A 57671-nucleotide genomic window follows, 5' to 3' on the forward strand; every position below is an offset into this window, starting at 1 on the left:
GAGCGTGACGACGCCGTTCGCATCATGAACTCGGGCATCTACGACGAGACCAAGATCCAGCTGATCCGCGCGCTGTATGCCGACGACGAGGCCGTGATCCAGTCGAACGGTTTGTACTAAGCCAGCTACAAACCCCGTTCCTCCACGGCGGTTTGTCTGCGAAAGGCCTGTCCATGATGGACAGGCCTTTTTGCTGTCCGGGCGCGCGCAAGCAGGGATCAGCAGGTACGACAGTGTAAAAGTAGTTCCGTGCATAAATGCACAAAACAATAGTCAGTACTGATGGGTATCAAAAATTTGCACGGTACCCTATCTCTATTCCACAAGGACGACGCTGATGTCGCCACTGAATAGAACTTTGGAGAAGACCATGAAAAACGTAATCAAATCCGCCCTTATCGTCGCAACCGTTGCACTGTCCGCAACCGCCGCATCCGCCGCATCCACGCAGTTGCTGCCGGTCGAGCGTTTCGTTGTGTCCAACGAGAACCGCGCAAACTTTGACGCGAACCTGGCTACGCTGGGTATCGAACTGCGCCCCGGCCAGGTGCTGACTGGCGAAGAGCGTGACGACGCCGTTCGCATCATGAACTCGGGCATCTACGACGAGACCAAGACCCAGCTGATCCGCGCACTCTATGCCGACGACGAGGCCGTGATCCAGTCGAACGGCCTGTACTAAGCCGCAACCGGCTTGTCCGGATTGTGAACACAAGGCTCGCCCTTCGGGGCGGGCCTTTTTATTTGCCCGATGCCATGCCATCGTTTTCCCGACTGGAGGATCACATGGCTGACCATATTCTTGTTTTCGACGTGAATGAGACCTTGCTGGATCTGACGACGCTGGAACCGCTGTTCGCGCGGCTGTTCGGTGATCCGGCGATGATGCGGCAATGGTTCGCCCATCTCATCCTGTATTCAGAGGCAATGACCCTGTCGGGTGAATATGCGCCCTTCGGCACATTGGCCCAAGGCACCTTGCGCATGATGGGCGAAACGCAGGGCGTGTCTGTCGGCGATGCCGATGCCGCGGAACTGGTGCATCTGCTGACCAACATGCCGGCCTGCGATGACGTGATTCCGGCGCTGACCCGGTTGCAAGAGGCAGGCGTGCGCATGGTGACGCTGACGAATTCGCCCCCCACCGACAGTCCGACCCCCATGGAAAAGGCCGGGATTGCCCATTTTTTCGAGGCGCACTACAGCGTGCAGAGCGTCGGAAAATTCAAACCGCATCCCGATTGTTACCGGCTTGTGTCCGAATCCCTGGATGTGCACATCGCCTCCTTGTGTCTGGTTGCCGCACATCTGTGGGACACCATGGGCGCGCAGGGGGCCGGTGCCAGCGGTGCATTCATCACGCGGACGGGCAACGCGATGCTGCCGTCGGACGGCATCGCGCAACCGACCTATGTGGCCCCTGACCTTGGTGCATTCGCGGACCAGTGGCTGGCCCTGCAGGATATCGTCTAGCGGGACAGATAGGCGTCGATCGTCGCAGCCGCCCCGTCGGCCCAAAGCTGATTGAGCCAGTTTCCAAAGGCATCCGCGAACAGTGGATTGTCGCCCAGTTCGCCATAAAAACCGTCCTGTGCCAGCCAGACCTGCGGATCGTGGCGGGCGGCCTGCGCTGCATCGACCAAGCTGTTCCATAGCGGATCATTGGGCGCGATCTGACTGCCGTCCTCGCGGGTGCCGGCGCACATACGTGCCCACAATGCCTCGGTCAGGGCCAGACCCTGGATGTCTCCACCCGCTGCCAGCGCGTCGCGCAGGGTCGGCAGGACGAAACCGGGGTGACGCGATGAGCCGTCAAAGGCGACGCGCCGCGTCGTGTCACGTATCCTGGGGTTCGCGAACCGCGTTTCAATAAGCGCGAGGTATTGCGCAGCAGGCATGCCGTCGACCGCATCGACATAGGGGATGATCCCCGTGGTCTGCACCTTGCGAAAGAAGGCGGCGATCCGCGGATCGTCCATGCAGTCCGCGATGGTCTGGTGACCGATGATTTCGCCCACGTTCGCCAGCACCTGATGGCCCGCGTTCAGAATGCGGATTTTCATGCTTTCATATGGATGCACGTTGTCGGTCATCGTGGCACCGGCGGCGGCCCAGTCCGGGCGGCCCGCACAAAAATGATCCTCGATCACCCATTGGCGGAAATTTTCGTGGGTGACGGGGGCCGCGTCGTCGATGCCGAGATCCTGCACGATGCTGCGTTCGGCGTCGCCCGTCGCGGGAACGATGCAGTCGACCATCGCATCCGGAAACGCGCCCTGCGTGTCGATCCAATCGGCTAGATCCGGGTCCGACAACCGGGCAAGACCGACCACGGTCTGCCGCAGGATTGCGCCATTGCCTTGCAGGTTGTCGCAGCACATCGCGGTAAAGGGTGGGTGCCCCGCCGTGCGGCGCGCCCGTAGTGCTGCCACCATCGCGCCAAAGGCGGTGCGGGGCGTTGCAGGATGGGCAGCATCGTGTTTCAGGTCGGCATGCCCGGTGTCCAGTCCGCCGTCTGCGCGGCGGTAATATCCGCCCTCGGTCACGGTCAGGGACACGATCCGGATCGCGGGATCGGACATGGTGGCAATCAATTGCGCGTTGTCCTCCTCGATCGGCAAAAAATCGATCATCGCGCCAGTCACCTCGGCCGAAATACCGGCGGGGTCCAGCTCGATCAGCGTATTCAGGCAGTCCTGCGCCAGCAGGCGGTCGCGCATCGCCGCATCACCCGGACGCACACCTGCGCCAATGATCGCCCAGTCATGGGCCTGACCCTGTTGCATCAGACGGTGCAGATACCAAGCCTGATGCGCACGGTGGAAATTGCCCAGACCGATATGCACGATGCCCGGCGTCAGCGCGGACCGGTCGTAGGTCGGCCTTACGATTGCTTGCGGCAGGTCGGCCAGCGTCGCATTGCTCAGTTTCATGGCGCGGTGTCCTTGTGCGTCTTTCATCAGCTCATCCAGTTGCCGCCGTCGACGTTATACGTCTGGGCGACGATGTATTCCGCCTCGGCACTGGCGAGAAAGATCGCCATGCCGGTCAGGTCGTCGGCGGTGCCCATGCGGCCAAAGGGGACGGCATCGCCGACCTCTTTTTTCTTTTGTCCTGGGGCCTTGTTTTCGTATTTGGCAAAGAACGCATCGACGCCGTCCCAATGTTCGCCATCGACGACTCCGGGGGCGATGGCGTTCACGTTGATGCCGTGCTGGATCAGGTTCAGGCCCGCCGATTGCGTCAGGCTGATCACGGCGGCCTTGGTCGCGCAATAGACAGCGACAAGGGATTCGCCACGCCGTCCGGCCTGTGACGCCATGTTGATGATCCTGCCGCGAATGCCACGGTCGATCATGTGACGTGCGACAGCCTGCATGGTGAACAGGCAGCCGCTGACATTGATCGCAAACGCGCGGTCATAATCGGCGCGGGTGATTTCAGCGATGGGTGCGGCGGTGAAAATGGCGGCGTTGTTGATCAGGATGTCGATCTGGCCCAGCCTTTGCACTGCTTCTGCCACGCCTGCATCAATGCTGGCCTGATCGGATACGTCCAGTTTCACGGCAATGGCGGCGTCACCGATCTGGTCCGCTGCGGCCTGCGCACGATCAAGGTCGATGTCGGCGATGACCACGCGCGCGCCCTCTGCCACGTAGGCCTGCGCAAAGGCCAGACCGATGCCGCGCGCGGCACCGGTGATCAATGCGGTTTTTCCGTCCAGCCGGTTCATGTGATCCGCAGCCCCGCTTTGTCAAAGCGGTGGAATTCGTCCATGCGAGGCGACAGGTGGATGGTGTCGCCGTGCCGCAGGCTGATGTCGCCGATGGCGCGCACGGTCAGGGTTTCGGCCAGCCCCGTGTTGTGGATGTGGAAAAACGTATCCGACCCAAGGTGTTCTGCCACGCCGACGGTGCCCTGCCAGACGCCGTCCGATTGCACGACGTCGATGTGTTCGGGACGGATACCGATGGTATGGGCGTTGTGCTTGTCCGCTTCTGGTCCTGTCAGCAGGTTCATTTTCGGCGACCCGATGAACCCTGCGACAAAGGTGTTGCGCGGCGCGCGATACAGTTCCAGCGGCGATCCGACCTGTTCGATCACACCGGCCTGAAGCACGACGATCTTGTCCGCCATGGTCATCGCCTCGACCTGATCGTGGGTCACATAGATCATCGTGGTGTCGAGCTTCTTGTGCAGTTCGGAAATTTCCATCCGCATGCCCACACGTAGGGCGGCGTCAAGGTTGGACAGTGGTTCGTCGAACAGGAATGCCGAGGGTTCGCGGACGATGGCGCGACCAATGGCGACACGTTGGCGCTGGCCACCTGACAACTGCCCCGGACGGCGGTCCAGATAGGCGGTCAGGTTCAGCACGGATGCCGCCCCTTCGACGCGGCGATCGATTTCCGCCGGATCCATCTTGGCCATTTTCAGCGGAAACGCGATGTTCTTGCGCACCGACATATGCGGGTAAAGGGCGTAGGACTGGAACACCATCGCAAGGCCGCGTTTGGCCGGAACCAGTGTCGTCGCATCCTTGCCGTCGATTTCGATGTGACCAGAGGTGATGTCCTCCAACCCGGCAATCAGGCGCAGCAGGGTGGATTTGCCGCAACCTGACGGTCCGACGAAGACCGTGAATTCCCCGTCGTGGATCGTCAGGTCGAGTGGCGGAATGACCTCGGCGTCGCCAAAGCGTTTCGTCACTTGCTTGAGTTCGATTTTTCCCATGAGTCCGGGTCCTTATTTCACTGCGCCGAATGTCAGGCCGCGTACAAGTTGTTTCTGGCTGAACCAGCCGAGGATGAGGATCGGCGCGATGGCCATTGTCGAGGCCGCGCTGAGTTTCGCGTAGAACAGACCCTCGGGGCTGGAATAGCTGGCGATAAAGGCCGTCAGCGGTGCCGCCTTGGCCGCCGTCAGGTTGAGGGTCCAGAACGCCTCGTTCCAGGCAAGGATGAAGTTCAGCAACAGGGTCGATGCAATGCCGGGGATCGCCATTGGTGTCAGCACATACAGGATTTCTTCCTTGAGGCTGGCGCCGTCCATACGGGCCGCCTCGAGGATCTCGCCCGGGATTTCCTTGAAGTAGGTATAAAGCATCCAGACGATGATTGGCAGGTTGATCAACATGAGGATGACCACCAGCGCGATGCGGCTGTCCAGCAACCCAAGTTCGATGCAGATCAGATAGATCGGATACAGAACCCCCACGGCCGGCAACATCTTGGTCGAGAGCATCCAGAGCAGGATGTCCTTGGTCCGGCGACTGGGCACAAATGCCATCGACCAGGCGGCCGGCACCGCGATCAGCACGCCCAGAACGGTGGACCCGCCTGCGATGATGACCGAATTCCAAAGGAAACGCATGTAGTTGGACCGTTCCTGCACGACGGCATAGTTTTCCAGCGTCCAGTCAAAGAACAGGAACACCGGTGGATCGCTGATCGCCTGCGCCTCTGTCTTGAAGCTGGTCAGGATGGTCCAGAGGATCGGAAAGAAGATCGTGAAACCGATGGCCCAGGCCGCGGCTGTGGTGATGATCTTGCGGCGGGTTGTGGTCGAGCGTGCCATGTTCTGATCCTCCCTTATGTATCGAGGTTCTTGCCGACGATGCGCATCAGAAAGATCGCAACGATATTGGCAAGGATGATGGCATAGACACCGCCTGCCGACCCCAGGCCCACGTTCTGGCTTTCCAGCACGCGCTGAAAGATGAGGTAGGTCAGTGTCCGGGACCCAAAGGCACCGCCGGTTGTGACAAAGATTTCCGCAAAGACGGACAGCAGGAAAATCGTCTGGATCAGGATCACGATGGTCACGGCACGGCTGAGGTGCGGCAGCACGATATGGCCAAAGCGAGCCAGCGGTGATGCGCCGTCCATTTCGGCCGCTTCCAGCTGTTCACTGTCCAGCGATTGAATGGCGGTCAACAGAATGAGGGTGGCAAAGGGCAGCCACTGCCAGCTGACGATCAGGATGATCGAGGGCAGGGAGGCCTCGCTGAGCCATGACACGGGTTCAGCGCCAAACAGTCGCCACAGGTGCGAAAACAACCCGTTGTTGGCGTCCATGAACATGTTTTTCCAGACCAGCGCGGACACGGTCGGCATGACGAAAAAGGGCGCGATGACAAGGATGCGGACAATGCCCTGGCCCCACATCGGCTGGTCCAGCAGCATCGCAAGCAGGATGCCGAGGCAGACGGTGATGACCAGAACGCCGCCCACGATGATCAGCGTGGTGATGACCGACGGCCAGAAGGCGCTGGATGAGACGAACCGCACGTAGTTTTCGAAACCGACCCATTCGAGGCCGTTTTCCCAGCGGTCGCCGCGCAGCGGCAGGAATTTCTTGAACGAAAAGAACAGGGTCAGGACGAGAGGAATCAGCATCCAGCCCAGTAGCAGGATCACTGCGGGTGCCATCATCATCCGCGCGGCAGAGCGGGAAGCCTTGGTCGCCATGAACACGTCTCCTTTGGCGGTGGTCATAAACCATCACCGGTGAGGCCAGAAAAATAAATGGGAAAGGGTGGTCAGGGGGCGGCGGATGCTGCCCCCTGACGGGGAGGGGTGCCTTAGTAGCCTGCGGCTTCCATGGCTTCGGTGGTGATGTCCTGCGCCTTGGCGAGGGCCTCTTCGACGGTCTGCTGACCTGCATAGGCGGCCGAGAATTCCTGGCTCACCTCGGATGCGATGCCCGCAAATTCCGGGATCGCCGCGAACTGCACGCCGACATAGGGAACCGGGTCAACCGTGGGGTTCTGCGGATCTGCCGACAGGATCGAATCCAGCGTCATCTGTGCGAACGGCACGTCCTGGTAGTTGGGGTTTTCGTACAGCGAGGTCCGTGCACCCGGCGGGACGTTGGCCCAGCCTTCGTTGGCCGCAACCAGCTCGATATAGTCTTTGGACGTGGCCCACTCGATGAATTGCAGGGCCTCTGCCTGCTGCTGCGTGCCGGCGGGGATCGCCAGTGCCCAGGCCCAGAGCCAGTTGGACCGCTTGCCCAGACCGGTATCGGGTGCCAATGCAAAACCAACGCTGTCAGCCACGGTGCTGTCGTTGGGGTTGGTGACAAAGGACGCCGCCACGGTGGCATCGATCCACATGCCGCAGTTGCCCTGCTGGAACAGGCTCAGGTTTTCGTTGAACCCGTTGGTGGCATAACCGGCGGGGCCGGATGCATCCATCATGTCCTTGAAGAAGTTGACGGTGTTGGCCCATGCTTCGGTGTCGAACTGGGCGTTCCACTCTTCGTCGAACCAGCGCGCGCCAAAAGAGTTGGACATGGCGGTGATGAACGCGCCACCCTCGCCCCAGCCGGCCTTGCCGCGCAGACAGATGCCGTTGATGTCGTTGTCGCGGTCCGTCATTGCAGCGGCTGCATCACGGATGAATTCCCAGGTGGGGGCCTCTGGCATTTCCAGACCGGCGGCTTCCATCAGGTCGGTGCGATACATGATCATCGACGATTCGCCGTAGAACGGTGCCGCATAGAGCGTGCCGTCATGGCTCAGGCCACCGGCCATCGCGGGCAGGATGTCGCCAGCGTCATAATCGTCGGACAGGTTGTCCAGCGGGACCAGCCAGCCGTTGCTGCCCCAGATCGGGGTCTCGTACATGCCGATGGTCATGATGTCGAACTGACCGCCGCTGGTGGTGATGTCGGTGGTGACGCGCTGACGCAGGACGTTCTCCTCCAGCGTGACCCATTCGACGTTGATGCCGGTCTGTTCGGTGAACTGATCGGTATAGCCCTGCATCCGGATCATGTCGCCGTTGTTGACGGTCGCGATCGTGATGGTGGGCGAGTGTGCTTCGGCGTAGGCGCCACCGGCTGTGACCAGCGCGAGCGCCGTCGCAGCACTCAGAGTGCTCTTCAATGACATCAGGTATCCTCCCTAGATCGATGTTCTGTGGGTGAGCATAGGGATGAGGGCTACGCGGCGTCAATAAAAAATTTACGCGCGTAAATTAGCGGTATCAGGCCGAGTCGCGCAGGATCAGACGGCCCTCGATTCGCGTGCTTTGCCAACGCTCTACGCTGCCATCGATCGCGGCGAACAGTGTGTCGGCAGCGTGTTTGGACACGGCGTCATAGTCGTGGGAAATCGTCGTCAGTGGCGGGCAGGTGTAGCGCGAATGGGGGTGTCCGTCCTGACCAGCGATTCGTACCGTGCTGCCATCGCCACGACCAACGGTGATTCCCCGCTCGTAGCACGCGGTCAGCAGACCGATGGCCAGGCGGTCGTTGCTGCACAGGATCGTATTGGTCGGAAACAGGTTCCTGGCAAAGGCGTCGTGACCACCGACCCGCCCGATTTCTTCGAAACCCCAACCTTCGCCCGCGACGGATATGACGTGCGGGCTGTGGCCAAACGTTTCCATTGCGGCCAGATAGGCGTGCCTGCGCCGATGCGCATTCGGGTTTGCTGGGTTTTTCATCTCGAAAAAGCAGGGTGGTTCACCGGTGCGGCACAGGTAATCGGTGATATGCGCGGTGAACTGCTGGTTGTCAGACCCGACAAAGGCAATGCCCAGTTCGGCAACGCTGCTGTCAAAGATCAGCGTCGGCACGTCATCGCAGAACTTGGCCAGGACTTCGGTGTCGCTGGCACGGCCCAGCGGTGCCAGCAAGACACCCGCAGGTTTGAGCGCCCGCAAGTTGTTAAGGACAGCAACCTCTTGTTCGGGGTCGCCATGCGCACTGAACAATGTCGGGGAATATCCGGCGACAATGCAGCGCTGCTCGAGGTTCCGTGCGATTTCCGCGAAATAAGGGTCGGCCAGCAGGGGCACCACGATGCCGACATTCTTGGTCAGCTTGCGATTCTGGTTCATGGCAAAGATGTTCGGCCGGTAATCGTATTGTTCGATCGCAGCTTCGATCCGGGCACGGGTGGTCTGGCGCACGCTGTCGGGGTTGTGGAAATATTTGGATACGGTCGGGCGGGATATGCCGCTGACGGCAGCAAATTGATCCATGTTGCGAATTTCGCGTGGCGACACCTGCAGTCCTCGTCGGTTCTGGCTATCCGTCGAGTTTAACATTGGGAAAGTGATTTTGTCGCGCGTAAAATTTACGCTGTGATCCTGTCATCAAGATTTGGAAAGTTCGGCAAGGCAGCAAACTTTGCGTGCCCCAAAAGTGTAAAGGGCGACCCGCAGGCCGCCCTTCGTCTTTTTCGGTTGGTCCCGCTTATTGCGGAATTTCGCCTTCGATGCCTTCGACGTAGAAATTCATCCCCGCCAGCGTGCCGTCATCCGCAATCTCGCCTTCGGCCAGCCAGACCGAACCGTCCTGCCGGTTGATCGGCCCGGTAAAGGGGTGGTAGCTGCCATCTGCAATCGCGTCGCGCATGGCTTCGGCAGATGCCTTCACCTCTGCGGGAACCGCGTCGGTGATTTCACCGATACCGACCATGCCCGGCCCGATGCCGTCCCAAGTGCTGGTCGATTCCCATGTGCCATCCATTACGGCCTGCGTGCGCGCGATGTAATAGGGGGCCCAATCGTCGATGATCGACGACACGCGCGGCATCGGGGCGTATTCCGCCATGTCTGATGCCTGACCGAATGTATACACATTGCCAGCCGCCTGAGCGGCCGCCTGCGGTGCCGTGGAATCGGTGTGCTGCAACACCACATCGGCACCCTGTTCGATCAGGACGGTTGCGGCTTCGGCCTCTTTGGCGGGGTCGAACCATGTGTAGGCCCAGACGATCTTGAACTCGACGTCGGGGTTAACTTCCTTGGCGTGCAGGTAGGCGCTGTTGATACCGCGAATGACCTCGGGGATCGGGAAGGACGCGATATAGCCGATGATGTTGGATTCTGTGATCTGGCCTGCAATGTGGCCCTGAATGGCTCGACCTTCGTAGAAACGCGCGCTGTAGACGCTGACGTTGTCCGCCTGCTTGTAGCCGGTCGCATGTTCGAATTTCACGTCCGGAAATTTGGCAGCGACGTTCACGGTCGGGTCCATGAAACCGAACGAGGTGGTGAAAATCAGGTCAGCGCCGTCCAGTGCCATCTGGGTGATCACACGCTCTGCATCGGGGCCTTCGGGGACGCTCTCGACGAAGACGGTCTCGACCGCGTCACCGAACTCTGCCTCGACGGCCAGACGCCCCTGATCGTGCTCGTAGGTCCAACCGCCGTCGCCGACGGGACCCACGTAGACGAAACCGACCTTGGTTTTTTCTGCATGGGCGGCGGCAAATGCGCCTGTGCCCATGGCGATGACGGCAGCCGTGCTGGCAAGTAGTGTTCTGCGTTTCATTTCACTCTCTCCTGTTGGTGCGGCCCTAGCGGGCGGCGTGGAATATCCGTCCCAGTGATCCTGGGCTCCGTCCGGCGGACATGATCACCAGAACGGCGATGGTGGCAAGATAGGGCGACATCGACAGGTACTCGACCGGGATCGCAACACCTGCCGCCTGCAAATTCAGCTGCAGGACAGTGACGCCGCCGAAAAGATAGGCACCCAGCACCAGCCGTCCTGGCCGCCAGCTGGCGAATACGACGATGGCCAGAGCGATCCATCCAGCACCCGCGGTCATGCCCTCGGTCCACTGCGGGACGCGCACCAGCGACAGATAGGCACCGCCCAGACCCGCGCAGGCCCCGCCGAATGCAATCGCCAGCATCCGCGTGCGACGCACGTTGTAACCCAGCGCATGGGCGGCATCGTGGTTTTCCCCCACGGCGCGCAGCACCAGTCCTGCGCGGCTGCGGAACAGGAAAAACCAGACGGCCAGTGCGATCAGCAGCCCGATATAGACCATCGGATCATGCTGGAACACGATGGGACCGATAACCGGGATATCGCCCAGTATGGGGACATGGATATCCGGAAAGGACGGTGCCTTGATCCCGATATAGCCCTGTCCCATCAGTGCTGACAGGCCCAGCCCAAACAGCGTCAGCGCAAGCCCCGTCGCCACCTGATTGGATAGCAGATATTGCGTCAGGAACCCGAACACCTGGCTTAGCAAGGCGCCACCCAGGGCCGCCCCTGCGAACCCTAGCCAGGGGCTGCCGGTGGCCACGGCGACGATAAATCCTGTCACTGCGCCGGTGATCATCATGCCCTCGACGCCCAGGTTTAGAACGCCCGCACGTTCGACGACCAGTTCGCCGATTGCGGCCAGCAGGATCGGTGTGGCCGCCACCATCAGCGACGCAAAGAACAGGATCGGATTGATCGACGACAGGTCCATCAGATGATGCCTCCGTGCAGGGTCAGGCGAACCACGCAGGTCTTGGTGCCGAACATCACGACACCTCCTTGCGCAGCATCCGGATGCGATAGGTGGTGAACACGTCCACGGCCAGCAGGTTGAACAGCAGCATCCCCTGCAACAGGTTGATCGCTGCGGCAGGCAGCCCGAGGCTGGATTGCGCGATGCCGCCCCCGATGTAGGTCAATGCCATCAGCGCGCCTGCGGCCATGATGCCGATGGGGTGCAGGCGACCAAGGAATGCCACGATGATCGCGGTGAACCCGTAGCCTACGTTGAAATCGATGCTGATCTGGCCGGCCGGGCCTGCGACCTCGAACAGGCCAGCGGCCCCGGCCAGTGCACCGGACAGCCCCATGCAGATCAGCACCATGCGTGCCGGATTCACGCCCGCGAATTTCGCCGCGCGCGGGGCCTGTCCGGTCAGCCGCACGTGAAATCCGAAGACATGACGCGACAGCGTCACATAGGCAAAGATGACAGTGATCAGCGCCGCGACCACGCCCCAGTGCATCCCGCTGCCCGATATCAGTTCAAGGTTCGCGGCAGATGGATATTGCGACAGGTTGCGGCTTCCGGGGAACCCCATGCCTTCGGGGTTGCGCATGGCACCCAGCGCCATGGCGGCCAGTAGCTGTTCCGCCACATAGACCAGCATCAGGCTGACCAGAATTTCATTGGTGCCGAACCGCACGCGCAGCAGGCCGGGGATAATCGCCCAGGCCCAGCCGCCCAACGCACCCGCCAGCACCATCGTCGGAAAGATCAGCCAGCGTGCATCCATCGGATAGAGTGCGAGCGCCACGCCCGCCCCGCAGATGGCACCGACGATGTACTGCCCCTCGGCACCAATGTTCCACACCCCCGCACGAAAGCCAAAGCTCAACCCGATGGCGATCAGCACAAGCGGCGCGCCCTTGATCAGGATTTGCGGGCGGTAGAACCACGCAAATTCCGAAAACAGCGGATCAAGAAAAATCGTACGGATCACGGTGATCGGATTCTGGCCAAGGGCCGCGAAAAGCAGGCCGCCCAGCACCATGGTCAGCAAAACCGCCATGACCGGACTGCCCCAGGCCCACAGCCGCGACGGCGCCTCGCGTTTTTCCAGAACGATCACAGCGCAGCCTTTTGTATCATCTTGCCAAAAATACTCGCCCGCCGCAGGCGTCCCTCACTCTGCCACATGCGCGACCTCCATGTCATGGGCACCGCCCAGCATCATCCCGATCTGGTCGACCGTCAGCCCGCGGGCCGCGCGTGGCGCGCTCAGCCGGCCTTCGGTCAGGGCACAGAACCGGTCCGAGATCTCCATCAGCTCGTCCAGATCCTGAGAGATCACGACAACGGCAGCCCCTTCATCCGCCAGCGTCAGCAGCGCCTGCCGGATTGCTGCCGCAGCCGCGGCATCAACGCCCCAGGTCGGCTGGTTGACGACCAGAACGCGGGGGGCCTGCATGATCTCGCGGCCGATCACGAATTTCTGCAGGTTGCCACCCGACAGCGAGGCCGCCGTGTGCTGCGGTCCGGGCGTGCGGACATCGAATTGCGCAATGACCGCGCTGGCAAAGGCCCGTGCCTGCGGCCAATCCACAAATCCGCGCCGTGTCAGTGACTTGCGGGTGATCGCCGTGACGGCCGCGTTTTCTGTCAGGCTCATGTCCGGTGCCGCCGCATGGCCCAACCGTTCCTCGGGCGCGCAGAGCAATCCCAGTGCGCGGCGTGCATTCACCGGGCTACGCCCCACCGGTTTGCCATCCAGCAATACGGCGTCGTAGTCGCTCAGCGTCTCGCCGGACAGCACGGCCACCAGTTCATCCTGGCCGTTCCCGGCCACGCCACCGATGCCCAGCACCTCGCCCGCGCGTACGGCGATGCGGATGTCGCGCAGCGCCGTGCCGAACCGATGCGATGCAGGGGCTGACAATCCTGTCAGTTCCAGCGCCATGGCTCCTTCGGGTCGGGCGGCGCGCACGGGTGATTGCAGGACCTGACCCACCATCAGTTCTGCCATCTCGCGCGGCGCGGTGGTGCGGGGGTCGCAGGTCGCCACGACCTGTCCCATCCGCAGGATCGTCGCGGCCTCGCACAGGGCCGCGATTTCCGACAGCTTGTGGCTGATATACAGGATCGATGTCCCCTCCGCCGCCAGTTTGCGCAGGGTCTTGAACAGGATCTCCACCTCCTGCGGTGTCAGCACCGAGGTCGGTTCATCCATGATCAGCAGCTTGGGGTTCTGAAGAAGGCAGCGGATGATCTCGACCCGCTGGCGTTCGCCAGCCGACAGATCGCCCACGATCTGATCGGGATCCAGCGGGAGACCGTATTGATCCGACACGCGCCGCACCTCGGCGGCGATGGCGCGGGGGCTGGGTGGATTGTCCATGCCCAGAACGATGTTTTCCGCGACACTCAGCGCGTCGAACAGCGAAAAGTGCTGGAACACCATGCCAACACCGGCCTTGCGTGCGGCGGCCGGGTCCGTCGGCGCAAAGGGTGCCCCCCGCATGTCCATCGTCCCGCTGTCGGGTTTGACCAACCCGTATATGGTCTTCACGAGCGTTGACTTGCCTGCGCCATTCTCGCCCAGCAAGGCATGGATTTCACCCACGCCCACGGAAAACGATACCTCCCTATTTGCGATCACGCTGCCATAGGCCTTGGTCAGGCCCGTGATGTTCAGCAGCGTGTCCCTCATGCGCGGCGGTCCTGTTTTGCGGCGGTCTGTCGCATCATCGCGTATGCGACACCAATGGCAATGGCCTGCGGGTGTTTTCCCAGGCCCGGATCGCCGATTGGACAGGCGATGCGTGCAATTTGTGCAGGCGCATGACCCAGAGATTGCAGCCGCCCCCGAAACCGTGCCCATTTCGTCGCCGATCCGATCAGCCCCACCGTCGCAAAGCGCCGCGACAGGATGGCGTGGCACAAATCCAGATCGATCCTGTGCGAATAGGTCACGATCAGATGATGGGTGTCATCGGGTGCGTGGGCCACGGCCCGCACCATGTCGGCGGCCACCAGCGGGGTCACATCCGGCGGCAGCAATGACGGCATCCGGTCGGCCGCGTCGTCGATCAGTGTCACCGACCACTCTGGCAGCGGGGCCATCGTGGCTGCGATGGCGCGACCGACATGACCTGCACCCCAGATCCACAAGGGTGCGCCTTGTGGGGGCTCCAGCCGGTCCGCCAGATCATAGTCAAGCGTCACAGACCCGCCGCAGCATTGCCCCAGCGCAGGCCCCAGCGGCACGGTCTGGCGGCTCTGCGCCCGGCCGTCACGCAGCATCGCACGGGCGCGGGCGATGGCCTCCCATTCCAGTGCACCACCACCGATGGTGCCTTCGATGCGGTCCGGCCAGACCAGCATGGCCGTACCTGTCTCACGGGGGACCGACCCCGCGGTCTGGCTCACGGTGATGCGGATCGCCGTCATCGCTGACCTTTGGCGCGCCCGATAGCGGCCAGAACCTGTTCGGCGGTCGCGGGTGCTTGCAGGTCCGGCCAATGCGGCCCGCAGGATGCCACCGCATCCGCGAGTGCGGCAAAGTTCGACACCCCCAGCATGAACGGCGGCTCGCCCACGGCCTTGGACCGGTAGATTGTCGCGGCCGGGTTCGGCTGATCCCACAGGTCCACGTTGAACACCGGCGGACGATCAGAACAGGCCGGGATCTTGTAGGTGCTGGGCGCATGGGTCTTGAGGGTGCCCGCCTTGTCCCAGACCAGTTCCTCCATGGTCAGCCAGCCTGCACCCTGCACATAGCCACCCTCGACCTGCCCGATATCCAGCGCAGGGTTCAGCGAGGCACCGGCGTCGTGCAGTACATCCGTGCGCAAGATGCGGTTTTCGCCGGTCAGGGTATCGACCACCACTTCGGTGACGGCACAGCCCTGGGCAAAGTAGAAAAACGGACGTCCCTGTCCGGCGATCCGGTCCCAGGCCAGGTCCGGTGTCTTGTAAAATCCGGTCGCCGACAGGCTGACCCGGTTCTGATAGGCGGTGAGGGCAGCCTGCGCGAACGTCATGGTTTCGCCTGCGACCGTCACGGTGTTGTCCCCGAACACCACCGTCTGTGGTGCGACCTGATGCAGCGCAGCCAGACAATCCGCAATCCGGTCCCGGATCGTGTCACAGGCAATCGCCACCGCCATGCCGTTCAGATCAGCCCCGGACGAGGCTGCGGTCGCACTTGTGTTGGGCACCTTGTCGGTATCGGTCGCGGTGATCTTGATCGCACCCACATCCACACCAAAACGAGACGCCGCAACCTGTGCGACCTTCTGGAACAACCCCTGTCCCATCTCGGTGCCGCCATGGTTCAGATGGATCGATCCGTCCTGATACACATGCACCAGCGCGCCAGCCTGATTGAGGTGCGTCAGCGTGAACGAAATCCCGAACTTGACCGGGGCAAATCCGATGCCGCGTTTCAACACGGGCGATCCTGCGTTCCAATCCGCAATCGCCGCACGCCGGGCGGCATAATCCGCCGTATCCAGCAGCCGGTCGGTCATCTCATGCAGAATAAAGTCTTCGACCGCCATGCCGTAGGGCGTGGTATTCACATCGCCAGCCACGACCGCGTGCCGATCGTCAGCCACAGTCTGCGATCCGCGCGATGCTAGGTCCGCATGCATCATCTTGCCGGAAATACTCTCGGGGGAGGCCGCAGGCCGGGGGGCAGACAGCCCCCCTGTGACATCGCCCATCGCGCGGTAGTAGTTGACCCGGCGCACTGCGACAGGGTCCAGCCCAAGCGTCTGTGCGACATGGTCCATCACCCGCTCGATGCCCACGACGCCCTGCGGCCCGCCGAACCCGCGAAAGGCGGTGGCACTTTGGGTGTTGGTTTTCAGCCGGTGTGACGTGATCCGGCAGGCGTCCAGCAGATAGGCGTTGTCGGCATGCAGCATCGCGCGATCTGCCACGGGTAGCGACAGGTCCATTGCCCAGCCACAGCGCGCATAATGCGTGAAATCCACAGCCTGCAGTCGCCCATCCGCGTCAAATCCCACGTCGTAGTCGATGGTGAAATCATGCCGTTTCCCTGTGATGACCATGTCATCGTCGCGGTCATAACGCATCTTGCACGGACGCCTCGTGGCAGCGGCGGCCACAGCGCAAGCCACGGCCAGCGCATTGCCCTGGCTTTCCTTGCCGCCGAAACCGCCGCCCATCCGGCGCACGGCCACGCGGACCGCGTGCATGGGCACGCCCAGTGCCTCTGCAACCTTGTGCTGGATTTCGGTGGGATGCTGGGTGCTGGAATGCACCAGCATGTCGCCCGCCTCTTGCGGGATGGCGAGGGCGGATTGTCCTTCGAGGTAGAAATGTTCCTGCCCGCCCATGGTGATCCGGCCCTGCAGGCGGTGGGGTGCTTTGGACAGGGCGGCATCGGGGTCGCCCTTGGTCCAGACGCGGGGTCCGTCCTCGAACCGGCTGTCGGCGGCGAGGGCATGTTCCACCGTCAGGATCGGGTCCTGTGCGTCGTAGGTGATCTGCGCCAGCGCCGCTGCACGGCGGGCCTGACCATGGCTTTCTGCGATCACCAAGAACACCGGCTGGCCCGCATAATGCACGGTGCCGTCAGACAAAAGCGGCTCGTCATGGTTTGACGGACTGACGTCGCAGTCGCGTGGCAGATCGTCCGCAGTCATCACCATGACCACGCCCGGTGCCGCGCGCACGGCGTCAAGGTCCATCGCCGTGATCGTGCCGCGCGCGCAGGTCGACAGGCCAAAGGCCAGCGACAGCGTGTTCGCGGGTGTCGGGATATCATCCACATAGCGGGCAGCACCCGTCACATGCAGGGCCGCGGCGTCATGGGGCAGGGGTTTCGTGACACTCATGCTGTCACCGCATGCAGGTTGATGGCCTGTCCCGTGAGGTCGGCGTGATAGCGGCGCAGCAGGTTCTGGGCCGTTTGCAAACGGTAGGCCGCACTGGCGCGCATATCCGACAACGGCTGGAAATCATCGGCAAAGGCGGGCAGGGCGGCATCCACGGTTGCGACGGTCCAGGGCTGGCCGATCAAACCCGCCTCGACCGCCCCGGCGCGCATCGGTGTGCCCGCCATACCGCCGAACGCGATCCGCGCGGTCGTCACGACGCCATCCGCGATTTCCAGATCGAACGCCCCGCACACCGCCGAAATATCCTGATCGAACCGCTTCGATATCTTGTAGACGCGGTGGTTCGCGCGGCCCTTGGGGATCGTAACGCCGGTGACGAATTCGCCCGGCGCGCGGTCCTGCTTGCCGTAGCTGAGAAAGAAGTCCTGCAGCGGCATGTCGCGCGTCGCGTCCCCGCAGCGCAGGTGCAACGTCGCACCCAAGGCGATCAGCGCAGGCGGATTGTCCCCGATGGGAGAGCCATTGGCGATATTGCCGCCGATGGTCGCGGCATTGCGCACCTGGACCGAGCCATAGCGCCGGATCATCGCGGCATAAGACGGGTAATGCGGTGCGATCGCGTCCAGCACGCGGGTCATCGTGACGCCTGAACCAAAGTGGATCGCATCATCGGTCTGGGTGATCTGTTGCAGGTCAGTGCAGCGGTTCAGAAACGCCACCTCGCCGAGGTCGCGGAACTGTTTGGTGACCCACAGGCCCACATCCGTGGCCCCCGCAATCAGCGTGCCGTCAGGGTGCGCCTGATACCAGGCGGCCAGCGCATCGGCACTGTCCGGTGCAAATGGCGCGTCAACGTCAACGGGCGCGTCGTGCATCCATACGGGGACCTCTGCGGCTGCTGTCGCCTCGGCTGCGCGAATGATTGGCGCGTAGCCGGTGCAGCGGCACAGGTTGCCGGACAGTTGGTCGTCGTGATCGGTGCGACCGTTCAGATGTGCGGTCGCCATGCTGACGACGAATCCCGGCGTGCAGAACCCGCACTGGCTGCCGTGGTGGTCGATCATGGCCTGCTGCGCGGGATGCAATGTGCCGTCGGGGGCTGCGATCCCCTCGACCGTGCGGATCGATTTGCCCGCCAGTTGCGGCATGAACAGGATGCAGGCGTTCAGCGCGCGGGCCCCTTGATCGTCGGTGACCATGACGGTGCAGGCCCCGCAGTCGCCTTCGTTGCAGCCTTCCTTTGTGCCGGTCAGGCCGCGGTTTTCGCGGAGCCAATCCAGCAGGGTGCGCGTGGCTGTGGTGTCGGCGGTGACGACCTCGCCGTTGAGGCGAAAGGTGATGTCCATGAATTATGTCCGCCGCGATACCGGATGTGCAGGAACGGGCGCGTCGATGCGGCGTAGACGCGGCCCGGTGAATAGAAAACCGGATCGGGCTGCATTTGGCAAGTGCGGAGGGGGCGCGGCCCCCGGCTGCGCCTCCCCCGGAGTATTTTTGGCAAGATGATACAGCACCATGGCGAAGGAAGCAGCACCATGCGAATATGCGCGGCAGACGGGTTCGCGATGACGGGTTTCAGGATTTCGGCGCTGCATCACGTCCAACTGGCCATGCCAGAAGGGGCAGAAGACATGGCGCGTGCCTTTTACGCCGGGCGGCTGGGGCTGACCGAGGTGGCAAAGCCTGCGGCCCTGGCCGTGCGGGGAGGCGTCTGGTTCGCGGGTGGCACGCTGTCGCTGCATCTGGGGGTCGAGGACCCGTTCATCCCCGCGCGCAAGGCGCATCCCGCGTTGATTGTCGATGATCTCGAGGCGGCGCAGGCTGCCTTGGGTGGGTCGCAGATCACGGCACTGCCGGGGTTGCGGCGGTTTTATGTCGACGATCCCTTTGGCAACCGGATCGAAATCGTGCAGCCTGTGGCGTGACCTTTCAGCGTTCCTGCAGGTAAGCTGCCGAGACGTGGCCCTTGATCCCGCCCAGTGACACGGCGCACCAGCGGGTGTTGCCCATCGGTTGGCAGGAATCCACGTTCAGAATCGTCCCGTTGGGCAGGCCCAGCACCGTGACGAAACCTGTGCCGGGGCCGGCGCGCATTTTCAGCATGTCGTCTTCCTCGACGCCGATGACCTCGAACTGGCCGAGGCCGGGCAGCAGGTTGACGTCGCCGTCGCGCCCGCAACCGGTCAAGGCCATTGCCGCCGCAGCGGCGCAAAGTGTGATGCGCATCGCGTTCTCCTGTTTTCGGAATGAGGGCAGGGTTAGAGTGTCCCGGCCAATGTGTCGAGTTGTGTCGTGGCAGCCCCCCAGCCGTCATGAAATCCCATGTCCGCGTGCGCCTGTGCGGCCGCGGCGGTGGCGTGGGTGCAGGTGGCGGTGTAGGTGCAGCCGCCCGGGGCGGGGGCTATCAGGATCTCGGCGGTGAATGCGAAATCGGTCGCATCATGGCCCAGCATGTTGGGCCGGAAATCCGGCCCCAGCGCATTGGTCCAGACCAGGCGCTTGCCGGGCTCTGCGATCAGGATGCAGCCGGGTGCGGTTGCCATTTCGCCGTGATCCGGGATGGCCATGACAGTGCGAAACCCGCCGCCTGGACGGGGATCGATGTCGGCTATTGTGACCTGAACCGGATGCGGGGCGAACCACTGCCTGAGCAGGTCCGGTTCGGTCCAGCAGCGCCAGACCTGTGCGGGCGTCGCAGACAGGCTGCGGGTGAATGACAGGGCATGCGGTGCAGCCATGGTCGTAATCCCTTATGAATTTTCCAGATCGTCGGTGTCGTCCAGCATCAGGGCCATCTGGCCCTGTTCGCCCAGCCGCCGTTCCCAGATTGTCCGTTGCCATGCCAGCCAGCCCTGCGCCTCCATCAGGGGGTCGGTGTTCAGATGGCAGGTGCGCACACGGCCTTTCTTGACCGAACGGACAAGGCCTGCGGCCTCGAGCTTGCCCAGATGTTTCATGAAGGTGGGCAGGGCGATGGGGTGAGGTGCGGCCAGTGCCGTGACCGTTTTCGGCCCGCCTGCCAGCTGTTCGAGGACCGCGCGGCGGGTGGGATCGGCAAGGGCCGAGAAAAAGGCGTTCAATGGCAGGGTCATACATCATCAGATTGCATCGGCGGGATGCCACGTCAACGTCGCTTGTGGGCTTTCGCGCGGTGGCCCGCCGCCGTAACCTGCGGTCATGAGCAAAGTACCCCGATTCATTCATCTGCGCGTCCATACCGAATATTCGTTGCTGGAAGGTGCCGTGCCGGTCAAGAAACTGGCAGGCATGGTCGAGGCGGCGGGTATGCCCGCGGTCGCCATGACCGACACCAACAACATGTTTGCCGCCCTCGAGTTTAGCGAATACGCGGCCAAGGCGGGGGTGCAGCCTATCGTCGGTTGTCAGATCAGCCTGGGCTATACCACGCCGGAGCCCGGCAAGCGGCCGGATGCGCCTGCGCCCATCGTGCTGCTGGCGCAGTCCGAGGCGGGTTACATGAACCTGATGAAGCTGAATTCGGCGCTGTATCTGTCGGGCGACGGGCTGGCACCGCAGATCACCGTCGATGATCTGAGCCATCATCACGCGGGCCTGATCTGCCTGACCGGCGGGCCTGACGGACCCATCGGTCGGTTGTTGCGCCAGGGCCAGCGCGCCAAGGCCGAAGCACTGACCGATACGCTGCATGCGCTGTTCGGCGACCGGCTTTATGTCGAATTGCAGCGCCACCCTGACGGCGGTGGCCTGCCCGAGGCGGAACGCCTGTCCGAGCGTGGCCATATCGAGATCGCCTATGCAAAGGGCTTGCCGCTGGTCGCGACCAACGATGTTTATTTCCCGAAATCCGACCTGTACGAGGCGCATGATGCGCTGCTGTGCATCGCGGACGGGGCCTATGTCGATCAGCAAGAGGACCGCAGGCGGCTGACGCCGCAGCATTATTTCAAATCGGAACGGGAAATGGCGACGCTGTTTGCCGATCTGCCAGAGGCGCTGGACAACACCATCGAGATCGCAAAGCGGTGTGCGTTCAAGGTCTACAAACGCGATCCGATCCTGCCGAAATTCGCTGATGACGAGGTGGCGGAATTGCGGCGTCAGGCGCAGGAAGGCCTGCGCGCCCGTCTGGCCATCATTCCGCATGCGGCCCCCGTCGAGGACTATGAAAAGCGGCTGGAATTCGAACTGGGCATCATCGAGGGCATGGGGTTCCCCGGCTATTTCCTGATCGTGGCGGATTTTATCAAATGGGCCAAGGGTCAGGACATCCCCGTGGGCCCGGGCCGTGGGTCCGGTGCGGGGTCGCTGGTGGCCTATGCGCTGCTGATTACCGACCTTGATCCGCTGCGCTATAGCCTGCTGTTCGAACGGTTCCTGAATCCCGAACGGGTTTCGATGCCCGATTTCGACATCGATTTCTGCATGGACCGCCGCGAAGAGGTGATCCGCTACGTGCAGGACAAATACGGGCGCGACAAGGTGGGGCAGATCATCACCTTTGGCGCGCTGCTGTCCAAGGCGGCCGTGCGTGACGTTGGCCGCGTGTTGCAGATGCCGTATGGTCAGGTGGACCGCCTGTCCAAGATGATCCCGGTCGAAGGTGTGAAGCCCGTCAGCATCGAAAAGGCGCTGGCGGACGAGCCGCGCTTGCGTGAAGAGGCCAAGAACGAAGAGGTCGTGGGCCGGCTGCTGACCTATGCCCAACAGGTCGAAGGGCTATTGCGCAACGCATCCACCCACGCGGCCGGCGTCGTGATCGGGGATCGCCCGCTGGACGAGCTGGTGCCGCTGTATCAGGACCCCCGGTCCGACATGCCTGCCACGCAGTTCAACATGAAATGGGTCGAACAGGCCGGGCTGGTGAAATTCGACTTTCTGGGTCTGAAAACCCTGACGGTCATTCAAAATGCCGTCGATCTGATCCTGAAATCGGGTCGTCCGCTGCACGTCGATGCAGAAGGCAACACGCTGTATCAGCCGCCTGCGGGTGCGGAAAACGACATCGGCACTATCCCGCTGGACGATCCGAAATCCTACGCGCTCTATGCGGCCGCCAAAACTGTTGCCGTGTTCCAGGTGGAATCCAGCGGCATGATGGATGCGCTCAAACGAATGAAACCGACCTGCATCGAGGATATCGTGGCCCTCGTGGCACTGTATCGTCCGGGTCCGATGGAAAACATCCCGACCTATTGCGAGGTGAAGAACGGGCAGAAAGAGCTGGAGTCGATCCATCCCAGCATCGACTACATCCTCGAGGAAACCCAAGGCATCATCGTCTATCAGGAACAGGTGATGCAGATCGCGCAGGTCATGGCGGGCTACAGCCTTGGCGGGGCCGACCTGTTGCGCCGTGCGATGGGCAAGAAGATCGCCGAAGAGATGGCCAAGGAGCGCCCGAAGTTCGAGGCGGGTGCCGTCGCCAACGGGGTCGACAAGAAAAAGGCCCGCGAGGTTTTTGACCTTCTGGAAAAATTTGCCAACTACGGATTCAACAAGTCCCACGCCGCCGCCTATGCCGTCGTCAGCTACCAGACGGCGTGGCTCAAGGCGAACCACCCGGTCGAATTCATGGCCGGTGTGATGAACTGCGATATCCATCTGACGGATAAGCTCGGCGTCTATTTCCAAGAGGTGAAAAAGGGGCTGGGTATCGGTTACACCCCGCCTTGTGTGAACCGGTCGCAGGCAATGTTCGATGTCCACGAGGGCAAGCTGGTCTACGCGCTGGGCGCGTTGAAAAACGTAGGCGTCGAGGCGATGAAGCTGATCGTTGCCGCCCGTGCGGATGGGGAATTCGTCACGCTGTTCGATTTTGCCCGCCGTGTTGACCTCAAACGTGTTGGCAAACGCCCGATGGAAATGCTGGCGCGGGCCGGGGCATTCGATGTGCTGGACCCGAACCGCAGGCGCGTGATGGCGTCACTGGATGCCTTGGTGGGCTATTCGGCGGCGATCCACGATCAGAAAAATTCCAATCAGGTCAGCCTGTTCGGTGACGCGGGCGAGGATCTGCCCGAACCGCGTCTGGCGGGGGGCGACGACTGGTTGCCTGCCGAACGGCTGGCAGAGGAATTCAAGGCCATCGGGTTCTATCTGTCCGGTCACCCGCTGGACGATTACATGGGTGCGCTGAAACGCAAACAGGTGCTGACGCTGGACGAGGTGACGGCCAAGGCCGAACGCGGCGCCTGCATCGTGAAAATGGCGGGCACCGTGTCGGGGCGTCAGGAACGCAAATCGGCGCGCGGGAACCGGTTCGCCTTTGTCCAGCTGTCGGACCCCACCGGCCAGTATGAGGTCACGATGTTCAGCGATACGCTGGAGGTCGCGCGCGAACATCTGGAAACCGGCAATCAGGTCGTGATCCAATGCGAGGCGACGATGGAATCCGACCAGTTGAAACTGCTGGGCCGCTCGGTCAGCCCGATCGACACGGCGGTGGTCGATGCGGTCAGTGGCGGTTTGCGCGTGTTCCTCGATGGTCCAGAGGCCATCCCGTCCGTTGCCTCGATCCTGGCAAATGCCGCAAGGGACCGGGTCAAGGGCGCACGTGGCCCTGTGTTCTTCTGCCTGATGGGGGACGGCCTGCCGGGCGAGGTTGAAGTCGATCTGGGACAGGATTTCCCGGTCAATCCGCAGATCAGAGGAGCCTTGCGGTCGCTGAGCGGCGTGGTCGAGGTCGAAGATGCGTAGCTGTGTGCCAGAGGCGTGCGGCGGTGTTGAGGTGAGGATGGTGGGCATGATGAATAGATTTCTGGCAGCACTGGGGTGCTGTGCATTGGTTGGCTGTGCGGGCGCGGGTCTGGGTACTGGCACACCCTTGGTCACGTCAGACGTGGATGCCTTGGCGGTCGGGCCGGGGGCCGCGCTGCCCTTTGGCGAAATCGCTACCACCTGCGGCATCGCCACTGCGGATATGGGGATGCCGGTTGCCGCCGCCTCTGGCTATACCGTCTATGACACCGCGCCGACCAGCACTGCAGTACGCACGCATTACATCGACGGGTTCAGTGACGGTTGCGCCAGACAGTTCACGGCCGCCCTTGTGCTGACGGGGGATGTCAGCACCCACGAAGGTGTGCGCTATGCCCGGACGCCTGCGCAGCAGCGCTATTCCGAAACCGACACGGCCTACGAGGCGATCAAACGTGCGTTCTGCGGGGTCGGCACGGGCGAGCCTTGCGGCAGCAGGATCGACGCGCTGTCACGTCGGACCGTATTCGTCACCGCCTATCCGCAGTTTTCGGGCAGCAATTCATGGAAGGAATTTCTGCTGCACGAGGGCACGGTCGCGGCCAGCGGCACCGAAACGCCCTGATTGCCGTCCTACCAGTGCGGCGGACGTTCGTCGCCCAGCGGCACGGTGCCGCTGCTTTCGGCCTCGCGGGTCGCCTCGCGCTGCATCAGCATTTCGATGCGGCGCAGGGCGATGGTCAGATCCTTGTCCTGCCGTGCGACGACATCTGACAGGTCCTCGACCAAGCGGGTCAGGTGGGCGATCTGTATTTCAAGGTCAGTCTTATCCATGCGCCAGAGTTAGGTCATCGCGCCTGCCATGCCAAGCCATTGCCCCGCAGGCCCGTGCGGGGTATGTCGCGCGCGACTGACAGACCCACAGGTGATCCGATGGCAAAGCCGAAAAAGACCCCGCGCCCCAAGGCCGTGACGCCCAAGGGCTTTCGCGATTATTTCGGGGCAGAGGTCACGCATCGCAACGAGATGCTCGCCAAAATCGCAGAGGTCTATCACCGCTATGGCTTTGACCCGCTGGAAACATCCGGGGTCGAGACGGTCGAGGCGCTGGGCAAGTTTCTGCCCGACGTGGACCGCCCGAACGAGGGTGTGTTCGCCTGGGAAGAGGACAGCGACTGGCTGGCGCTGCGCTATGACCTGACGGCGCCGCTGGCGCGGGTTGCCGCGCAATACCGCGATACGCTGCCGTCGCCCTATCGCCGCTACGCAATGGGTCCGGTCTGGCGCAACGAAAAGCCGGGACCGGGGCGGTTTCGCCAGTTTTATCAATGCGATGCGGATACCGTGGGCGCGCCGTCTGTTGCCGCCGACGCCGAAATCTGCGCGATGCTGTCGGATACGCTGGAAGCCGTCGGCATCCCGCGCGGCGACTATGTGATCCGGGTGAATAACCGAAAGGTGTTAGATGGTGTGCTCGAAACCCTTGGTCTGACTGATGATGAGGACGCCAAGAAAGAAGCCGTACTGCGGACGATCGACAAATTTGACAAGGTTAGCATTGAAGAATTTTGGGCGCTTTTGACCACAGGGCGACTTGATGCGTCGGGCGCGTTTATCAAAGGCGTAGGGCTGACGCAGGATCAGGCACAGAACATCGGCCAATATATGCAGTCACGATGTGAGACAGCCCAAGAGACGCTAGGACTTTTGTCACAAATGATAGGCAACTCTGATTCCGGTGCCTCGGGTCTGAAAGAACTGCGCGAAATGGCAGAACTCCTTGCCGCCCAAGGCTACGGCCCTGACCGCATCGTCATTGACCCCTCCGTTGTCCGTGGCCTCGGCTACTACACCGGGCCGGTGTTCGAGGCGGAACTAACCTTTGAGGTCACTGACGAAAAGGGGCGTCCGCGCAACTTTGGCTCTGTCGCGGGGGGCGGGCGGTATGACGATCTGGTCAAACGCTTTACCGGCCAAGAGGTGCCTGCGACGGGTGTGTCCATCGGTGTGGACCGCCTGCTGGCCGCACTGCACGCCAAGGGGCGACTGGATACCAAGGCACGCGGTCCGGTCATTGTCACGGTGATGGATAAGGCGCGGATGGCGGATTATCAGACCATGGTGGCGGAACTACGTCAGGCGGACATCCGGGCAGAGGTGTACCTGGGCAACCCCAAGAATTTCGGCAACCAGCTGAAATACGCGGACAAACGCGAAAGCCCGATTGCGGTGATCGCGGGCGGCGATGAATTCGACCGCGACGTCGTGCAGATCAAGGACCTGATCCTGGGCGCAGAAATCGCCAAGGACGCCACCGCCGAGGAATGGAAGGACCGCCCCCAGCAGGTCGAGGTGCCGCGCGCCGAGATGCTGGCGCGGATCCGTCAGATGCTGGACGACCAGTCGTGAACGCCCCCGCGATACAGGCTGAAACCGACCGCCTGTCTGCCTGCTTTGCCAAGGCCGGCGCGCAGACGGTCTATACGGACGTGCTGCAACCGGCGGATACGCTGCTGGATCTCTATGGCGAGGACATTCGCGGGCGGTCCTATCTGACCTCTGACCCGGCGCTGGGCGAAATGGTGCTGCGGCCCGATTTCACGGTGCCTGTGGTGCAGATGCACATGCAGTCCCACGCCAATCCAGCACGCTATACCTACGCGGGCCGCGTGTTTCGCAAGCAGGACGTGAACCCCGGCCGTGCGACCGAATTCGTGCAGGTCGGGTTCGAGATCATGGGCGGCGACGATCCTGCCGACGCCGAGGCCGAGGTTTTTGCCACGATCCGCGCGGCCCTTGGCGATTTGCCGCTGCGGGCGGCGACCGGCGATATCGGCGTGCTGATGGCTGCCGTGCGCGGGTTGCGGACCACGCAGGCGCGCAAGGATGCGTTGATGCGTCACATCTGGCGGCCCCGGCGGTTTCGCGCGTTGCTGGACCGGTTCGGCGGGCGCACGCCACCGCCAGCGTCACGCACTGCGCTGCTGGCCCTGACCGATCCGCTGGACGGCGCACCCGCGCTGGCAGGTGTCCGCACCCGTGACGAAATCGCGGCAAGGATCGCATCCCTGCGCGAAGACGCGGCTGCGGCCCCCATCTCGGCCAGTGAAATCGCACTGCTGGATGTGATCCTCGATCTGCGTGCATCCGCGCCGCAGGCGCTGGGCCGTCTGCGCGATATCGCCATCGACATGCCCGCGATCGAACCGGCGGTGACCCGGATGCATGCGCGGCTGAACGCGCTGCATCTGCGCGGTATCGACGTGGACGCGCTGGAATTCGAGGGCAGCTATGGCCGCACCTCGTTGGAATATTACGATGGTTTCGTGTTCGGGTTTTACGCGGCAGAGGGGCACCAGCCCCCGGTCGCCACGGGCGGGCGCTATGACGCGCTGACTGCCCGGCTGGGTGATACCGATGTGCCTGCGGTCGGCGGCGTGATCCGCCCCGATCTGGTGCTGGCCGTCAGGGGACATGTGTGATGCTGAAACTGGGTGTGCCGTCCAAGGGACGGCTGATGGAAAAGACGTTTCAATGGTTTGGCAAACGGGGCGTGACGCTGCGCAAATCCGGGTCTGACCGGGAATACGCCGGGGCCGTTGACGGGATCGACGGTGTCGATCTGGTACTGCTGTCCGCGGGTGAAATCCCGCGCGAGCTGGCCGCCGGCCGCATCCAGCTGGGCGTCACCGGGTCCGATCTGGTCCGGGAAAAACTTGCCAATTGGGAAAGCACCGTGCGTCAGGTGACCCCGATGGGGTTCGGTGGTGCCGATCTGATCATCGCCGTGCCGACAGGCTGGGTCGATGTCGATACGGTGGACGACCTTGATGCGGTTGCCGCTGCGTTTCGTGCGACCCACGGGCATCGCCTGCGTATCGCGACCAAGTATCATCGCCTTGTGCGGGAATTCCTCGCCCGCGAAGGCGTCGCGGATTATGCGCTGGTCGACAGCCAGGGTGCGACCGAAGGCACGATCAAGAACGAAACCGCCGAGGCGATTGCCGATATCACCTCGACCGGGGAAACCCTGCGGGCCAACGGCCTGAAAGTACTCAGCGACGGGATGATCCACGCTAGTCAGGCGACGTTGTTCCGGTCGTCACGGTCCGGGTGGACCATGGCGCAGCGCGACACGTTCCGCGCACTCGAACATAAGCTGGGGCTCTAGGCGTCGGGTCAACACGGTTGTTTGACCGGCAGGTCATGGCGTCAGACCACCAGACAGGTCACAGTCGCCTGATACCTGTTGGGGCGGTGTCATGGCAGCTTTGCGCGTTTTGTCTCTCTCGTTGATATGTTCCGTCTTGATCGCTTGCGGCGGCACCGGTGGCGCAGTCCTGGACGATGCGCCCGGCAATCCGCGATTTGCCGATGCCGATCCGCACCCCGCCATCGGCACGCAGCCTGCGTTTTATCCGGTGCACGGGCTGGATGTCTCGCGCTACCAGACGGCCATCGACTGGCGGACCGCGCGGGCGGCGGGCATTCGTTTCGTCTATATCAAGGCGACCGAAGGCGGCGATCTGAGCGATCCGATGTTCGCGGCCCACCGCAACGGGGCCAAGGCGGCAGGCGTGCGATACGGGGCCTATCATTTCTACTATTTTTGCCGGTCACCGCAGGAACAGGCCGCATGGTTTATCGCCAACGTGCCGCGTGACCGGGACGCGCTGCCGCATGTGCTGGATCTGGAATGGAACCACGGGTCGCAGACCTGTCGCCGCAGGCCTGACGGTGCCACCGTCCGGGCCGAGGCGCAGGTCTTTATGGATATCATCGAACGGCACTACGGTCGGCGTCCACTGGTTTACACCACACCTGACATGTACCGCGACGCGGGGCTCGGGGCCTTGCCCCGCACCCAGTTCTGGTTGCGGTCGGTGGCGGCCCATCCTGCCACCACCTATCCGGGCGAGGGCTGGTCGTTCTGGCAGTATACATCCACCGGGATTGTGCCGGGGGTGGCACGCCGAGTGGACATCAACGCCTTTGCGGGATCACTGGCGGAATGGGAACGTTGGATCGAGTGAGCGTCAGTCCTCTGCCTGCACCCGGTCACGCAGGAAACGGCGCAGGATCTTGCCGGACGCGCTCTTGGGGATTTCATCGACGCGATCGATGCGGTGCACCTGCTTGTAGGACGACAGGTTGGCGGCCAGATGCGCGCGGATCGTGTCATCGTCAGGGGCATTGTCGTCGCCGACCACAAAGGCCATCGGCAATTCACCTGCCTCTGGATCAGGGATGCCGATGACGGCGACATCGGTGATCCCGTCCAGCGCGATGATCGTCGCCTCCAACTCTGCCGGGGCGACCTGAAACCCCTTGTATTTGATCAACTCCTTGAGGCGATCCACGACGAACATATGACCGTCCGCGTCGATCCGGCTGATGTCGCCGGTGCGCAGCCAGCCATCCGCGACGATAGTGTCCGCCGTGGCCTTTGCGTTGTTCAGATAGCCCTGCATCACGTTGGGGCCCTTGATCCACAATTCGCCCTCGGCCCCCGGTTCGGCGTCCTGTCCGGTTTCGGAATCCACGATGCGGCACTGGACGTTGGGGGCCGCGATGCCCGATGATCCGGGTTTTGCATCATCCAGCGGACACAGGTGGCTGACGGGCGACAGTTCGGTCATGCCATACCCTTGTAAACTGACGCAGTTCAGGCGTTTGCCGACGGTATTTGACAGATCAGCGCCCAGGGGGGCCGCCCCGCAAAATGTCTGTTCGACACTGGACAGGTCGAAATCCGCCACCATCGGGTGCTTTGCCAGCGCGAGTGCGACCGGCGGAACGACCCACATGCGCCGCGCTTTGTGGTCCTGGCTGATCCGCAGAAACATTTCCAGATCAAAGCGGGGCATGGTCACAAGCGCGCCACCACCAGAAAGATGAACGTTCATCAATACGGTCATGCCGTAGATGTGGAAAAACGGCAGAAAACCGGCGGCGACCTCTCCCGGTTGGAATCCCGCGCCGTGGATGATTTGATCCACGTTCACGATCAGATTGCGATGGGACAGCATCACGCCTTTGGGCAGGCCGGTGGTGCCGGACGAATAGGGCAGGACGACCGTATGGTCGTCCAGGTCGACTGCGACCTGTTCGGAAAGAGGTTCGCCCATCATTTCCGTGATCGGCGTCAGGCACACGGCGTCACCGATACTGTAGATTTCGGTGACGCTTGTATCGACCGCGGCCTCCTTGGCTGTTTCCGCGAACATCGCGACCGTGACCAGCAGATCGGCCTGACTGTCATTCAACTGGTGGCGCACTTCTGACGCGGTGTAGGTGGGATTGATCGTCGTGACGGTGCCACCGGCAAAGGCCGCGGCATGAAACACCACGCAGTATTCGGGCATGTTCGGGGCCATCAGCGCCAGCGTCTTGCCGGGGCCGAAACCATGCGCACGCAGGCCACCCGCCAGCGCGCGAATCTGGTCGATCACATCGCCCGCCGTCAGGCTGCGCCCTGTCGGTCCATCGGTCAAAACGACCTCTGACCTCCGGTTTTCCAGCCCGGCAAAGATCGCCTGCGTGATAGACACGTCCCGCAGCGGCACGTCATCGAATTTGTTCGGATAGATATGCATGATGAACCTCCCAATTCGCGCAAATCGTCGCACGGGTCGGGCCGCCTGTCACCTGTGCTGACGCAAGGTTATCTGACGCCGATATCGGCCAGCGCCTTGGAAAGTTCAGGGGGCAGCGGTTCTTCGGCCTGGCGGCCTTCTGCCAGATCGGGCGGCGCGTCTGCCGGGGACAGGTATCGCCACCCTTGAAACGCCTTCTTGGGGGTGGCGGCGACGCGGATCACATCGGGGGCCAGCACCAGTCCACAGCGGCGCACGCCGTCCTGACCGATGATTTCGCGCAAGGCCATGATCGGTTGCCGGCACAGGATCACACCCTTGATGACCCAGTAGATCGACCCGCCGTTCAGCAGTTCGTCCTCGCGCTTGGGCCACATGCGGGTCACGTGGTAATACTGCCCGTCGCGGACCTGTTGGGACCGCACGCGTTGCCAATCGAGCATGTTCTCGATTGATTCAGTGCCAACCGATAGCTTTACCAGATTTACGTGGTTGCCCAATGTGTCACCCCAGATGTAGTATGCAGATCCGGTTTAACCGATTCTTTACCTGACGAACAGGTAGAGTTGGTCACCGCTGTTTCAATTGACCATGCCCGCCGCTGGACCTATTCCTGCACACCTTCACCACACCCCAAAGGATTCGTCATGACCCGTTTCACCGCCCCGATTGCAGAGCAGATCTGGGACATGAAGTATCGTTTCAAAGAAGCAGACGGCACCCCCATCGATGAAACCGTCGAGGATACCTGGCGGCGTATCGCGGGCGCGCTGGCCGTCGTGGAAAAGGAACCAAAGGTCTGGGAAGATCGGTTCTATGATGCGCTGGCGGATTTCAAATATCTGCCCGCAGGACGTATCACCGCCGGTGCGGGCACCGCGCGCGCGGTGACGCTGTTCAACTGTTTCGTCATGGGTACCGTGCCCGACAGCATGGGCGGCATTTTCGACATGCTGAAAGAGGCCGCGCTGACCATGCAGCAGGGTGGCGGGATCGGCTATGATTTCTCGACCATCCGGCCCAAAGGTGCGACCGTGCATGGCGTGGCCGCAGACGCATCCGGGCCGTTGTCGTTCATGGATGTCTGGGACGCCATGTGCCGCACGATCATGTCAGCAGGGTCACGCCGTGGCGCGATGATGGCCACCATGCGTTGCGACCATCCCGACGTCGAGGATTTCATCACCGCAAAACACGACGCCGCCCGCTTGCGGATGTTCAACATGTCCGTGCTGATCACCGACCCGTTCATGGATGCGGTCAAGGCGGACACCGACTGGGATCTGGTTTTCAAAGGCGAGGTCTACCGCACGGTCAAGGCGCGCGACCTGTGGAACGCGATCATGAAATCCACCTACGAGGTGGCGGAACCGGGTGTCATCTTCATCGACCGCATCAATGCGGCCAATAACCTGAATTATTGCGAAACCATCGCCGCCACGAACCCCTGCGGCGAACAGCCTCTGCCGCCCTACGGCGCGTGCTTGCTGGGGTCGATCAACATGGCGCGCATGGTCTCTGATCCCTTTGGCGATGCGGCAGCACTGGACGAGGCGGCACTGACCGACCTGGTCGCCACCGCCGTGCGGATGATGGACAACGTCGTGGATGCCAGCCAATTCCCGCTGGAGGCACAGCGCCAGGAGGCGCAGGCGAAACGCCGCATCGGTCTGGGTGTCACGGGTCTGGCCGATGCGCTGCTGATGGTCGGCCTGCGCTATGGATCCGAAGAGGCGGCGCGTCAGACCGACCGCTGGATGCACGCGATTGCCCGCGCCGCCTATCTGGCGTCGGTGGACTTGGCCAAGGAAAAAGGCGCTTTCCCGCTGTTCGACGCAGAAGCGTTCCTTGCATCTGGTGCGATGCAGGACATGGATGACGACGTGCGCGACGCGATCCGCACCCACGGTATCCGCAACGCACTGCTGACATCCATCGCGCCCACGGGCACGATCAGCCTGTACGCTGGCAACGTCAGCTCTGGGATCGAGCCGGTGTTTGCCTATGCCTACACCCGCAAGGTTCTGCAAAAGGACGGCACCAAGACCGAAGAAGAGGTCGTGGATTACGCCGTGCAAATGTGGCGCGAATTGAAGGGTGACGCTGACCTGCCGGATTATTTCGTCAACGCACAGACGCTGGCCCCGCTGGACCACGTCCGCATGCAGGCCGCCGCACAAAAGTGGATCGACAGTTCGATTTCCAAGACGATCAACTGTCCCGAGGACATCAGCTTTGATGACTTCAAGGACGTCTATATGGCGGCCTGGGATCAGGGGTGCAAAGGTTGCACCACCTACCGCCCCAACGCGGTCACCGGTTCGGTGCTGAGCGTGTCAGAGGACAAGCCGGTGCAGGTCCAGACCGACGGCGAAACTGCAGAGGTCGTCTATATGACCGAACCGCTGGACCGCCCGACAGAGCTGGAGGGTGCCACCTACAAGCTGAAATGGCCCGATAGTGAGCACGCAATCTATATCACCGTGAACGATCTGGTCATTGCAGGTCACCGCCGCCCGTTCGAGGTGTTCATCAATTCCAAGAACATGGAACATTTTGCCTGGACGGTTGCGCTGACGCGTATGATCTCTGCCGTGTTCCGCCGTGGCGGCGACGTGACTTTCGTGGTCGAAGAGCTGAAGGCCGTGTTCGATCCGCGTGGCGGCGCCTGGGTCAAAGGCAAATATGTCCCCAGCATCCTCGCCGCCATCGGCGGCGTGATCGAGCGTCACATGATCGCGACCGGATTCCTGACCGGCGAGGGGGAAGGCCTGAAAAGCGACCCGCAAGCAGATGTGGTCAACCTGTCCGACGCCCCCCGCGGTAAGGCCTGTTCCAGCTGCGGCAGCTATGAGCTGCGTATGGTAGAGGGTTGCATGACATGCGCCAGCTGTGGGTTTTCCAAGTGCGGCTAAGTTTTTAACCCCACGGTGTGAATCACCTCATCCGAGTTCCGGATCGGGAGCCCCAGGATCGCCGAATGATTGCAGGACCGAGGCCGCGCGACAGCGCGGCCTTTGTCTTTTACGCATTGCATCAAGCAGTTACGCGAAAGCGCGATCAACGTCGTGGCGCAAGTACAGCGTGCCATAATCTTCGCCGTCGGGCGAGAAGGCCTCGACCCCGGCCGCTCTCAAGGTTGCCGTCATGGACTGCCAACTCTTGCCGTGGGCCTGCGCCATCGTCCGTGGCGTGTAAAAGCGCCGGTGGAAGGCGTCTGCATCGTCCCGGGTGATGAAGAGCTGCTTCGTCTTCAACTTGGGATGGGCCATCTCGGTCGCGGGCGTATGGCCGTTCAAAACAAGGCGCCTCATACGGATCGGCTGGCCGATGCCGACCGATTTCGAAAACAGCTCGATGCTCTGGTTCGAAGATGTCTCAGGCGAAAGGACCGAGCAGACCTCAAGCGGCCATGTCTCTGACATATGTGCCTGCAGGATCCCCCGAAATTCATCGTAGTCGGTGTCGTCGATGGTATCGTGGGTTATGCTGACGCAGGATCGTCTGATAATCGGGCGAACAATATTGGCTGCTGCGGTCGCTGTTGAAGATACAGCCTCTGGGCGGCGACCTGAGGGCGATCGCCATCGTCAGCGCCCGGATCGCCAGGTCGCGCTTCAATCGGTTGCCGACAGCCCAGCCGATCACGTGACGAGAGTGCAGGTCCAAGATGACCGCCAGATACAGCCAGCCCTCGCGGGTCCAGATAAACGCGGCAGCCGGACTATTGATGCGTGCCGTCGAAAAGGTTTGCGCAGATGGTATCATGACGCCAGATGTTGGTGGTACAGCCACGACGCAGGACGTGACCGACGGCGTTTGCGAAGTGATCCGCGGCGAAAATATCTGAGGGTTTGCAAATGACCGATGACGATGCAGTGGCGCTGCTCCGCCGGATGATGGATGCAGCGATCGCCGCAGCAGATCCGGCGACTGTTCTTGCCTCGCACCTCCCCGCGAAGCCAGCGGGCCGCTGCATCGTCATCGGGGCCGGCAAATCCGCCGCTGCGATGGCGTTGGCACTTGAACGGGCCTGGCCGGATGTGGATCTGTCAGGCGTCGTCGTCACACGCTATGGTCACGCGGTTCCCACCACCCGGATACAGGTGCGCGAGGCATCGCATCCCGTCCCGGACGCGGCAGGGCTGGCCGCATCGCGCGAGATCATGCAAACGGCTGCTGCTGCCGGTGCGGATGATCTTGTGATCGCGCTGATGTCCGGCGGCGGCTCTTCGCTGTTGCCGATGCCGGTCGATCCGCTGACATTGCAGGACAAGATCACCGTCAACAAACTGCTGTTGGCGTCGGGCCTGACGATCGACGACATGAACAAGGTCAGGCGCAGGCTGTCCGCGATCAAGGGGGGCGGTCTTGCGCGTGCCGTGCATCCGGCCCGACTGGTGACCTTGGCCATATCCGATGTCCCGGGCGATGATCCGGCGGCCATCGCATCCGGTCCGACGGTGCCTGACCCGACGGCGGGTGAAAATCTGGGCTATCTCGTCGATCGGCTCGGCCCGGACCTGCCCACTGCCGCGCGCGATATTCTTTTGCAGCCTGTCCGGGACGTGCCTGCATTTGCATGCGATTACCGCCTGATTGCCACCCCCGCCTTGTCGCTGGAGGCCGCGGCACAGGTCGCCCGCGACGCAGGTGTCACGCCGACGATCTTGGGCGATGCCCTCGAAGGGGAAGCGCGGGAATTGGGAATTGCCATGTCGGGCATGGCCAAATGGGTGGCACGGCAGGCCACGCCTGCATCTGGGCCCACCGTGTTGTTGTCAGGTGGTGAAACGACTGTTTCGACCAGTGGCACCATCCCCGGTCGCGGAGGGCGCAATACCGAATTTCTCCTGAGCCTTGCCATCGCACTGAACGGCCACCGTGGGATACATGCGTTGGCGGCAGATACGGATGGCATTGATGGGACCGAAGACGCAGCCGGTGCCCTGATCGGGCCAGATGTGCTGATGCGTGCCCGTCGCGTCGGCGCTGATGCCAAGGCCTGTCTTGCAAGCCATGACAGCTTCGCGTTTTTCGATGCGACGGGCGATCTGATCCGGACAGGACCGACCCTGACGAACGTAAATGATTTCCGTGCGGTCCTCGTGCGCTGATATCGGCACAGGCTCGATTATTTGCGCCAAGGGTGTTGTGCGATGTGTCCGCGCGGGCTCGCGTACAACGTCGTAAAACGCGGACGCACCAGTCTCTCAGCCATGACTCAAATTGTCCTGTCGCAGGCCTGCGACGGACGGTCTCTGATAAGGCGTGAAAAAAGGGGTCCAGTTCCGTTCAGAAATCTGTATCGTTCCCACGAACCCGGGAGGAGCCGGGTCAAACCTTGGGTGACACACCCGATTTGGGAGGACGATATGTTCAAAGAAGTCTTGCGTGGGCCGTTGGGCCTGATCGGAACCGCGGCGATTGTGACGATGGGTTTTGCTGCGCCGGCCGTGGCACAGCAGCAGCTGTCCATCGCCACTGGTGGCACGGGCGGGGTCTATTATCCGATGGGCGGTGGCCTTGCCGAAGTCATCAACAACCACATCGAAGGCTATTCCGCGACCGCAGAGGTCACGGGTGCATCGGTCGAGAACATGGGTCTGATTGCCACCGGTGACGCCGATCTGGCCATCGGTCTGGCTGACACCGTAGCACAGGCCTATTCCGGCACCGGCCGGTTCGAGGGCCAGCAGTTGCCAATGATCCGTGGTCTGGCGTCGCTTTATGCAAACATGGTGCACATCGTCGCACTCGAGGGGTCCGGCATCACATCCCTGGCTGATCTCAGCGGCAAGCGCGTGTCGATTGGTGCGCCCGGTTCCGGCACCGAGGTCAACACCAATGCCATCCTCGAGGCTAATGGCATCAGCTATGACGATATCGACGAACAGCGCCTGAACTTCAACGAAACAGCCGATGCGCTGGCCAACGGCGACATCGACGCGGGTTTCTGGTCCGTGGGTGCGCCGACCTCGTCGATCCTGAACCTTGCGACCACGCAGGACATCACGATCATCGCCCTGTCAGAGGCTGAATTGCAGGCGGCGATGGATGCGGATTCCACCTTTGCGACGACGACCCTTGCCGGTGGCAGCTACAACGGTGTTGACGAAGACATCACCGTTCTGGGCATTCCGAACGTCCTGGCGGTGTCGTCGGAAATGACCGACGATGTGGCCTATGCGATCACCAAGGCCATGTTCGAGAATATCGCGGACATGCAGGCGATCCACCCGGCGGCGAACGAAACAACGGTCGAGTTCACGATGTCCGCCACACCAGTCCCGCTGCATCCCGGTGCGATCCGGTACTACGAAGAAATCGGCGTGACGATTCCTGACGATCTGCGTCCATGATTGCAGACCACCGAGGGGGGAGGGGCATTGTCCTCTCCCTTTTCATTTGGCTGCTGCCATGCGTGGCATTGGCGGACGCGCTTGTCGCGACCCGCGCGGATGGCACCGAAATCGCGCGCTTTGACGTGGCCGACGGCACAGAGTGGTGCGTGCTCTGGAACCACTCCGTCAAGGGGTTCCCGGTGTCGGACTGCTATGAAAACAGGGCGGGGCGCATGGTTCTGGTGCATGCCCATCTGCCCGATTTCGCCGCCGGACTGGACCACATCCCGGGTCGCGGACGGCAGGTCACGGACGGACAAGGCGGCTATTTTATCCTTGATATCAACGAGCCTGTGCCGGGGAACGCTTATATTTTGCGGCCCGGACTCGGCCCTGTCGATCATCGTTTGCAGGTCGGTGACACGGTCGTGTCGCTGTCGGCGGTTGCCCCGCGTGAACGGGTGCGGATTGCCCTTTTAGGAAATACGGATAATGACGACGATACCTGACATTCCCGCACCCGAGGTGCCGCAACCGCGGTTCGTCATCCGCGCAATCACCGTGATCGGGATCGCGCTGTCGCTGTTCCAGCTCTATGCCGCCGGTGTGCAGCCGCTTGGTCTGTTTTTCCAGCGTCCCATCCATCTGGGTTTCGTTCTGGTCCTGTGTTTTCTGCTGTATCCCGCCTTTGGCCGTGGCAAGGCGCGGGGTCCGTTTGGCTGGGCCATCGACGGTGTGCTGATCCTCGCAGGGATTGCCGCTGGGGCCTGGGTGCCGTTGAACATCGACATCATTGCGAACCAGATTTTCCCGCGCCCCATCGACGTCTGGATGGGCATTGTCACGATCATCGTCGTGCTCGAGGCCGCGCGCCGGGCCGTAGGCCTTGGCATGACGCTGATCGGCGCGTTCTTTATCGTCTATGCCTTTGCCGGCAACCGCGGCGAGCTGCCGTTTCTGGCGGACTGGATGCCCGGCATCCTCAATCACCGGGGCTATTCGCTGGACCGGCTGGCCAGCCAGATGACGCTGGGTGCCGAGGGGATTTTCGGGATTCCGCTGGGCGTGGCTGCGACGTTTGTTTTCATCTTTGTGCTGTTCGGTGCCTTTCTCGAAGTTACCGGCGCGGGCAAATTCTTTATCGACCTCGCCTATGCCGCTGCGGGCAAGCAGCGCGGCGGACCGGCCAAGGCCGCGGTGATCGCCAGCGCCGGCATGGGATCGATTTCAGGATCGGCGATTGCCAACGTGGTGACGACCGGCGCCTTTACGATTCCCCTGATGAAGCGGCTGGGCTACCGCCCGGCGCAGGCTGGCGGGATCGAAGCTGCCGCCTCGACCGGTGGGCAGATCATGCCGCCGTTGATGGGCGCGGGCGCATTCCTGATGAGCGAATTCACTCGGATGCCATATGTCGACATCGTTTTGGTCTCGATTTTCCCGGCGATCCTGTATTTCGGGACCGTCTATCTGCTGGTCCATATCGCCGCCGTGAAACAGGGAATGCAGGGCCTGTCCGCAGAGGAATTGCCCAGCGTGCGCAAGGTGCTGGCCGAAGGGTGGCATTTCCTGCTGCCACTCGTCGCCTTGGTCATTCTGCTGGTTGCGGGCTATTCGCCCATGCGTGTCGGTTTTTACGCGATCCTTGCGATCATGGCGGCGGCATCGGCACGCGCGCTGTGGGATTTCCAACGTAACGGGCCAACGGCAGACCGGTTCGTCGCGATGTGCCGTCGCGGTGTGGCGCTGACACTTGAGGCCTTGGATCTGGGCGCGCGCAACGCCGTCGCGGTGTCGGTGGCCTGTGCCGTGGCCGGTATTATCGTGGGCGTCGTGGGCCTGACGGGTCTGGGCCTGAAATTCTCGGCGATGATGATCGCATTTTCGGGTGGCAACATCGTTCTGGCGCTGATCCTCGTGCTGCTTGCCAGTTTGGTTCTGGGCATGGGGCTGCCAGTGACGGCAGCCTATATCGTCCTGATCATCCTCGTGGGTCCGGCTCTGACCGAACAGTTCGGCATGCCAATCCTGATCGCACATCTGGTCGTGTTCTGGTATTCGCAGGACAGTAACGTGACGCCGCCAGTCGCCCTCGCAGGCTTTGCCGGTGCTGCGATCGCGGGATCAAAACCGATGGAAACCAGCGTGCAGGCGTGGAAATACGCCAAGGGCCTGTACCTGATCCCGCTGTTCATGGTGTTCAATCCGGAAATCATCCTGGGCGGGCCATTGCCGCTGGTGCTGTGGTCAGGGGCCATTGCCATATTGGGTCTGGTCGCTTTTGCCGCCGCGCTCGAAGGTTATCTGTGGGGGCCGATGCCGGTCTGGATGCGTATATTGCTGGTGCCCGGTGTCGTCGCATTGTTCTGGCCCGACCTGACCGTCGAAATCGTCGGATCGCTGTTGATCGCGGTCTTGCTGGGGCTGAATTGGTCAGTGGCGCGCCGCACGGCTGGCGATGCGGGGCCGCGGCCTGCTGCATCCGGGTCATGACCCGGCGGGCGCGTCCACGTGATACCGTGGCCGCGCCCCCGTAGGCATCAGGCGGGGGCCGGCACGGCCCCGTCGGCGGCCTTCTTGTCGGCGATCCGCTCCTTGCGCAGGTAGGTGTGATACAGGACCGGGACACCCACCAGCGTCAGGACCGAGGCAAAGCCGAGACCGCCCATGATCGTCACGGACATCGCCGCAAAGAAGCTGTCGGACAGCAGCGGCACCATACCCAGGATCGTGGTTGCCGCGGCCAGAACCACGGGCCGTAGGCGGCTGACACTGGCCGTGACGATGGCCTCATGTTGTGGCAGGCCTTCGGCCTTTTGCGCATCGATCTCCTCGACCAGAACGATGGCGTTCTTGATCAACATGCCAGACAGCGACAGCAGGCCCAGCAACGCGGTAAAGCTGAAGGGAATGTTCGACAACAGCAGGCCGATGGCCACACCGTTGATCGCCATGGGCACGATGGTCCAGATGACCGCCGTCTGGCGCAACTTGCCGAACAACAGGATGGTGATCAGCAACATCGTCCCGAAGGAAAGCGGCATCTGCCGACCCAGCGATTCCTGTGCCTGGCCTGCGCTCTCGAATTCGCCGCCCCATTCCATTTCATAGCCAGCCGGAACCTCGATTGCCTCGATCAGCGGACGCACCTCGGCGAACACGGTGGGCGGCGTCAGACCTTCGATGACGTTGCCTTGCACCGAAATGGTCTGGACGCGGTTTCGCCGTTCGATCACGGGGTTTTCCGGCACGACGGTGAAACCGTCCACCACCTGGCTTAGTGGCAGATAGCCTCCGATGGCCTGACTGTAGACAATCTGGTCCAGCAGCTGGCTGTCGCGTTCGGCCTCGTCGCGGGGTTTGCGCACGATAATGTCGATCAGCCGGTCGCGTTCGCGGTAGGTGCCGGCAGGAATGCCGTTGGTCGCAAGGGCAATTGCAGTCGCCACGTCGCTGCGGGTGATGCCTGCCGCCTGTGCACGATCCTCTGCATAGATCGGGCGGGTTGTGATTTCGACCTCGCGCCAGTCGTTGTGTTCGGTGTGCAGCAAGTCGGTGCTGTTGCGCAGGATTGCCTCTGCCTCTGCCGCCAGTTCACGCAGTACGGCAGGGTCGGGACCAGAAAAGCGTGCCTCGATATCCGAACCGGTCGCGGGACCAAAGATGATGCGTTTCGACTGAAGCTCTGCCCAGGGCAGCGCCTCGATCACGAATTGATCCAGCTCTGTGCGCAGGGCGGGGATCGCCTCGGGGGACGTGGCACGGATCACCAGCTGGGCATAGGAACTGTCGGCGCGGGCAGGGCTGTAGGTCAGCACGTAGCGCGACAGGCCTTGCCCGACTGTTGCGGTCACAGCTTCAACGTCGTCTCGGGCCAGCAGCCAGTCCTCGACCACGGCGATATCGGCGGACGATTCCTCGATGGCGGTGCCCTGTGCGGCCTTGTATTCAAGGTAAAAGATGGGTGTCGTCGCCGCAGGAAAGAACTGCTGTTTGACTTGGCCAAAGGCCATGATGCAGGCGACAGTCGTGCCCAGCAGACCTGCGATCACCAGCCAGCGCAATTTCAGTGCCCAGCGGACCAGTTTGCCATAGGTGCGGAACACCGGGCCGTTGTAACCGGAATCGTCTGCATCCAGCCCGCCGACCTTGAACAGGTAATGGCCCAGCAGCGGGGTGATCGTCACGCCGACGATCCACGACAGCAGCAGCGAAATGCCGATCACCGCAAACAACGAGAACATGAATTCGCCGGACGCATCGGGCGACAGGCCGATCCCGGCAAAGGCCATGATCCCGATGATCGTGGCCCCCAGCAGCGGGATCTGGGTTTTCTGCGTGGCAATATCCGCAGCATCGCGGGAATTCTTGCCCTTGCGCATTTCCTGCTGCATTCCTTCGGCCACCACGATGGCGTTGTCGACCAGCATCCCCATCGCGATGATCAGGGCACCCAGGCTGATGCGTTCGACCTTGACGTCGAACAGATACATGAAAAAGAACGTCGACAGCACGGTCAGCAGCAGCGAGGCACCGACGACGACCGCCGCGCGGGGGCCCATGAAAACCGCCAGCACCACGATCACGACCGCGACCGACATGGCAAGCGACACCAGAAAGTTGCTGTTGGCCTCGTCCACAACCCGGTGTTGTTCGTAGATCGGGCTGACTGCGACGCCGACAGGCAGCAGCGTTTCCAGCACGGCCAGCTCTGCCTCGACCCGGCGACCGACATCGACGATATTTTCAGATACCAGGCCTGACACACCCAATGTGAACACCTCCTGACCATTGTGACGCAGGATGTGGTCGGGATTCTCGATGCGCGCGCGTTTGACGTCCGCGATGTCCAGCAGGTTCAGGACCTCGCCGCCGAAACCAAAGGTCAGGCCGCTGATTTCGCGCACGCTGTCCTCTGCCGATGGTCCCTGGATTTGCAGATTCGCACTGCCATTGTTGACGAAACCGGTCGGGTTGATGGCGGTGGAATCGCTGATCGCGCCGATGATGACCGCCGGATCGACCCCCAGCTGCGACAGAGTCTGCGATGACGGTTCGACGAAAATCGCCTCTTGTGGCAGGCCCTGTAGCTGGACATTGGCCACGCCGTCCACGGTCAGCAGTTCGCGGCGCATGAAACTGGCGATGTCCCAGATTTCAGAATCGCTATAGCCGGGGGCCGCCACGGCATACAGGATGCCATAAACATCACCGAAATCGTCGTTCACGGTTGATGGCAGCGCATCCGCAGGCAGGGATGCACGTGCATCTGACACACGGTCACGCAGGTCGTCCCAGACCTGCGGCAGTGTATCGCCATCGTATTGATCCTCGACCTCGACCTCGATGACCGACATGCCCTGGGTGTTGCGCGATGTGACGTTCTTGACCTCGTCCATCTGCTGGATCGCGGCCTCCAGCACCTCTGATACTCCGGTGGCCACCTCGGCCGAGGTCGCACCTGGGTAGGGCGTGATGACAAGCGCGTTCTTGAGCGTAAAGGTCGGGTCTTCCAGCTTGCCGACGGACATATAGCCGAACAATCCGCCAAAAATGGCGAACAGGATGAACATCCATGTGTAGAGGGGAGATTCGATCGAAAAGCGGGCGATTTTCATGGGTCTATTCCACCGTCAGGCCAATGAACGGACGCACGGTTTCGCCCTCGGTCAGCATTTGCAGGCCGGCGGCCACGATCTGCGTGTCGCCTGCGATGCCGCTGACCAGCAGGTCCGTCCCATTCGGAGAACCGACCTCGACCGGTTGCCATGCCACGGTTCCGTCGGTGCCACCGGGGTTGGGCGTATAGACCAGAACGCGGGGTGATCCGTTGTCATAGGACACCGCGGATGGCGGCAGCATCACCAGACTTTCGTCACCCAATGGCAGGGTCGCTGTCACGGTGATGGATGCGCCGGGAATGATCGCCGGAGGCACGTCGTCCTGCGTCAGGGCCAGTGTGACCCGGTAGCTTTGCCCGATGTTCTGGGTTTCGGCGTTGAATTCGCGCAACTCCAGCGGGACGGGGGCGGCAAACAGCGGGGACGACCCGGTAAATTTCAGATCGCTGCCCTCGTCGACATTCTGAAACAGGCGTTCCGGCACGTCGATTTCGACGCGGACTTCTGACATGTCATGCAGGCGGACTATGGGCTGACCGGGGCTGACGATGGCGAAATTCGGCGTCAGACGCGACGCGACCAATGCCTCGAACGGGGCGTGAAGGCTGGCGTCCGCCAGCGCATCCTCGGCCTCGCGCAGGGCGACGGCAGCCAGATCACGGGCCGTTTGTGCGTCCTCGGCCTGTGTGGCTGACACGGCGTTCGTCGCGGCCAGGGTTTCAGCGCGGGACAGGGCGCGTTCGGCCTGCGTCAGGTTGATCTGTGCCCGTTCCACCGCCCGTTCAAATGGCCCCACGTCCAATGCTGCAATCTGCACGTCCTTTTGCAGGAACTGGCCCTCTTGGGCGTCGAACATCGTCATCTGGCCGCCGACCTCGAATGACAGATCGACCGTTTCCAACGCAACGACCTGACCAAAGAACGTCCTGTCGGTCAGCACGCTTTCGCCAGCGGCACGGATCAGTTTCACCGCCCTCATCGGGGCGGGATCACCCGACGGTGTCAGCGCCTCGGCCTCTTGGGCGGACAGTGGTGCAGCGGCAGCGAGAGCAAAAAGGACCGTGGCAATGCGAAGCATAGATAATTTCCATCGTAGAGTACGGCCCAGTACTTAACCCATCATCCGGCAGTGGCAAGGGGGGAAGTTCCGTCTGTTTTGCCGTGAGGTTCCCACTTTCAATTCGGGCAGGCGCGCCCTACCGTTCGTTAATGACCCAAAATCCGTCACAAACCCGTATCATGGCCGCCGCGCGAAGTCTGTTTTTCAAACATGGCTTCGAGAAAGTATCCACCGACATGCTGGCCCGCGAGGCCGCCGTGTCCAAAGCGACGATCTATCGCTACTTTCAGAACATGACCGATCTGTTGGGCTGCGTCGCAACGGCAGAGGTCTGCCGGTTTCGCGACGCCAACCCGCCGGCGGTCACGTCGCGGGCGGAATTGCAAGACGGACTGACGGCATTCGGAACGCGTCTGCTGACCTTTCTCAACGACCCCGAGACCGTGGCATTCGCCTGCCTGATCCACGAAGAGGCGCGTCATGCCCCAGACATGGGCCTGACATTTTACGATGCTGCGTTCCAGCAGACGCTCGATGATCTGGCGCGGATGTTCGGTCAGGCCAAGGATTGTGGTGCACTTAAGACTGAATTCGCACCACAAGAGATTGCTGAGGATTTCATAGCCTTGCTCGAAGGGCACGGGTTCAAGCGGGCGCAATTGGGCCTGTCGGGCCTGCCATATCCGGATGTGCCCAGCAAGGTGAACCGCGCGGTCACCACCCTGTTGCGGGCGCACGGTTAGGGCCGCTGCCGCAATCGCCGTGCAGCGGCCCCAAGGATCACATGCGGCGCCAGGCCAGATAGGCCGCCAGCGCGATGATACCGCCCATCAGCGACAGTGGAATTTCCATCCCATGCGGATGGATATGTGCGCCGCCATGGGCCAGCGCGGGCGAGGCCGCCAAAATCGCTGCGATCGTCAGTGACAGGTGTTTCATGCGTCTATTTCCTTTTTGCGTTGGGATAGAAAATCGCGGATGTCCAAGACGGATTTTTCATCCATCGAGACATAGATCAAGGACATGTTGGTGCGTTCGGTCACCATCTGGCCGGGAAAGGGCAGATAGCTCAGCTCGCGTGATCCGAATGACGGTGATGCTGTCCCGACCTGCCATTCGGTTTTCAATTCCACGTCGATCAGTTTCAGCGCCTTGGGTCCTGCGGCGGCGGGGCGTTCAAACGGCACGCCGGCCAGCTTGAGGTAGGCCGACTTGTCACGCGCCTGCACGTAGCCGTCGATGAACTGCGCGGTCAGGACCTGCAGATCTGCCGCGGCGTCATGTTCATGCATGTGGCTATGCAGGTGATCGCCGTCCGCGTGGTTGTGACCATGGCCATGAGGCGCGTGATCATGGTGATGATGATGCCCGTCCGGGCCGTGGTCATGTGGCATTGGACCACCTCTTGCCGCTGAATTCGCCGTGCGGGATGGAAACGGGCTTGTCGATATGCTGTTTGTGCGCGCCCATCTTGCCGCTGGCGACCATGGACCCCAGCACATCCACGATCACGCGTGTGCCCAGCAGGGCCGTGATGTCCGAGGTGTCATAGGGGGGCGACACCTCGACCAGTTCCATTCCGCAGATGCCCTCTGCGGCGATGCCGGATACCAGCGCCAGCGCCTCGCGCGGCAGGAACCCGCCCGGTTCGGGCCAGCCGGTGCCGGGCACGAAACCGCAGTCGATGCTGTCGATGTCGAACGACAGATAGACCATGTCGACGCCGTCCCAGGCCATGTCCAGCGCCATCTCAAGGGTCTTGTCGATCCCCATCTTTTCGACGTCGCCCATGGTGATGATGTTGGTCTCGCGTTCACGCGCGACCTTGACCGCCTCGCGCGGGACCTGCCAACCACCGATGCCGATCTGCACAAGGTTCTTGGCCGACACATTGGGCATGTTGGTCGCGTGGAACCACGGCGTGGTATGCATCCGTTCGTCCAGGTCCTTTTCCTGAATGTCGGCGTGGCGGTCGAAATGCACGATGCCGATCTTCTTGGACGTGCATTCCGCGATGCCGCGCAGACAAGGGTAGCCGATGGAATGGTCACCGCCGATCATGATGGGCAGCGAGCCGGAGCTGAACACATGGCTGACGCCACGGCTGATCTGGTCAAAGGACTTTTCGATATTAGCGGGGATCGTGAATACGTCGCCGGCATCGCACAGCGTCATCTGTTCGCGCAGATCAACGCCCATCTCGTAATTATACGGCGTATACAGCGCCGAGATCTTGCGCAGCGCCTGCGGGCCGAACCGCGTGCCGGGACGGTAGGTTGTGCCGCCGTCGAACGGGATGCCCAGGATCGTGGCGTCGTAATTGGCCACCTCCAGCACATCCTCTGCATAGGGGGCCTTGAGAAAGGTGTTGATCCCGGCGAAATGCGGCAGTTCTCCGCGGGCAAATGTCGGGATGGATTTGTCCTCGATCGCGTCGGCCCCGGTCAGACCCATGCGCAGCGCCCAGCGGCGTTCCTCGTCGGCGCGGCCGGTGGGAATGTCGCCCTCTTTCTGCATGGCCTTCCAGCCTTGTAGCTGGGTCAGGTCCGGATGGTGCTGGCGTTTGCCCTGCGCGTTGATCCGCTGGGCCAGATCGCGGGGGTGGTGCGACCTGCTGCGCCTGTTCTGGGGGCCTGTATCAGGAAACATGGGTATCCTCCGTTTGGATTTGGTGGGGAATGCCGCCGTTGCGGGCGTCAAAGTCGTAGGTGATCGTGGCCCCGAACAGCCCCGGATCATGCGGGTCCCAGCGGGGCTTGTCGAAAACCAGCACACGGTCGCCCAGCTTGAACCCCTCTTCGAGGTCGTGGGTCACCATGAACACGGTCATGTTGGTCAGCGCGCGCAGTTCCATCAGAAACGCATGCATTTGCAGGCGCGTGCCGGGGTCCAGTGCGCCGAATGGTTCGTCCAGCAGCAACACGCGCGGTTTCGCCGTCATTGCCTGACCGATGGCCAGTCGCTGCTGCATCCCGCCCGACAGTGATGCGGGATATTGGTCGGCCACATGGTTCAAGCCGATCCGCGCCAGCATTTCATCCGCGTCCTGCATCGCCTGCCGTCGTGCCGCACCGCGCAGGAAACCAAACCGCGTCTTGAACGCCGTACCGGCTATCAGGTTGTCGCGCACGGTCAGGTGCGGGAACACGGAATAGCGCTGGAACACCACGCCGCGCTCCACGTTCGGCTCGACGGCAGGCGGCCCGCCATCAATGCTGATTTCGCCGCGTGTGGGGCGTTCCTGCGCCAACAAGAGCCGCAGGAAGGTGGATTTGCCACAGCCAGAGGCACCCACGATCGAAATGAATTCGCCCTGATCGACTTCGACGTTGACCCGTTCGATGATCGACCGGTCGCCGTAGGCCTGCCAGATGTTGCGGACGCTGACGAAACTCATAGCCCGGCCTCCAGCCACGGGAACGCCCGGCGGGACAGCGTTTTCAGCGCCCAGTCGATGAGAAACGCCAGCAGCGTGATCCAGATGACGTAGGTCAGGATGATGTCCATCGCGAGATAGCGGCGCACCAAGAAAATCCGGTAGCCAAGTCCCACATCCGACGCCACAGCCTCGGCCGCGATCAGGAACAGCCAGGCTGACCCCAGCGACAGGCGCACGTTCGCGATCAGGCGCGGCAGGATTTGTGGCAATGTCACACGCAGCGCAATGACCAGTGACGATCCACCGATGGTCTGCGCCTTGATCAGTTGTTCGGTGGGGATGTCCAGCACGCGCTGTGACAGGTCGCGGATCATGAACGGGGTGATGCCGACGATGATCAGCACGACCTTTGACAGCTCGCCTAGTCCGAACACGATGAACAGAATCGGCAGCAGCGCCAGCGGCGGCACCATCGACACCACGGCGACAAAGCTGGAAAAGCCGGACCGGACCAGCGGCAGCAGTCCGATGGCCATGCCCGCAAGCAGGGAAATAGCCGCCGAAATGCCAACACCCAGCAGCAGGCGCTGCAATGAGGCCCATGTATCCTGCCACAACAGGATGTCACCACTGCGGCGGTCGGCCTCTGTGAATAGCCGGATCGCGGTGTCCAGGATCGTGGCCGGTGCGGGCAACAGTTTGTCATTCGGGTTGGCCGTCAGTCGGATGTCCGAACTGATCGCATAGGCAATCATCACCGCGATGAACGGCAGCGCGGCGAGCATGATACCGCTGCGGCGTGATGGAATACGGTTGATCAGTCGCATGACAAGCCTCCGGTCAGGGGTCGCATGAATGACGGGAATTGGGGGCGCGCGACGCGGTCGCCGCGCGCCAGAGGCTTACAGCGCGCCGTCGGCGGCCATCTGCATGTAGGTTGTGTCGAACCGGAACATGACGTTGTCCGCGTCGCCCGTCACAACGTCACCCGGATAGGCGATGCCCACAAAATCGGCGCTGGGGGCGTTCACACCCAGAATGCCCTTGTCGAACAGGAATTCCGCGACCGTCGTCATAGTGGTCGGCAGATCGGGCGATGACGCCTGTGCGACGGCATCGGCGGGATCGTAGAACATCTCTGTCACGGCCAGCTGCGCCTGATATCCGGCCAGATCCGTGCCCGCTGCCTCTGCCATGGCGGTCAACGCCTCTTCGTCACCAGCAGCCATCAGGCCCATGACCTCATACCAGGCACCGACCACGGCCTTGCCGAAATCAGGGTTGTCGGCCAGCGTCTGCGTGTTCACCACCATCAGGTCGAGGATTTCACCGGGGATTTGCGAACTGTCGAACAGCACATTTGCATCCGGGTTCGACGCCGTGATTTCGGACACCAGCGGGTTCCATGTGACCACGGCGCTGACGTCGTCGGTCGCATAGGCCGCGATCATATCCGCGTCAGATGTGTTGATGACACCGTCCAGATCGGATTCCGACAGGCCGACCGTATCCAGCCCCCGCGCCAGCAGGTAATGCGACACCGACAGTTCCACCAGATTGACCGGCTTGCCTGCCAGATCTTGCAGCGTGCCTTCGCCCTTGAGGATGACCGCGTCGTTGCCGTTGGAATAGTCACCGATGATCAGGGCCGTTGTATCGACGCCACCGCCTGCTGGGATCGACAGCGTGTCCATGTTGGTGGCGCTGACCCCGTCAAAGGCACCTGCCGTATATTGGTTGATGGATTCGACGTAATCGTTGATCTGCACGATCTCGACCGTGATGCCGTATTTTTCGGCCCATTTGTCCATGATCCCGCTGTCGGACAGATAGCCCCAGGGCATCCAGCCCGCGTAGATCGACCATGCCAGTTTGAAATCTGTCTTTTCCTGCGCCAGTGCAGGCTGCGCCATCGCAGTCGCCAGTCCGGCCGAGAGCGCCGCAGCGGATAGAATGTTCTTGAATTTCATGACTTTCCCCGTTGTGCGTCCCGCCTGTTGTCCAGATGGATTTCGCCGCGCTGGCGGAACAAGAGACAATGAGCGCGGCCAAAACCTGCGCAGTAGCCTCCCGGGATTTTGCCCCGCCGTGTGCCGCCCCGGAATTTGCCGGCGCGGTAGCTCTTCTTGGACCAGTCTTGTCGCGGGCGACAACGGAACCCTAAGTGCTCTGCCATCCCAGTAGCGGGCAGGGGATGGCGCTGTGCAACGCAGGCCGGGTCAGAAATGCGCGGCGCGACCGCGTTGCCCGAAAATTGGGCGCTGTTCGCGGGCTGGCGCATCGAAATTCAGCGCCCAAGCGATACCGGACAGGTGGAATCGCCGCGCGCGGCAGGGCGCCGATGGCGCTTGTTTGATTAGACCCGGCGCAGAATCTGCCGTATACACGCGCCCAACACAGAGCCCCGCAGGGGCCGAACACAGAGCAGGCACATGGAACAGACACACGATTTCACGATGTGGAGCATGTTCGCGGACGCGACCATCCTCGTACAACTCGTCATGCTGGCGTTGGTCGCAGCCTCGGTCTGGTGCTGGGCGATCATCGTGGACAAGACGTTGCAATATCGCCGTGCCCGGCGCGAATCCGATGCCTTTGACGCGATGTTCTGGTCGGGCGAACCGCTGGATCAATTGTTCGACGATATTGGTGCAGCACCTCAGGGGTCGGCTGAAACCATCTTTGCCGCGGGCATGACCGAATGGCGACGCAGCCACAAACAGGACGGCGATCTGATCGCGGGCGCGCAGGCGCGGATCGACCGCAGCATGGATGTCGCCATCGCCAAGGAAGCGGCCAAACTGCAAAAGGGCCTGCCCGTGCTGGCGACAACCGGATCGACGGCCCCCTTCGTGGGCCTGTTCGGCACGGTGTTCGGGATCATGAATTCATTCATCCAGATCGCGGAATCCCAAAACACCAACCTTGCGGTCGTGGCCCCCGGTATCGCAGAGGCGCTCTTGGCCACGGGTCTTGGCCTGCTCGCGGCCATTCCGGCCGTGATCTACTACAACAAGCTCAGCGCTGATGCCGACCGCATCATTGCCGGGTTCGAGGCCTTTGCCGACGAATTTTCCACCATCCTCAGCCGCCAGCTGGACAGCTGACATGGGGGCCGGTGTTCAGAAATCTGACGGAGGCGGCGGCGGACGACGCGGGCGCCGCCGCAGTCGCGCCCAGCCGATGGCGGAAATCAACATCACCCCATTCGTGGACGTGATGCTGGTGTTGCTCATCATCTTCATGGTGGCCGCACCGCTGATGACCGTGGGCGTGCCGGTGGACCTGCCTGAAACGGCGGCCAATGCATTGCCCAGCGACGACGAGGAACCGCTGACCGTCACCATCGACGCATCCGGTGCACTGTCGATCCAGAATACGCCTGTGGATCAGGCCGATCTGATCGCGCGCTTGCAGGGGATCGCGTCCGAACGGGCCAGCGACCGGATCTTCCTGCGGGCCGACGGGGCCAACGACTGGAACCGTGTCGCACAGATCATGGGTGCGCTGAATGCGGCCGGGTTTAACAACATCGGTCTGGTGACGGATATCGGCGGGCCGGACCTGATGGGCACGGACGGCTGATCCCATGCAATGGACGCCCGGCAGTACGGTTTCGGCGGTGGGACACACGGCTCTCTTGATCTGGTTGATCGGGGGCTGGGGGTTTCAGGCTGACCCCATGCCGTTCGAGGTGTCGGACGTATCCATCGTGACCTCCGAGGAATATGCGGCCATCGTCAGCGCCACCACGCCGAACCCCAGTGACGTGGCCCCGGATGCGCCCGTGGCACCGCCCGCCGAACAGACCCCGGATACACCGACCCCGGATGAGGTGCCGCCACCACCGCCGCCGCCGCCGCCGCCCGAACCACCCGTGGCCGAGGCGCCGCCGCCACCTGCACCCGATGCGCTGCCAGTGCCGCCCGAAACGCAGGCACCCGTCGCACCCGGCCCGGTCCAGGACGAGGTGGTCGCCGCACCGAACCTGAACGACGCACCACGCGCGATCCCGCGCCCGTCTACGCGTGTCATGGCCCAGCCCGTTGCCCCGCCGCCGCCTGATGCGACCCCGGACGAGGTCGTGCGCCAGCAGGCCGCACCTGAGGCCGCCCCCGATGCCCCCGTGGTCGAAGAAGCACAGGAAGAAACCGCACCCGAAGAAGCGGTGACCGAAATCGTGACCGAGGCGGAAACACCCACAGGCCGCGTGACCGAGGCACCACGCCCGCCGCAACGCCCAAATCGCCCGACGCCCGCGCCCGAGCCCGAGGTTGAGGTCGCCGAGGAAACCCCGGCCCCCGCGCCGGAACCCGAACCCGATCCGGCCCCCCAGACGGACGAGGACGCGATTGCCGCGGCCCTTGCCGCGGCCGCCGCGGTAACGGCCCCGGAACCGGATCTGGCACCCGGCCCGCCGATGACCGGCGCCGAACAAGAAGGGTTCCGCGTGGCGGTGAACGCGTGCTGGAACGTCGATCCCGGCTCTCAGGCGGCGATGGTGACGATGACGGTGGCATTTGATCTCGACCAATCTGGCCGCGTCACGGGCGACGTGCGGCAGGTCGGCGCGATGGGTGGCGACGCCGCCGCCACGGAAATCGCATATCAGGCCGCCCGCCGCGCGATCCTGCGTTGTCAGGGGCAGGACGGCTATGATCTGCCTGCGGAAAAATACGACCAGTGGCGGGAGGTGGAAATCACCTTTGACCCGTCCGGAATGCGGTTGCGGTAGGCGGGAAATCGCCAAGTCGTGATGGCGGTCACACGGTTGCGCTGTTAACCTGCGCAGAATGACGCAAAAGGGCGGAAAACGCCCGTGGTTGAGGGATTGGGTATGACATTGAAGGCAGTTGTGATCGCGGGGCTGATGGCCCTTGCATCAATCGGGCAGACCTTGCCGGCGCTGGCGCAATCCGGCCCGCTGCGGTTGACCATCACCGACGGCGTGATCGAACCGTTGCCCTTTGCGGTGCCGACGTTCACCGCCGAAACACCGGGCGCAGAGGCGCTTGCCGCCGATATCAGCGGCCTGGTCGCGCAGGATCTGACGGGCACGGGGCTGTTTCGCGAAATCCCCGCCAGCGCCTATATCAGCCAGCTGGGCCCGTTTGGGACGCCACCCGCCTATCCGGACTGGCGCGCGATCAATGCACAGGCCGTCATCTCAGGTGCTGTTGCGGTGAACGGATCACAGTTGACCGTGAAATTCCGTCTCTATGACATCTTTACCGGGGCCGAACTGGGGCAGGGCCTGCAATTCGCCGGCACGACCCAGGGCTGGCGCCGCATGGCGCACAAGGTCGCCGATGCCGCCTATTCCCGCATCACGGGCGAGTCCGGCTATTTCGACAGCCGCGTCGTTTTCGTGAGCGAGGCAGGCCCCAAGGACAACCGCCTGAAACGTCTCGCGATCATGGATTACGACGGGGCGAACGTGCAGTTTCTGACCGACAGTTCGTCGCTGGTGCTGGCCCCGCGGTTTTCGCCCAACGGCGACCGTGTGCTCTATACCAGCTACGAATCGGGCTTTCCCCGGATCAACATTCTCGACGTGGGCTCTGTCTCGCAGCGACAGTTGCCGACGGCCCCCGGCGAAATGGCATTCAGCCCCCGGTTTTCGCGTGACGGCAGCCGGGTGATCTACAGCCTTGCGAATGGCGGCAACACCGATCTGTACATCGGTGACATCGGCAGCGGGGCATCGACCCGCCTGACCAGCGCACCGTCGATCGAAACCGCCCCCAGCTTCAGCCCCGACGGCAGCCAGATCGTGTTCGAGAGCGACCGGTCCGGTGGCAGTCAACTGTACATCATGTCCGCAAACGGTGGCGAACCACGCCGCATCAGCTTTGGCGACGGGCGCTATGGCACACCGGTCTGGTCGCCGCGTGGTGACCTCGTGGCCTTTACCAAGCAGAACGCGGGCCGGTTCCACATTGGCGTGATGCGCACCGACGGATCAGAGGAACGACTGCTGACCTCCAGTTTCCTGGACGAGGGGCCGACATGGTCCCCCAATGGTCGCGTGCTGATGTTCACCCGCGAAACACAGGGCGCATCAGGCACCAGCCAGCTGTATTCGGTAGATATTTCCGGGCGAAACCTGAAACCCGTACCGTTGCAGGGCGGGGCGTCAGACCCAGCCTGGGGCCCGCTGCAACCGTGATTCCCAAATACGCTGTCGCGTGATAGTCTGCGACCAAAGAGCGGTTCAACAAGGACATTGAAACAATGCACATCTTAACAAAAGTGGCCCTGATCGGCCTTGCGCTGGCGACATCTGCCTGCACGCGCCCGGACCGTTTCGGCGGGATGGACCCGCTGACGGGCAGCGGCGTGGACGCCAATGCCGCAGGTGCCGCGACCGGGGCCTCTGACCCGCGCAGCCCCGAATTCTTTCAGCAGACCATCGGCGACCGCGTGCTGTTCGTCGTCGATTCCAGCACATTGACTCCGCAGGGCATTGCCACGCTGGACGGGCAGGCCGGCTGGTTGCAGACCAACGCCGACTACCTCGCCATCATCGAAGGCCACGCGGACGAACAGGGCACACGCGAATACAACCTGGCACTGGGCGCGCGGCGCGCCAACGCCGTGCGCGAATACCTGATCTCGCGCGGCATTTCGGCCAACCGCCTGCGGACCGTCAGCTACGGCAAGGAACGCCCGGTCGAGGTCTGCTCGAACGAGGCATGTTATGCCCAGAACCGCCGTGCGGTGACGGTCATCTCGATCGGACAGCTCAGCTGATGCGGGCGCTGGCGTTTGTCCTCGCACTCGCCGCGGGTCCGGCGCTGGCGCAGGACGCGACCCTTGCCGACATCCGGCAGCAGTTGACCGTGCTTTACGGTGACATCGAGGCGCTGCGCGGTGAATTGTCGGCCAGCGGTGCGCTGTCGACCGGTGTGGCCGGCAGCACCCCGCTTGATCGTCTGAACGCGATCGAGGCCGAGTTGCAGCGCCTCACCTCCAAGACCGAAGAGCTGGAGTTCCGGGTCAACCGGATCACCGTGGACGGCACCAACCGTGTCGGTGATCTGGAATTCCGCCTGTGCGAACTCGAACCGGCCTGCGATATCGCGTTGCTGGGCGATACACCGTCACTGGGCGGCGTGGATTCGGCGGCCAATATCCCGGTGCCTGCCGCACCTGTGGCGCAGGCCCCCGACCTTGCCTTGGGCGAACAGCAGGATTTCGAGGCCGCACAACAGGCGCTGGCCGCGGGTGATTTCCAGATGGCTGTCGATCGGCTGGCAGCCTTTGGCAACACCTATCCCGGTTCACCGCTCGAGGTGCAGGCCAACATCGCACTGGGTCAGGCGCAGGCAGGTCTGGGTCAGAATGGCGAGGCGGCACGCGCCTATCTGGCCGCGTTTTCTGCCGAACCAGAAGGTCCCTTTGCGCCCGAGGCGCTGTTCCGGCTGGGGCGCGCACTGGGTGATGTGGGACAAATCCCCGATGCCTGCGTCACGCTTGCAGAGGTCGGTGTGCGGTTCCCCAACAGCACCTATGTCGCCGAAGCGAACAGCGCGCGCGGCCTGCTGGGATGCACCTGACAGGTCTGCCTGACCGCTTTGCCGGTGAAATGGGGCATTTGCTGGGACCTGATTTCCCGGATGCCATTGGTGTTGCCGTGTCAGGCGGCGGCGACAGCATGGCGCTGTTGCACCTGGCCGCTGGTTGGGCGCGGATTTTTGGCGTGTCGATGTCGGTCGTCACGGTCGATCACGGCCTGCGCGACGCCAGCGCATCAGAGGCCGCAATGGTTGCCGATGAATGCGCGACGCTTGGCGTTGCGCACGATATCTTGCAGTGGAAATGGGATGGGAACGGTAACCTTCAGGATGCGGCGCGCAATGGCCGCCGGGCGCTGATCGGCGCGTGGGCGCAGGGTCGCCCGGTCCTGTTGGGGCATACCCGCGACGATCAGGCCGAAACGCTGCTGATGCGGCTCGCACGTGGATCAGGCGTCGACGGTCTTGCGGCGATGGCGGGTCTGCGCGGCGCGGGGGACTGGCAGATCGTGCGCCCGATGCTGCACCTGGGGCGTGAAGAATTGCGCCACTATCTCAAGGTTTTGAACATTCCCTTTGTCGATGATCCGACCAACGACGATGCGACCTACGCGCGGGTTCGCATGCGACACCTCATCGGGCAAGAGGGGCTGGATACGGTGCGGTTGGCCAATACGGCGCAGGCCATGGCCCGTGCGCGCGTGGCATTGGCCGCGCGGGCCCATGATGCCGCAACCGCGATGATGCGGCCAACGACGCAGGGTTGCATTGCACTGGACCGCGACGCGCTGACCCGGATCGAGGCTGAAACGCAGTTGCGGATCCTGGCCGGTGCAATTGGTGCGGTTGCGGGCGCCGTCTATCGGCCAAGGCTCTCGGCCTTGACACAGACACTGGACAGGGTGCTGGCTGGCGGCACGACCACACTTCAGGGCGCGATCCTCGTGCCCAAAGGTGCCCAACTGTTCGTCGCGCGAGAGTATCAGGCCGTCGCGGATCATCAGGTCCCTGCCCACAGCGGTGATCTGTGGGACGGGCGCTGGATGCCGGTCGGGCAGGGCCTGACAGGTGCTGTGCTGCGTGCGCTGGGGGCGGACGGTTTACAGCAAATCACGGTGCGGCCTGAGGACGCGGCCCCCCGTGCCTGCCTGCTGGGCCTGCCGTCGATCTGGGCAGGTGATCGCCTTATCGCTTGTTCTGCCTTGGATTTCGGCACGGATGCCGGGGTCAAAGACCAGATACGCGGAAGTTTTCCGCAATCCCTCCTTGTGCATTGAAGATAAGCGCAGAACCTCTATTTTAAGTCCATCGTGACGCCGTCCCGCGCGTCGCACCATTCGCCGTCGGAGGAGCCTCGTTTTGGGCAACGCACGTAATATTGTATTTTGGGTCGTTCTGTTCCTGCTGGTCCTGACGCTGTTCAACCTGTTCAGCAACCCGGCAACCAGCGCCAGCAACACCAAGAGCTATTCCGAATTCGTCAGCGCCGTTGAAAACGACGCGGTCGCCAGCGTCACGCTGGATGGCGAACAGGTTCGCTATCGCGGAACCGACGGGCGCGACTATGTCACGATCCGTCCCGGCGACGCCGAAGTGACCAACCTGCTGATCGCGCAGGACATTCCCGTCACCGCACAAAGCCAGGAACAGTCCGGTCTGCAATCCTTTCTGATTGGTCTGCTGCCCTTTGTGCTGCTGATCGGTGTCTGGATCTATTTCATGAATCGGATGCAGGGCGGCGGCAAAGGCGGTGCGATGGGCTTTGGCAAATCCAAGGCCAAGCTGCTGACCGAAAAGCATGGCCGCGTCACTTTTGACGAGGTTGCAGGCATCGACGAGGCCAAGGACGAGCTTGAAGAGATTGTCGAATTCCTGCGCAATCCGCAGAAGTTCAGCCGTCTGGGCGGCAAGATTCCCAAGGGTGCGCTGCTTGTCGGACCTCCGGGCACTGGTAAAACGCTGCTGGCGCGTGCCATCGCAGGCGAGGCTGGCGTGCCCTTCTTCACGATCTCGGGCTCTGATTTCGTCGAAATGTTCGTCGGTGTGGGTGCATCCCGCGTCCGCGACATGTTCGAACAGGCGAAAAAGAACGCGCCCTGCATCGTGTTTATCGACGAAATCGACGCCGTGGGCCGGTCCCGTGGCGCAGGATACGGCGGCGGGAACGACGAACGCGAACAGACGCTGAACCAGCTGCTGGTCGAAATGGACGGTTTCGAGGCGAACGAGGGTATCATCATCATCGCCGCCACCAACCGTCCCGACGTGCTGGACCCCGCGCTGCTGCGTCCCGGTCGCTTTGACCGTCAGGTGCAGGTGCCGAACCCCGACATCAAGGGCCGCGAGAAGATCCTTGGCGTACATGCCCGCAAGGTGCCGCTTGGCCCCGATGTCGATTTGCGCATCATCGCACGCGGTACGCCCGGTTTCTCTGGTGCGGATCTCGCGAACCTGGTGAACGAAAGCGCGCTGATGGCTGCGCGTGTTGGTCGCCGCTTTGTCACCATGACGGATTTCGAATCCGCCAAGGACAAGGTGATGATGGGGTCGGAACGTCGGTCCATGGTCATGACCGAGGACGAGAAAAAGCTGACAGCCTACCACGAGGCCGGCCATGCCGTCGTCGGGTTGAACGTGCCGCAGCATGATCCCATCCACAAGGCGACGATCATTCCCCGCGGTCGCGCGCTGGGTCTGGTGCTGTCCCTGCCGGAACGCGACCAGCTGAGCGTCAGCTGGACAAAATACACCTCGAAAATCGCGATGGCGATGGGTGGCCGCGTTGCCGAAGAGCTGGTCTTTGGTAAGGAAAACGTAACCTCTGGCGCCGCGTCGGACATCCAGCAGGTGTCGAAAATCGCGCGCGCCATGGTCACGCAGTTTGGCTACGCCGAAGAGTTGGGTTTCGTTGATTACGCCAACGAACAGTCCAGCTATCTGGGCAACTACGGCGGTGGCACCAACCACTCTGCCGATACGCAAAAGATCATCGACGACAAGGTCAAGGAACTGGTGCAGACGGGCTATGAAACGGCCAAGCGTATCCTGACCGAAAAACGCGACGATCTGGAACGTCTGGCGCAGGGGCTGTTGGAATACGAAACCCTGACCGGCAACGAGATTACGCGCGTCATCGCCGGTGAAACGCTGAACCGTGGCGAGGACATGGATGATACGCCCCCGTCGGGTGGCAATGCGATCCCGTCAGTGCCAAAGATCAAGAAAAAGCCAAGCGGTGACAGCGGTATGGAACCAGAACCTACCGCGTGATCCGGACAAAGCTGAAGGCCCCGCGCGGATCGTGCGGGGCCTTTTTCTACGGGGCAGGGGGATGAAATGCCGCAACTGGTCAAAACAGAACACACGG

General features: G+C 62.4%; 54 protein-coding genes, 1 pseudogene and 1 riboswitch (1 of these 56 running past the window's edge). Of the genes and pseudogenes, 25 read left to right on the top strand and 30 right to left on the bottom strand.

The genetic code is table 11. The features are described 5' to 3' along the window. Positions 1–370 precede the first annotated feature (370 nt). Together LGQ03_RS12435 and LGQ03_RS12440 are read left to right on the top strand one after the other, a co-directional pair. The gene (locus tag LGQ03_RS12435) at positions 371–682 is read left to right on the top strand and encodes a hypothetical protein (RefSeq protein WP_226748671.1); all 312 of its coding nucleotides are present in this window, start codon (positions 371–373) and stop codon (positions 680–682) included. Positions 683–786: 104 nt separating this feature from the next. Next, positions 787–1473, top strand: a complete 687-nt coding sequence (locus tag LGQ03_RS12440) for a haloacid dehalogenase type II (protein WP_226748672.1) — start codon at positions 787–789, stop codon at positions 1471–1473. Here the strand turns inward: LGQ03_RS12440 and LGQ03_RS12445 are convergent. The 14 genes from LGQ03_RS12445 to LGQ03_RS12510 form a co-directional block, all read right to left on the bottom strand. Then, entirely contained in the window at positions 1470–2960 is a 1491-nt protein-coding gene (locus tag LGQ03_RS12445) for a mannitol dehydrogenase family protein (RefSeq protein WP_226748673.1), read from the bottom strand. The two genes, LGQ03_RS12440 and LGQ03_RS12445, sit on opposite strands and share 4 nt — an antisense overlap. Next, positions 2960–3733, bottom strand: a complete 774-nt coding sequence (locus LGQ03_RS12450) for an L-iditol 2-dehydrogenase (protein ID WP_226748674.1) — start codon at positions 3731–3733, stop codon at positions 2960–2962. The genes LGQ03_RS12445 and LGQ03_RS12450 overlap by 1 nt, the downstream gene beginning before the upstream one ends. Next, the gene (locus LGQ03_RS12455) at positions 3730–4734 is read right to left on the bottom strand and encodes an ABC transporter ATP-binding protein (protein ID WP_226748675.1); all 1005 of its coding nucleotides are present in this window, start codon (positions 4732–4734) and stop codon (positions 3730–3732) included. Before LGQ03_RS12455 ends, LGQ03_RS12450 begins: the two co-directional genes overlap by 4 nt. A gap of 12 nt (positions 4735–4746) precedes the next feature. Then, positions 4747–5577 carry a carbohydrate ABC transporter permease gene (locus LGQ03_RS12460; RefSeq protein ID WP_090158504.1) on the bottom strand — a complete coding sequence of 277 codons (831 nt, stop codon included), beginning with the start codon at positions 5575–5577 and terminating at the stop codon, positions 4747–4749. A gap of 14 nt (positions 5578–5591) precedes the next feature. Beyond that, entirely contained in the window at positions 5592–6470 is an 879-nt protein-coding gene (locus LGQ03_RS12465) for a carbohydrate ABC transporter permease (RefSeq protein WP_056033239.1), read from the bottom strand. Between the two features lie 113 nt (positions 6471–6583). Continuing rightward, complete coding sequence (locus LGQ03_RS12470; protein ID WP_090158505.1) at positions 6584–7897, bottom strand: ABC transporter substrate-binding protein; 1314 nt, start codon at positions 7895–7897, stop codon at positions 6584–6586. 94 nt (positions 7898–7991) lie between these two features. After that, the gene (locus LGQ03_RS12475; protein WP_177172637.1) at positions 7992–9017 is read right to left on the bottom strand and encodes a LacI family DNA-binding transcriptional regulator; all 1026 of its coding nucleotides are present in this window, start codon (positions 9015–9017) and stop codon (positions 7992–7994) included. 190 nt (positions 9018–9207) lie between these two features. After that, positions 9208–10290 carry a BMP family ABC transporter substrate-binding protein gene (locus tag LGQ03_RS12480; protein WP_226748676.1) on the bottom strand — a complete coding sequence of 361 codons (1083 nt, stop codon included), beginning with the start codon at positions 10288–10290 and terminating at the stop codon, positions 9208–9210. Between the two features lie 25 nt (positions 10291–10315). Further along, positions 10316–11230, bottom strand: coding sequence for an ABC transporter permease (locus LGQ03_RS12485; RefSeq protein ID WP_090158508.1), 915 nt, complete (start codon positions 11228–11230; stop codon positions 10316–10318). Between the two features lie 55 nt (positions 11231–11285). After that, positions 11286–12371, bottom strand: a complete 1086-nt coding sequence (locus tag LGQ03_RS12490) for an ABC transporter permease (RefSeq protein WP_226748677.1) — start codon at positions 12369–12371, stop codon at positions 11286–11288. A gap of 54 nt (positions 12372–12425) precedes the next feature. After that, complete coding sequence (locus tag LGQ03_RS12495) at positions 12426–13949, bottom strand: ABC transporter ATP-binding protein (RefSeq protein ID WP_226748678.1); 1524 nt, start codon at positions 13947–13949, stop codon at positions 12426–12428. Further along, positions 13946–14689, bottom strand: a complete 744-nt coding sequence (gene xdhC, locus LGQ03_RS12500; RefSeq protein WP_226748679.1) for a xanthine dehydrogenase accessory protein XdhC — start codon at positions 14687–14689, stop codon at positions 13946–13948. The genes LGQ03_RS12495 and xdhC overlap by 4 nt, the downstream gene beginning before the upstream one ends. Beyond that, entirely contained in the window at positions 14686–17106 is a 2421-nt protein-coding gene (xdhB, locus tag LGQ03_RS12505; RefSeq protein ID WP_226748680.1) for a xanthine dehydrogenase molybdopterin binding subunit, read from the bottom strand. The genes xdhC and xdhB overlap by 4 nt, the downstream gene beginning before the upstream one ends. Next, on the bottom strand, positions 17103–18455 hold the full coding sequence (locus tag LGQ03_RS12510) for a xanthine dehydrogenase small subunit (protein ID WP_226748681.1): 1353 nt from the start codon (positions 18453–18455) through the stop codon (positions 17103–17105). Before LGQ03_RS12510 ends, xdhB begins: the two co-directional genes overlap by 4 nt. A 189-nt stretch (positions 18456–18644) precedes the next feature. Between LGQ03_RS12510 and LGQ03_RS12515 the strand changes: the two genes are divergently transcribed. After that, positions 18645–19034 carry a VOC family protein gene (locus tag LGQ03_RS12515; RefSeq protein WP_226748682.1) on the top strand — a complete coding sequence of 130 codons (390 nt, stop codon included), beginning with the start codon at positions 18645–18647 and terminating at the stop codon, positions 19032–19034. A gap of 4 nt (positions 19035–19038) precedes the next feature. Here the strand turns inward: LGQ03_RS12515 and LGQ03_RS12520 are convergent, their stop codons facing one another. The 3 genes from LGQ03_RS12520 to LGQ03_RS12530 are packed head-to-tail and all read right to left on the bottom strand — an operon-like array spanning position 19039 to position 20201. Then, positions 19039–19335 (bottom strand): SH3 domain-containing protein, encoded by a 297-nt coding sequence (locus LGQ03_RS12520; RefSeq protein ID WP_226748683.1) that lies wholly within the window; start codon positions 19333–19335, stop codon positions 19039–19041. Between the two features lie 32 nt (positions 19336–19367). Beyond that, positions 19368–19847, bottom strand: coding sequence for an SRPBCC domain-containing protein (locus LGQ03_RS12525; RefSeq protein ID WP_226748684.1), 480 nt, complete (start codon positions 19845–19847; stop codon positions 19368–19370). Between the two features lie 12 nt (positions 19848–19859). Then, positions 19860–20201 (bottom strand): ArsR/SmtB family transcription factor, encoded by a 342-nt coding sequence (locus LGQ03_RS12530; protein WP_056033241.1) that lies wholly within the window; start codon positions 20199–20201, stop codon positions 19860–19862. An 85-nt stretch (positions 20202–20286) separates the two neighbouring features. Between LGQ03_RS12530 and dnaE the strand changes: the two genes are divergently transcribed. Both dnaE and LGQ03_RS12540 read left to right on the top strand, forming a co-directional pair. Continuing rightward, positions 20287–23787, top strand: a complete 3501-nt coding sequence (gene dnaE, locus LGQ03_RS12535; protein WP_226748685.1) for a DNA polymerase III subunit alpha — start codon at positions 20287–20289, stop codon at positions 23785–23787. Between the two features lie 46 nt (positions 23788–23833). Then, the gene (locus tag LGQ03_RS12540) at positions 23834–24412 is read left to right on the top strand and encodes a hypothetical protein (RefSeq protein ID WP_226748686.1); all 579 of its coding nucleotides are present in this window, start codon (positions 23834–23836) and stop codon (positions 24410–24412) included. A gap of 8 nt (positions 24413–24420) precedes the next feature. On the opposite strand, the gene LGQ03_RS12545 is transcribed toward LGQ03_RS12540, so the two are convergent. After that, positions 24421–24621 carry a SlyX family protein gene (locus LGQ03_RS12545; RefSeq protein WP_226748687.1) on the bottom strand — a complete coding sequence of 67 codons (201 nt, stop codon included), beginning with the start codon at positions 24619–24621 and terminating at the stop codon, positions 24421–24423. Between the two features lie 99 nt (positions 24622–24720). On the opposite strand from LGQ03_RS12545, the gene hisS reads away from it, so the two are divergent. The 4 genes from hisS to LGQ03_RS12565 all read left to right on the top strand — a co-directional run bounded on the left by hisS (position 24721) and on the right by LGQ03_RS12565 (position 28820). Next, the gene (gene hisS / locus LGQ03_RS12550) at positions 24721–26196 is read left to right on the top strand and encodes a histidine--tRNA ligase (RefSeq protein ID WP_226748688.1); all 1476 of its coding nucleotides are present in this window, start codon (positions 24721–24723) and stop codon (positions 26194–26196) included. Beyond that, positions 26193–27269: an ATP phosphoribosyltransferase regulatory subunit gene (locus LGQ03_RS12555; RefSeq protein ID WP_226748689.1), complete on the top strand. Its 1077-nt coding sequence runs from the start codon at positions 26193–26195 to the stop codon at positions 27267–27269. Before hisS ends, LGQ03_RS12555 begins: the two co-directional genes overlap by 4 nt. Beyond that, on the top strand, positions 27266–27958 hold the full coding sequence (gene hisG, locus LGQ03_RS12560; protein WP_226748690.1) for an ATP phosphoribosyltransferase: 693 nt from the start codon (positions 27266–27268) through the stop codon (positions 27956–27958). Before LGQ03_RS12555 ends, hisG begins: the two co-directional genes overlap by 4 nt. A gap of 91 nt (positions 27959–28049) precedes the next feature. After that, a complete protein-coding gene (locus LGQ03_RS12565; protein WP_226748691.1) occupies positions 28050–28820 on the top strand; it encodes a glycoside hydrolase family 25 protein in 771 nt (256 codons plus the stop codon). A gap of 3 nt (positions 28821–28823) precedes the next feature. Here the strand turns inward: LGQ03_RS12565 and LGQ03_RS12570 are convergent, their stop codons facing one another. Together LGQ03_RS12570 and LGQ03_RS12575 are read right to left on the bottom strand one after the other, a co-directional pair. Further along, a complete protein-coding gene (locus LGQ03_RS12570; protein WP_226748692.1) occupies positions 28824–30383 on the bottom strand; it encodes an AMP-binding protein in 1560 nt (519 codons plus the stop codon). A gap of 68 nt (positions 30384–30451) precedes the next feature. Further along, complete coding sequence (locus tag LGQ03_RS12575; RefSeq protein ID WP_226748693.1) at positions 30452–30883, bottom strand: DUF1489 family protein; 432 nt, start codon at positions 30881–30883, stop codon at positions 30452–30454. 147 nt (positions 30884–31030) lie between these two features. Here LGQ03_RS12575 and LGQ03_RS12580 point away from each other — a divergent pair, with 147 nt between their 5' ends. Then, complete coding sequence (locus tag LGQ03_RS12580) at positions 31031–33298, top strand: adenosylcobalamin-dependent ribonucleoside-diphosphate reductase (protein ID WP_226748694.1); 2268 nt, start codon at positions 31031–31033, stop codon at positions 33296–33298. 129 nt (positions 33299–33427) lie between these two features. On the opposite strand, the gene LGQ03_RS12585 is transcribed toward LGQ03_RS12580, so the two are convergent. Both LGQ03_RS12585 and LGQ03_RS12590 read right to left on the bottom strand, forming a co-directional pair. Further along, positions 33428–33808, bottom strand: a complete 381-nt coding sequence (locus LGQ03_RS12585) for a hypothetical protein (RefSeq protein ID WP_226748695.1) — start codon at positions 33806–33808, stop codon at positions 33428–33430. Positions 33809–33869: 61 nt separating this feature from the next. After that, a pseudogene (locus tag LGQ03_RS12590) lies at positions 33870–34097 on the bottom strand (DDE-type integrase/transposase/recombinase); the annotation flags it as partial. Here LGQ03_RS12590 and LGQ03_RS12595 point away from each other — a divergent pair. The 5 genes from LGQ03_RS12595 to LGQ03_RS12615 all read left to right on the top strand — a co-directional run bounded on the left by LGQ03_RS12595 (position 34054) and on the right by LGQ03_RS12615 (position 39220). Continuing rightward, a complete protein-coding gene (locus LGQ03_RS12595) occupies positions 34054–34233 on the top strand; it encodes a hypothetical protein (RefSeq protein WP_226748828.1) in 180 nt (59 codons plus the stop codon). The pseudogene LGQ03_RS12590 and the gene LGQ03_RS12595 overlap by 44 nt on opposite strands. Before the next feature lie 10 nt (positions 34234–34243). Next, positions 34244–35500, top strand: coding sequence for a glycerate kinase type-2 family protein (locus LGQ03_RS12600; protein WP_226748696.1), 1257 nt, complete (start codon positions 34244–34246; stop codon positions 35498–35500). Positions 35501–35758: 258 nt separating this feature from the next. Continuing rightward, positions 35759–36745: a TAXI family TRAP transporter solute-binding subunit gene (locus LGQ03_RS12605; protein WP_226748697.1), complete on the top strand. Its 987-nt coding sequence runs from the start codon at positions 35759–35761 to the stop codon at positions 36743–36745. Positions 36746–36807: 62 nt separating this feature from the next. Beyond that, the gene (locus tag LGQ03_RS12610; RefSeq protein WP_226748698.1) at positions 36808–37236 is read left to right on the top strand and encodes a DUF1850 domain-containing protein; all 429 of its coding nucleotides are present in this window, start codon (positions 36808–36810) and stop codon (positions 37234–37236) included. Then, positions 37220–39220, top strand: a complete 2001-nt coding sequence (locus LGQ03_RS12615) for a TRAP transporter permease (protein ID WP_226748699.1) — start codon at positions 37220–37222, stop codon at positions 39218–39220. The genes LGQ03_RS12610 and LGQ03_RS12615 overlap by 17 nt, the downstream gene beginning before the upstream one ends. Before the next feature lie 47 nt (positions 39221–39267). Here the strand turns inward: LGQ03_RS12615 and LGQ03_RS12620 are convergent, their stop codons facing one another. After that, on the bottom strand, positions 39268–42345 hold the full coding sequence (locus LGQ03_RS12620) for an efflux RND transporter permease subunit (protein WP_226748700.1): 3078 nt from the start codon (positions 42343–42345) through the stop codon (positions 39268–39270). 4 nt (positions 42346–42349) lie between these two features. Beyond that, positions 42350–43426 (bottom strand): efflux RND transporter periplasmic adaptor subunit, encoded by a 1077-nt coding sequence (locus LGQ03_RS12625; RefSeq protein WP_090158535.1) that lies wholly within the window; start codon positions 43424–43426, stop codon positions 42350–42352. A gap of 161 nt (positions 43427–43587) precedes the next feature. Here LGQ03_RS12625 and LGQ03_RS12630 point away from each other — a divergent pair, with 161 nt between their 5' ends. Then, on the top strand, positions 43588–44151 hold the full coding sequence (locus LGQ03_RS12630) for a TetR/AcrR family transcriptional regulator (protein ID WP_226748701.1): 564 nt from the start codon (positions 43588–43590) through the stop codon (positions 44149–44151). A gap of 37 nt (positions 44152–44188) precedes the next feature. On the opposite strand, the gene LGQ03_RS12635 is transcribed toward LGQ03_RS12630, so the two are convergent. From LGQ03_RS12635 to LGQ03_RS12660, 6 genes are all read right to left on the bottom strand, one after another. Continuing rightward, complete coding sequence (locus LGQ03_RS12635) at positions 44189–44347, bottom strand: peptidase M23 (RefSeq protein WP_157057405.1); 159 nt, start codon at positions 44345–44347, stop codon at positions 44189–44191. Continuing rightward, on the bottom strand, positions 44344–44802 hold the full coding sequence (locus tag LGQ03_RS12640) for a hypothetical protein (protein ID WP_090158537.1): 459 nt from the start codon (positions 44800–44802) through the stop codon (positions 44344–44346). The genes LGQ03_RS12635 and LGQ03_RS12640 overlap by 4 nt, the downstream gene beginning before the upstream one ends. Continuing rightward, positions 44792–46057, bottom strand: a complete 1266-nt coding sequence (locus tag LGQ03_RS12645; protein ID WP_090158538.1) for an agmatinase family protein — start codon at positions 46055–46057, stop codon at positions 44792–44794. The genes LGQ03_RS12640 and LGQ03_RS12645 overlap by 11 nt, the downstream gene beginning before the upstream one ends. Continuing rightward, a complete protein-coding gene (locus tag LGQ03_RS12650; protein WP_226748702.1) occupies positions 46047–46805 on the bottom strand; it encodes an ATP-binding cassette domain-containing protein in 759 nt (252 codons plus the stop codon). The genes LGQ03_RS12645 and LGQ03_RS12650 overlap by 11 nt, the downstream gene beginning before the upstream one ends. Beyond that, a complete protein-coding gene (locus LGQ03_RS12655; RefSeq protein WP_226748703.1) occupies positions 46802–47614 on the bottom strand; it encodes an ABC transporter permease in 813 nt (270 codons plus the stop codon). The genes LGQ03_RS12650 and LGQ03_RS12655 overlap by 4 nt, the downstream gene beginning before the upstream one ends. 75 nt (positions 47615–47689) lie before the next feature. Further along, positions 47690–48757, bottom strand: a complete 1068-nt coding sequence (locus LGQ03_RS12660) for a putative urea ABC transporter substrate-binding protein (RefSeq protein WP_226748704.1) — start codon at positions 48755–48757, stop codon at positions 47690–47692. Between the two features lie 95 nt (positions 48758–48852). After that, positions 48853–48962: riboswitch (guanidine-I (ykkC/yxkD leader) on the bottom strand. 257 nt (positions 48963–49219) lie between these two features. On the opposite strand from LGQ03_RS12660, the gene tolQ reads away from it, so the two are divergent. The 9 genes from tolQ to LGQ03_RS12705 all read left to right on the top strand — a co-directional run. Next, positions 49220–49894, top strand: coding sequence for a protein TolQ (gene tolQ / locus LGQ03_RS12665; protein ID WP_172794869.1), 675 nt, complete (start codon positions 49220–49222; stop codon positions 49892–49894). Between the two features lies 1 nt (position 49895). Further along, a complete protein-coding gene (locus LGQ03_RS12670; protein WP_056032874.1) occupies positions 49896–50372 on the top strand; it encodes an ExbD/TolR family protein in 477 nt (158 codons plus the stop codon). A 4-nt stretch (positions 50373–50376) separates the two neighbouring features. Then, positions 50377–51522, top strand: coding sequence for a hypothetical protein (locus LGQ03_RS12675; RefSeq protein WP_226748705.1), 1146 nt, complete (start codon positions 50377–50379; stop codon positions 51520–51522). Positions 51523–51657: 135 nt separating this feature from the next. Then, positions 51658–52956 (top strand): Tol-Pal system beta propeller repeat protein TolB, encoded by a 1299-nt coding sequence (gene tolB / locus LGQ03_RS12680; RefSeq protein WP_226748824.1) that lies wholly within the window; start codon positions 51658–51660, stop codon positions 52954–52956. 65 nt (positions 52957–53021) lie between these two features. After that, on the top strand, positions 53022–53540 hold the full coding sequence (pal, locus tag LGQ03_RS12685) for a peptidoglycan-associated lipoprotein Pal (RefSeq protein WP_226748706.1): 519 nt from the start codon (positions 53022–53024) through the stop codon (positions 53538–53540). Then, positions 53540–54346, top strand: a complete 807-nt coding sequence (locus LGQ03_RS12690) for a tetratricopeptide repeat protein (RefSeq protein WP_226748707.1) — start codon at positions 53540–53542, stop codon at positions 54344–54346. Before pal ends, LGQ03_RS12690 begins: the two co-directional genes overlap by 1 nt. After that, complete coding sequence (gene tilS, locus LGQ03_RS12695; protein WP_226748708.1) at positions 54337–55581, top strand: tRNA lysidine(34) synthetase TilS; 1245 nt, start codon at positions 54337–54339, stop codon at positions 55579–55581. Before LGQ03_RS12690 ends, tilS begins: the two co-directional genes overlap by 10 nt. 82 nt (positions 55582–55663) lie before the next feature. Next, on the top strand, positions 55664–57574 hold the full coding sequence (gene ftsH / locus LGQ03_RS12700; RefSeq protein WP_226748709.1) for an ATP-dependent zinc metalloprotease FtsH: 1911 nt from the start codon (positions 55664–55666) through the stop codon (positions 57572–57574). A 66-nt stretch (positions 57575–57640) separates the two neighbouring features. Further along, positions 57641–57671, top strand: partial view of an MOSC domain-containing protein gene (locus tag LGQ03_RS12705; protein ID WP_226748710.1) — the 5' portion only. The gene runs 551 nt beyond the window's last position; only the first 31 of its 582 coding nucleotides appear in the window; it begins with the start codon at positions 57641–57643; the stop codon falls past the right edge of the window.

This window comes from Loktanella gaetbuli (genome assembly GCF_020531945.1).
Lineage (GTDB): Bacteria > Pseudomonadota > Alphaproteobacteria > Rhodobacterales > Rhodobacteraceae > Loktanella > Loktanella gaetbuli.

Coding starts and splice junctions, on each gene's coding strand:
- hisS (WP_226748688.1), top strand. CDS start 24,721: ATGGCAAAGCCGAAAAAGACCCCGCGCCCCAAGGCCGTGACGCCCAAG.
- xdhC (WP_226748679.1), bottom strand. CDS start 14,689: ATGACGGCGATCCGCATCACCGTGAGCCAGACCGCGGGGTCGGTCCCC.
- LGQ03_RS12635 (WP_157057405.1), bottom strand. CDS start 44,347: ATGAAACACCTGTCACTGACGATCGCAGCGATTTTGGCGGCCTCGCCC.
- LGQ03_RS12660 (WP_226748704.1), bottom strand. CDS start 48,757: ATGAAATTCAAGAACATTCTATCCGCTGCGGCGCTCTCGGCCGGACTG.
- LGQ03_RS12605 (WP_226748697.1), top strand. CDS start 35,759: ATGTTCAAAGAAGTCTTGCGTGGGCCGTTGGGCCTGATCGGAACCGCG.
- LGQ03_RS12670 (WP_056032874.1), top strand. CDS start 49,896: ATGGGGGCCGGTGTTCAGAAATCTGACGGAGGCGGCGGCGGACGACGC.
- LGQ03_RS12435 (WP_226748671.1), top strand. CDS start 371: ATGAAAAACGTAATCAAATCCGCCCTTATCGTCGCAACCGTTGCACTG.
- LGQ03_RS12530 (WP_056033241.1), bottom strand. CDS start 20,201: ATGACCCTGCCATTGAACGCCTTTTTCTCGGCCCTTGCCGATCCCACC.
- LGQ03_RS12645 (WP_090158538.1), bottom strand. CDS start 46,057: ATGTTTCCTGATACAGGCCCCCAGAACAGGCGCAGCAGGTCGCACCAC.
- LGQ03_RS12570 (WP_226748692.1), bottom strand. CDS start 30,383: ATGCATATCTATCCGAACAAATTCGATGACGTGCCGCTGCGGGACGTG.
- pal (WP_226748706.1), top strand. CDS start 53,022: ATGCACATCTTAACAAAAGTGGCCCTGATCGGCCTTGCGCTGGCGACA.
- LGQ03_RS12600 (WP_226748696.1), top strand. CDS start 34,244: ATGACCGATGACGATGCAGTGGCGCTGCTCCGCCGGATGATGGATGCA.
- LGQ03_RS12650 (WP_226748702.1), bottom strand. CDS start 46,805: ATGAGTTTCGTCAGCGTCCGCAACATCTGGCAGGCCTACGGCGACCGG.
- LGQ03_RS12525 (WP_226748684.1), bottom strand. CDS start 19,847: ATGGCTGCACCGCATGCCCTGTCATTCACCCGCAGCCTGTCTGCGACG.
- LGQ03_RS12615 (WP_226748699.1), top strand. CDS start 37,220: ATGACGACGATACCTGACATTCCCGCACCCGAGGTGCCGCAACCGCGG.
- tilS (WP_226748708.1), top strand. CDS start 54,337: ATGCACCTGACAGGTCTGCCTGACCGCTTTGCCGGTGAAATGGGGCAT.
- dnaE (WP_226748685.1), top strand. CDS start 20,287: ATGAGCAAAGTACCCCGATTCATTCATCTGCGCGTCCATACCGAATAT.
- LGQ03_RS12580 (WP_226748694.1), top strand. CDS start 31,031: ATGACCCGTTTCACCGCCCCGATTGCAGAGCAGATCTGGGACATGAAG.
- LGQ03_RS12485 (WP_090158508.1), bottom strand. CDS start 11,230: ATGGACCTGTCGTCGATCAATCCGATCCTGTTCTTTGCGTCGCTGATG.
- LGQ03_RS12545 (WP_226748687.1), bottom strand. CDS start 24,621: ATGGATAAGACTGACCTTGAAATACAGATCGCCCACCTGACCCGCTTG.
- LGQ03_RS12520 (WP_226748683.1), bottom strand. CDS start 19,335: ATGCGCATCACACTTTGCGCCGCTGCGGCGGCAATGGCCTTGACCGGT.
- LGQ03_RS12470 (WP_090158505.1), bottom strand. CDS start 7,897: ATGTCATTGAAGAGCACTCTGAGTGCTGCGACGGCGCTCGCGCTGGTC.
- LGQ03_RS12595 (WP_226748828.1), top strand. CDS start 34,054: ATGACCGCCAGATACAGCCAGCCCTCGCGGGTCCAGATAAACGCGGCA.
- tolQ (WP_172794869.1), top strand. CDS start 49,220: ATGGAACAGACACACGATTTCACGATGTGGAGCATGTTCGCGGACGCG.
- LGQ03_RS12640 (WP_090158537.1), bottom strand. CDS start 44,802: ATGCCACATGACCACGGCCCGGACGGGCATCATCATCACCATGATCAC.
- LGQ03_RS12565 (WP_226748691.1), top strand. CDS start 28,050: ATGGCAGCTTTGCGCGTTTTGTCTCTCTCGTTGATATGTTCCGTCTTG.
- LGQ03_RS12480 (WP_226748676.1), bottom strand. CDS start 10,290: ATGAAACGCAGAACACTACTTGCCAGCACGGCTGCCGTCATCGCCATG.
- LGQ03_RS12450 (WP_226748674.1), bottom strand. CDS start 3,733: ATGAACCGGCTGGACGGAAAAACCGCATTGATCACCGGTGCCGCGCGC.
- LGQ03_RS12620 (WP_226748700.1), bottom strand. CDS start 42,345: ATGAAAATCGCCCGCTTTTCGATCGAATCTCCCCTCTACACATGGATG.
- LGQ03_RS12495 (WP_226748678.1), bottom strand. CDS start 13,949: ATGAGGGACACGCTGCTGAACATCACGGGCCTGACCAAGGCCTATGGC.
- LGQ03_RS12675 (WP_226748705.1), top strand. CDS start 50,377: ATGCAATGGACGCCCGGCAGTACGGTTTCGGCGGTGGGACACACGGCT.
- tolB (WP_226748824.1), top strand. CDS start 51,658: ATGGCCCTTGCATCAATCGGGCAGACCTTGCCGGCGCTGGCGCAATCC.
- LGQ03_RS12510 (WP_226748681.1), bottom strand. CDS start 18,455: ATGGACATCACCTTTCGCCTCAACGGCGAGGTCGTCACCGCCGACACC.
- LGQ03_RS12625 (WP_090158535.1), bottom strand. CDS start 43,426: ATGCTTCGCATTGCCACGGTCCTTTTTGCTCTCGCTGCCGCTGCACCA.
- LGQ03_RS12440 (WP_226748672.1), top strand. CDS start 787: ATGGCTGACCATATTCTTGTTTTCGACGTGAATGAGACCTTGCTGGAT.
- LGQ03_RS12630 (WP_226748701.1), top strand. CDS start 43,588: ATGGCCGCCGCGCGAAGTCTGTTTTTCAAACATGGCTTCGAGAAAGTA.
- LGQ03_RS12455 (WP_226748675.1), bottom strand. CDS start 4,734: ATGGGAAAAATCGAACTCAAGCAAGTGACGAAACGCTTTGGCGACGCC.
- LGQ03_RS12690 (WP_226748707.1), top strand. CDS start 53,540: ATGCGGGCGCTGGCGTTTGTCCTCGCACTCGCCGCGGGTCCGGCGCTG.
- LGQ03_RS12655 (WP_226748703.1), bottom strand. CDS start 47,614: ATGCGACTGATCAACCGTATTCCATCACGCCGCAGCGGTATCATGCTC.
- LGQ03_RS12585 (WP_226748695.1), bottom strand. CDS start 33,808: ATGTCAGAGACATGGCCGCTTGAGGTCTGCTCGGTCCTTTCGCCTGAG.
- LGQ03_RS12460 (WP_090158504.1), bottom strand. CDS start 5,577: ATGGCACGCTCGACCACAACCCGCCGCAAGATCATCACCACAGCCGCG.
- xdhB (WP_226748680.1), bottom strand. CDS start 17,106: ATGAGTGTCACGAAACCCCTGCCCCATGACGCCGCGGCCCTGCATGTG.
- LGQ03_RS12445 (WP_226748673.1), bottom strand. CDS start 2,960: ATGAAAGACGCACAAGGACACCGCGCCATGAAACTGAGCAATGCGACG.
- LGQ03_RS12465 (WP_056033239.1), bottom strand. CDS start 6,470: ATGGCGACCAAGGCTTCCCGCTCTGCCGCGCGGATGATGATGGCACCC.
- LGQ03_RS12540 (WP_226748686.1), top strand. CDS start 23,834: ATGATGAATAGATTTCTGGCAGCACTGGGGTGCTGTGCATTGGTTGGC.
- LGQ03_RS12515 (WP_226748682.1), top strand. CDS start 18,645: ATGCGAATATGCGCGGCAGACGGGTTCGCGATGACGGGTTTCAGGATT.